The sequence below is a fragment of the Streptomyces sp. NPDC005576 genome, assembly GCF_042871745.1.
Classification (GTDB): Bacteria; Actinomycetota; Actinomycetes; order Streptomycetales; family Streptomycetaceae; genus Streptomyces.
Genome location: NZ_JBIAJC010000007.1, coordinates 256,052 through 312,841 on the forward strand (window position 1 = coordinate 256,052; position 56,790 = coordinate 312,841).

Sequence of the window (56,790 nt, forward strand, 5' to 3'; positions counted from 1 at the left end):
GGGGGGTGGGTGTGGGGGTGTGGGCTTGTCGGGGGTATTTCAACGGGTTGTGGCGGGGGGGGGGCCCCCCCCCCCGCCCGGGGCCCCCCGCCGGGGGGGGGGGGGGGGGCCCGGCCGCGCCCCCCCCCGACGGGGCGGGTCGTCGTCGGAGCCGTCCTGGGCGGTACGGCCGCCGCCGTGGTCCTCGCGGGACTCCGCTGACCCGGACTCCAACTGAACCGGACTCCCCCTCGGCCGGGGTAGCCGGACTCCGCGGGTGCCCGACCGGCATCGGCGGTGTTCCCGTCACGCCAGCCGGAGGTGGTGCAGCATCAGCAGTCCGGCCGCCATGTTGGCCGCCGGCACCTCGCCCCGCGCGATGAGGTCGGGTACGGACTTCAGGGGCACCCACTCACGGCGCGAGGATTCGAATCCGTCGGTGGGCGGTCCGGTCCAGTGGCCTTCCTCGGCCCAGTAGAGGTGGTGGCGGGCGTCGGTGAGGCCGTTGGAGGACTCCACCGTCATCAGCGGGCGCAGCGCGCCGGGGCGCCAGCCGGTCTCCTCCTCCATCTCGCGGGCTGCGGCCGCGGCGATGTCCTCGCCGTCCTCCACGACTCCGGCGGCAAGTTCCCAGCCCCAGCTGTCGGTGATGAAGCGGTGCCGCCAGAGCAGCAGGACCTCGTCGGCGTCGTTGACGACAGTGGCGGCGGCGACGGGGCGCAGCCGGATGACGTAGTGGTCGAGGTGCCTGCCGTCGGGGAGCCGGACGTCTGCGAGGTTCACCCGGAACCATCGGTTCTCGTAGACGGATTGTTCGCTCAAGTTCGCCCACTGCACAGTTCTGCCACCTTTCGATCGATCGGTGGCAACATCGCAGCAGGGAGAGCGGAGTGAGGGAACGTACGCCTCCCCGTGCGCCGGGGCTCACAGGGGCACGCGCAGCGCTCCCCCGATCACCTCGGCCGCCCGTGCGGCTTCGGAGCTCCCGCTGGCCACGAGGTCGTCACGGACCGCGCCCATCCGTTCGCGCAGTCGGCGCGACTCGACGCCGCGCGCCCGTTCCGCCATCTCCGTGGCCGTACGCGCCGCCCGGTCGGCCTCCCCCAGGCGCAGCTCCACCTGGGTCAGCATCGCCAGCCGGTGCACCCGCCCCCGGTCGTGCGCCGGGGCGCACACGGCCCGTGCCGCGTGCTCCCTCGCGGCCCCGAGGTCACCCAGGCCGAGCAGGGCCTCGGCGACCTGTACGTCCACCAGGCCCGGCTGGACGTACGCCGTCTCCTCGGGCTCCGCCCCGGGCAGGATGCGGGCCGCCAGGGCTTCGGCGCGGCCGATGCGCTCCCGGGCGTTCGCTCCGTCCCCGAGCCGTGCGTACGCCTTGGCCTGCATGGCGTGGAGATCGGCGGCGAGGGCGGGGCTGACGCGGTGTCCGGCGGCCCGTATCGCCGCCTCGGCGAAGGCGACCGCGCGGCGGAACTCCCCCAGGTGCAGCGACTGGTTGACCAGCAGCGCGATCACGTAACCGCCGAGCGCCCGGTCGCCGCTGGCCTTGGCGAGGCGCAGCGCCTGGTGGAAGTAGCGCTGGGCCAGTCCGTGGGCGTCGGAGTCGTAGGCGCAGATGCCCGCGAGCGAGACGAGTCCGGCCGTCGCGCGGTGCAGCCGGCGGCCCGTCGCGTCGTCGTGGCCGGCGTGCAGCAGTGGGGCGACGCCCGCATTGAGGAAGCTCACCACCCGGCCCCTCGTCGCGATGCCGCCGGCCTTCCGGTAGAGGTGCTCGTAGTGGCCGCGGGCGGCGCACAGGATCTCCAGGTCGGCGGGGCCGATGCGGGACGGGCCGGGGCGGGAGACGTCGAGGTCCTCGGGCGGGTTCTCCCACTCCCATACGGGCATCACGGCGGCCGTCCCGGTGACGGCGAGTACACCGGCGAGCCGCGGGCTGTGCTGCCCGTCCGCGCGCCACAGCGCGGTGGCCCGCTCGACGAACCCCGCGAGCGGGGTGCCGGGGGACGGCGCGGCGGGTGCGCCCGGCGCGCCCATGCCGATGTCGTCGAGGGTGACGGGCCGCCCCAGGCGCCGGCCGAGGACCTCGCAGATCAGGTCCGGTACCTCGCCGCGCGGGCGCTGGCCCTTCAACCAGCGGGAGACGGCCGTGTGTTCGTACCGCAGCCGCAGCCCTCGGGCCTGGCCGGCCCGGTTCACATGTCCGGCGAGCCCCGCCCGCGAGACCCCCGCCTCTTCCACGAGGGACTCCAGCAGGATGTTGGGTTCCACGCCCCTCCCCCTTCCGCGCCGGGCCTTCCGCGCCGGACTTTCCGCGCCGGACCTTCCGCGGCCGCACCTGAACGGGTGGGCCGAACAGGTGGGCCGGCCCCGTGCCGGACGCGTGCGCCGCAAGGTTCCAGCCAAGCACCGATTCACACGGGGTGTGAACGGAATGCCCGAACCGTCCCCCTGTGCGCCCTCCCGCGCCGGGGCAGGGGTGGGTTGACTGGGCGTCTCGCCGGAAAGCGGCCGGGTCGTCGCGGCTCCCCCTCGTACAGCTCCGACGGCCCTCGTCCGCACCGCCCGCCCTGCCGGCCTGCCCGACACACCACGGCAGGGCGGGCGGTGCCGGACCGCACGGTCCCACTGCCCGAACGAACAGGAGGGTGGCCACGGGACGGAGGCCGGGGCCGAAACGCTTCCGGTCCCGACTCCGGGCCCGAGTGCGGTCCCCCGCGGACGGCGAGACGGCGGAGGGGCGTGCCCGGTCACCGGAGACGCCCCTCCTCACCGTGCTACAGGACCTCGGCGGTCCAGCCGCACGGGACCTGACGGGTCATCACGCCCCGCGCAGCACCGCGCCGTTGCGCTCGGCCGCGAGCGCCACGGCGGCGTCGCGGGCGGCCGACGCCTCGTCGACCGTCAGCGTGCGGTCCGGCGCGCGGAAGCGCAGCGCGTACGCGAGCGACTTGCGGCCCTCACCGATCTGGTCGCCGGTGAACACGTCGAAGAGCCGGAGCGATTCGAGGAGTTCACCCGCACCCTCGCGGAGTGTCGCCTCGACCTCGGCGGCGGGGACCTCGGCGGGGACGATCAGCGCGATGTCCTGGGTCGCCACCGGGAAGGTGGAGATCCGGGGGGCGCGGAGCGCGCCGTCGGCGGCCCGCTCCAGCACGTCGATCTCGATCTCCATGGCGCTGGTGCGCTCGGGGAGGTGCATCTCCTTGACGACGCGCGGGTGGAGTTCGCCCGCGTGTCCGAGGAGGGTCTCCTCGCCGTCCACCGTGACGTAGAGCGCGGCGCAGCGGCCGGGGTGCCACGGGGCGTGCCGGTCGGCGCGGACGGTCACCTCGACGCCCGCCTCGCGGGCGAGAGTACGAGCCGCCTCGACGGAGTCCGCCCAGGTGGCCGGACGGCCCTTGCCCCACCAGCCGGCCTGCTCGCGGGCGCCCGCGAGGACGACTGCCGCGTGGCGCGGCTGACGCGGCAGGGAGGTGTTGAGCGCGGCGATCTCCTCTTCCGAGGGACGCCGGTCCACCGGCAGCCGGACCGCCTGCTTCTCGTGACCGGTCGGCCGGAAGACCAGCCCGGTCTCGAAGAGCGCGAGGTCGTGCGAACCCCGGCCGTCGTTGCGCCGCAGCGCGCCGAGAAGGCCCGGCAGCAGCGTGGTGCGCAGTGCCGGCTCCTCGTCGGAGAGGGGGTTGGCGAGGAGGACCGTGCGGCGCCGGGCGTCGTCGGTGTCCAGGCCGAGCCGGTCCAGGACGCCACTCCCGATGAACGGGTAGTTGAGTGCCTCGACGTAACCGGCGCCCGCCAGGGCCCGGCCGAGGCGGCGGCCCAGCCGCTGGCTTTCGGTGAGACCGCGGCCCGACGGCGGGGTCGGCAGGGTGGACGGGAGGTTCTCGTAACCCTCCAGCCGGATGACCTCTTCCGCGAGGTCGTTCGGCTCGCTCAGGTCGGGGCGCCAGGAGGGCGCCGTGACCAGGAGATCGTCCTGCCCGTAGACGTCGCAGCCGACCTCCTGGAGGCGGCGGACGACGATCTCACGGCCGTACTCCACACCGGCCACCCGGCTGGGGTGGTCGGCGGGCATCGCGATGGTGCGGGGTGCGGAGGGGGCGCTGATCTCGGTGACGCCCGCCTCGGCGGTGCCGCCGGCGAGCAGCACCAGCAGGTCGACCGTGCGCTGCGCGGCAGCGGCCCCGGCCTGCGGGTCCACGCCGCGCTCGAAGCGCTTGGACGCCTCGGAGGAGAGCTTGTGCCGGCGCGACGTGCGGGCGATCGAGAGCGCGTCGAAGTACGCGGCCTCGATGACGACCTCGGTGGTGGCGGCCTCGGTACCCGTGTCGGCGATCTCCGTGTGGGCGCCGCCCATGACGCCGGCCAGGCCGATGGGCCCCCGGTCGTCGGTGATGACGAGGTCCTCGGCGTCCAGGACGCGTACGACACCGTCGAGGGTGGTGAGCTTCTCGCCCTGCTGGGCGCGGCGGACGCCGATGGTGCCTTCGACGCGGGTGCGGTCGTAGGCGTGCAGCGGCTGACCGAGCTCCAGCATCACGTAGTTGGTGATGTCGACGGCGAGCGAGACCGGACGCATGCCGGCCTTCTGCAGCCGGCGCGTCATCCAGATCGGTGAGCGGGCCTCGGGGTCGAGACCGGTGACGGTGCGCGCGGTGAACCGCGGGCAGCCGAAGGGGTCGCTGATCCGGACCGGGTAGCCGTACGCGTTCGGCGCGGGTACGTCGATCAGCGCCGGGTCGCGCAGCGGCAGGCCGTACGCGGTGGCGGTCTCGCGGGCGATGCCGCGCATCGACAGCGCGTAGCCCCGGTCCGGCGTGACGGCGATGTCGAGGACCTCGTCGACGAGCTGGAGCAGCTCGATCGCGTCGGTGCCCACCTCGGTCTCCGGCGACAGCACGATGATGCCGTGGGTGCCGTCGTCGCCCATGCCGAGCTCGTCGGTGGAGCAGATCATGCCGTGCGAGGTCTTGCCGTAGGTCTTGCGGGCGGCGATCGCGAAGTCGCCGGGCAGGACGGCGCCGGGGAGGACCACGACGACCTTGTCTCCGACGGCGAAGTTGCGGGCGCCGCAGACGATCTCCTGCGGTGCGCCGGTGCCGTTGGCGGCGCCGACGTCGACGGTGCAGAAGCGGATGGGCTTCTTGAAGCCCTCCAGTTCCTCGATGGTCAGCACCTGTCCGACGACGAGCGGGCCGGTGAGGCCGGCGCCGGTCTTCTCGACCGCCTCGACCTCCAGACCAGCGGCGACGAGCTTGGCCTGTACGTCCCGGCCGGTCTCGGAAGCCGGCAGGTCGACGTATTCCCGCAGCCAGGAAAGCGGGACGCGCATCAGATCTCCATCCCGAACGGTCGGGTGAACCGGATGTCACCCTCGACCAGGTCTCGCATGTCTTCGACGTTGTGGCGGAACATCAGCATCCGTTCGATGCCGAACCCGAAGGCGAATCCGCTGTACTTCTCGGGGTCGACGCCGCAGGCGACGAGCACCTTCGGGTTGACCATGCCGCAGCCGCCCAGCTCGATCCAGCCCTCGCTGCCACAGGTGCGGCAGGGGCGGTCGGGGTTGCCGACGGACTCGCCGCGGCAGACGAAGCAGACCATGTCCATCTCGGCGGACGGCTCGGTGAACGGGAAGTAGTTCGGCCGCAGCCGGGTCTTCATGTCCGCGCCGAAGAGCGCCTGCACCATGTGGTCCAGGGTGCCCTTGAGGTCGGCCATGGTCAGGCCCTCGTCGATCGCGAGCAGCTCGATCTGGTGGAAGACCGGGGTGTGCGTCGCGTCGAGCTCGTCGGTGCGGTAGACCCGGCCAGGGCAGACCACGTAGACGGGGGGCTTGCGGCTGAGCAGCGATCGCGCCTGGACGGGCGAGGTGTGCGTGCGCAGCACCACGCCGGACTCGTCACCCTCGGTGGGACGGCCGTCGGCCGTCGTGCCGAGGACGAAGAAGGTGTCCTGCATCTGGCGGGCCGGGTGGTCGGGCACGAAGTTGAGGGCGTCGAAGTTGAACCACTCCGCCTCGACCTCGGGGCCCTCCGCGATCTCGTAACCCATGGCCACGAAGACGTCCGCGACACGCTCCATGAGGGTCGTCAGCGGGTGACGGGCGCCGGCCGGGACGCGGTCGTGGGGCAGCGTGACGTCCACGGCCTCCTCGACGAGCACCCGGGCGTCGCGCTCGGCCTCCAGCTCGGCCTGGCGCGCGGCCAGGGCCTTCGAGACGGCGCCGCGGGCCTGGCCCACGCGCTTGCCCGCCTCGGCCTTGGCCTGTGGAGGCAGGGCTCCGATCTCGCGGTTGGCGAGCGACAGCGGCGAGGTACCCCCGGTGTGCGCGGTCTTCGCCTGGGCGAGCGCGTCGAGGTCGCCCGCGGCGGCGAAGGCGGCGAACGCCTCGTCCCGCATGCGCTCGATCTCTTCCGGTTTCAGTGCCTCGACCTCGACTGGGTCGTACGACTTGTTCGGTGCCGACATCTCTTCCCGTGCTTCCGATTGGCTGATACTGCCCGTATCGGGGGACACCCCGAGACCCCCGTGGCCCTGCTCGACGGCAGGAGGACGCAAAGGTGCCAAAGGTCGAGTCTAAAGGCCGTGGGGGCGGTACGAAGCCCGTGGGCTGTCCGGAGGCCCTCCACCACGCGGTGCGAAGGCGCCCGGCCCCTGCGCGCGAGCCTGGGTCAGCGCAGGTACGCGGGGGTGCTCACGGGCAGGATAAATCGAAACTCCGCGCCCCCGCCGGGGGCCCGGTCGACCGTGATGGTGCCGCCGTGGGCGGCGACGATGCCCTTGACGATGTAGAGGCCCAGGCCGGTGCCGCCGCGCTTGCTGCCGCGCCAGAAGCGGGTGAAGACGCGGGCCATCGACTCCTCGGGGATGCCGGGCCCTTCGTCGCTCACGGTGACCGCCGTTCCTGTCTCGTCGTTGTCCGCCGGGGCGGGTGCGATGTCGATCGTGACAGTTCCCTCGCCGTGGCGCACCGCGTTTTCCAGCAGGTTGCCGAGTACCTGGTCGACCTTGTCCGGGTCGGCCCAGCAGTCGGGCAGCGGGTGGCCGGTCCGGACGAGGAAGCGGTCGGGCGACTGGCCGCTGGCGACGAGGGCCTGTACGTGGCGGGCGACGGCGGCGGAGATGTCGACGGGCTGACGGCGCAGCTCCAGCCGGCCGGAGTCGATCCGGGAGATGTCGAGCAGTTCGGCGATGAGCCGGGTGATGCGGCCGGCGTCGGCGTCGACCGTCTCCAGCATGAGCCGCTTCTGGTCGTCGGAGAAACGTTCCCACTTGGCGAGCAGCGTGGCGGTGAACCCCTTCACGGAGGTGAGCGGCGAGCGCAGCTCGTGGGCGACGGTGGCGATGAGGTCGGAGTGGCTGCGCTCGGTACGGCGACGGGCCTCGGTCGAGCGCAGCGAGACGACGACGCGGCGGACGGGCCCGGTGGGGTACTCGCGGACGTACCGCGCGGAGACGAGGACCTCGCGCCCCCCGGGGAGCAGCAGGTTCCGCTCGGGCTGGCCGACGCGGGTGGAGAGGCCGCCGTACGGGTCGGTCAGGGTCCACCAGCGGCGGCCCTTGAGGTCTTCGAGCGGCAGCGCCTGCTCCAGACGGCTGCCGAGGGCGGCTTCCTTCGTCACGGCGGTGATCCGGACGGCGGCGGCGTTGAAGCAGACGATGCGCCCGGTGCGGTCGGCGACGACCAGCCCGTCCGGCAGTTCGTCCGGCTCGACGCCGAGGAGGACGTCCGAGGGGGCGGAACCGCCTCCTCCGTGCTCGTCCGCCCCGGGGCGGACGACGGTGGTGCTCGTCCGACGCGGACTGCTCATGCCGACTGCCATTTTCCCGTACCCCACCTCTCGAACCGGTGCAGTGGGCCCCGAGTCCGTCACCCTACTAGGCCGTGTCCGCAATTCGCGTCGGATCAGCGGGGGGTGTCCGGGCGCGGTGCGTCGAAAGGCGGAGGATTGCCCGTGTACTGGATGTACCCGGGCCATCCGACAACGCCGCGAGCCAACCCCGCACAGGTCCTGGGCCTGTGCGGGGTTGTCGCGCGGACGAAGGAGCGGGGCCGGGTCCGTGCGAGCGCAAGGCGCCGGAACGCCCTCGTAGCGGAGCTACCAAGGCGTTTTGCCGGGCCGCGCGGGCCGGCCCACGCTGCGCACGCGCGTCCCTGAGCCCGGGAGGTCCGGGTCAGGAGGCCGTACGGGGGCGCTGCGCGCGCGCGGAGGCGTAGAGGCAGACCGCGGCGGCCGTGGCGAGGTTGAGGCTCTCGGCCTTGCCGTGGATGGGTACCCGGACCACCGCGTCGGCGAGCGCGCGGGTCTCCTCGGGGAGGCCCCATGCCTCGTTGCCGAAGACCCAGGCGGTGGGGCCGCCCATGGTGCCGGCGTCGAGTTCGTCGTCGAGGTCGGCGGTGCCGGCGCCGTCCGCGGCCAGCACCCGCGCACCGGCGTCCCGCAGTCCCTGCACCGCCAGCTCCACCGGCACGCCGATCGCGACCGGCAGGTGGAAGTGCGAGCCGACCGAGGCGCGCACCGACTTGGGGTTGTACAGGTCGACGGAGGCGTCGGTGAGGACCACGGCGTCCGCACCCGCCGCATCGGCGCAGCGCAGCACCGTACCGGCGTTGCCGGGGTCGCGTACGTTCGCCAGCACGGCCACCAGGCGGGGCTTCGCGGCGAGGATCTCCTCGAACGGCGAGTCCAGGAAGCGGCAGACGCCGATGAGCCCCTGGGGGGTGACGGTCTGGGAGACGTCGGCGAGGACGTCCGCGTCGGCGAGGTGCACCCGGGCCCCGGCCGCGTGGGCCGCGGCGATGATCTCCGTGTACCGCTCCGCGGCTTCCACCGTGGCGAACAGCTCGATCAGGGTGGGTTCACCGTCGGCGCCCCGGTGTCCGGCGGCCTCGCGTACGGCCTGCGGCCCCTCGGCGATGAACCGGCGCTCCTTGACGCGGAAGTTCCGCTTGGCCAGCCGCCGGGCGGCGGCGACGCGGGGCGAACGCGGGGAGATCAGTTCGGGGATGCCCATGGTCGGCGGCGGGCCTCTCTGCGTGCGGCGGGACTCGGGGGTGTCCGGCGGATCAGGGATCACGCGCCGCGGGAGGGCGTGTGACGCACCGGACCCGCAGACGGCATGCGCCTGCGGGTCCGGTCAAGCACCTTCAAGTACGCCTGGGTCAGGCAGCCTTGGGGGCGTTCACGTCGGCCGGGAGGGCCTTCTTCGCGACCTCGATGAGGGCGGCGAACGCGTTGGCGTCGTTGACCGCGAGCTCGGCCAGGATCTTGCGGTCCACCTCGATGTTGGCGGCCTTCAGACCCTGGATGAGGCGGTTGTACGTCATGCCGTTCTGGCGGGCAGCGGCGTTGATGCGCTGGATCCAGAGCTGGCGGAAGTCGCCCTTGCGCTTCTTGCGGTCGTTGAAGTTGTAGACCAGGGAGTGGGTGACCTGCTCCTTGGCCTTGCGGTACAGGCGCGAACGCTGACCGCGGTAACCGCTGGCGGCCTCGAGGATCGCCCGGCGCTTCTTGTGGGCGTTTACTGCCCGCTTGACGCGTGCCACTTTTAACTCCTTGCAGCGGGGCTGGTGTTCACGATTTCGACGCGCCCAGCCCGGAAACGAATTGGTCCCGGTTCGATCGAGGACGGCCTCCCGGGCTCACCGGGGGCCTGACCTCACTTGCCGAGAAGCTTCTTGACCCTCTTGGCGTCGGCCGGAGCCACGACGACCGTGCCGGTCAGCGAGCGGGTCTTCTTGGACGACTTGTGCTCGAGGAGGTGGCGCTTGCCCGCCTTCTCACGGAGCACCTTGCCGGAGCCGGTGATCTTGAAGCGCTTGCTGGTACCGCTGTGCGTCTTGTTCTTCGGCATGGCGCCGTTATCTCCTCGTCAGTGGCGCCCCTCACGGTGCGGGCACCGGGCGATCAGGGGCGTCAGATCTCTGTGGATTCCGGGAGGACCGGGGGCCGCCTGGATGGCGGCCCCGAGGTCACGCCTCGGGGGGTGTCTCGGTCGAAGCCTCGGCAGGAGCCTCGGCGGGTGCTTCGGCCTGCGCCTCGGACTCACCCGTGAACTCGTCGTCGACGTCCTGGGCGGTTCCCTGACGCTCGGCCTTGCGGGCGGCCTGCGCCTCGCGGGCCTCCGCCATGGCTTCGGTCTTCTTCTTGTGCGGGCCCAGAACCATGATCATGTTCCGGCCGTCCTGCTTGGGGCTGGACTCGATGAAGCCGAGTTCCTCGACGTCCGAAGCGAGGCGCTGGAGCAGGCGGAAGCCGAGCTCCGGGCGGGACTGCTCACGACCACGGAACATGATCGTGATCTTGACCTTGTCGCCCTGCTTCAGGAACCGGACGACGTGACCCTTCTTGGTGTCATAGTCGTGCGGGTCGATCTTCGGCCGGAGCTTCATCTCCTTGATGACCGTGTGCGCCTGGTTCTTGCGCGCCTCACGGGCCTTCATGGCCGACTCGTACTTGAACTTCCCGTAGTCCATGAGCTTGCACACGGGCGGGCGGGCAGTCGCCGCCACCTCGACCAGGTCGAGGTCATACTCCTGTGCGAGCTCCAGGGCCTTGGCAAGCGGAACAATCCCGACCTGCTCGCCGCTGGGTCCGACAAGTCGCACCTCGGGAACGCGAATCCTGTCGTTGATGCGGGGCTCGGCGCTGATGGATCCTCCTAGGTAGCACCACGCGACTGCCTGGCAGACAGCCACGTAACGTCTGTTTCGACAGACCAACCGTGCCGGGACATGAAAAATGCCCCGGACGGAACACAGGCGGGGCTCCTGGAAATACCGGAACACCGCCGCGTGAAACCGCGGGGCGCATCGGACGACTCCATCGTCCGTACGGAACGATGGTGGCCGCCTGACCGGTGACCCGCCGCCCTGAGGGCGACTGGGTGGGAGATCGGAGCCTCCACTTGTGGGCCGAGCACATAGGTGTCCGGCCGGTCGTTACACAAGGTTAGCAGCCGCCGGATGAAAACGTAAACCGGATGCCACACCGTTCCCCCGCCTCCCGCGCGCGGGGACGCCCGGGACCCGCCGTATCGTGTGGGACATGAGTGACGCCCCCAGCACCGAGAACCCCGGCTTCGACGAAATGGCCCGTGACATCGCGGAGGTCCCCGCCGTCGAGGTGATCGTGACCGTCGCGGTCAACCTGATGAGCGCCGCCGCCGTGAAGCTCGGCCTGACCGAGGAGGGCGAGGAGCACAAGGACCTCGACGAGGCCCGCAAGCTCGTGCACGCCCTCGCCGGCCTGCTGGACGCCAGCACGACCGAGATCAGCACCTTCCACGCCTCGCCGCTGCGCGACGGGCTGAAGTCGCTCCAGCTCGCCTTCCGCGAGGCCTCCCTCGTACCGGACGAGCCGGGCACCGGGCCGGGCGAGAAGTACACCGGTCCCGTCTACGGCTAGGACCTGCACGGAGAGCGCCGGACAGCACCGAGCCCGCCACCCTTCCCGGGAGGCGGGCTCCGTGCTGTCCGGGTGGCGGACGCACCCGTCGAGCCGTCCAGTGGCGGAGGTGGCCGGCGGGGCCGGCCATGTCCCGGCGGAGGGGCGGTCAGCGGGTGAAGAGCGCCTCGCCGGGGGCGGGCGCGCCGCCCGGCAGCAGGGCGAGGTCGAGACCGCGTACGAGCCGGGCGCGCAGCACCTCGCTGGCGGACAGGGCCGAGGCCACGCGCCGTGCCGTCTCGTCGGGGACGGCGTCCCGGGCGAGGACGAGCGCGAGGGTGCCGTCGGCGCTCCCCGGGCCCAGGTGGGCGCGGAGCACGGCGGGCTCGGCCGCGACGACGTCCCGTACGGCCGTGACGACGGCGGGGTCGTCCAGCGGGTCGGCGCTGGCCCTTCCCTCGGCGAGGGCGCGCAGCGCCGAGCCGGACAGTTCGAAGGCGACGGGACCGGCGAGGTCCAGGACGACCGTGTCCGCCTTCTCGTGGACGGCTGCCTGCAACGCCTGGTGCAGGGGTACGGCGACGGGGCGGGCCTGCGGGTCCCAGAGCGCCAGGGAGGCGGTGGAGGTGAAGGCGGGCAGTGCGCGCCGGTTCCCCGCCGTGAGGGTGGGGACGGCCATGTCGCTGGTCTTCTCGCGGCGCAGCCCGTTCTCGTCCTCCTCGACCTCACCGAGGACGGCGACGACGGGCACCAGGAGCCGGGCGTCGCGGAGGGCGGCGAGCACCGGTCCGACGGCCGATCTGTCCTCGGACCAGGCGGCGAGCGCCGCCGTCAGTTCGGGGGCGGCGGTGCCGTCGTCGTCGGAGAAACCGGGGTCCGGGATGTTCTTGAGCTCCACGGGACGAGCGTAGTGGGTCCGTTTTCTCACCGGGACGACAGGTTCGCCACAGGCTCTCCTCAGACGCGCTTCCTAGCGTGCGGCCATGCCCCGTCCGAGAACGCCCAGGAGAATACGCAGGTCAGTGATGTCCGCCTCGGTGACCGCCCTCGTCGCGCTCGCCGGTACGGCGGCGGGCGGCGCGTATCTGACGAGCCACTCGGCGGACGGCGCGGCCACCCCCGTGGCCTCGGTAGCCTCGGCCTCGTCGCGGGCTCCGTCCGCCGGGGGCGGTACACCCTCCGCGACGGCGAGCGAGGAGCCCCGAGTGGAGTACGACGCGCTGGTGGCGGCGGCCGTCCGGCGGGTGGCCGGGGACGCCCGGCTCTCCGTCGCGGTGTTCGACGCGGAGAGCGGGGCGGGCGGCGCGTACGAGAGCGCCCCCGGGCAGACCTTCGACACCGCCAGCATCGTGAAGGTGGACATCCTGGCCGCCCTGCTGCTGACCGCGCAGGACGAGGGCCGGGATCCGACCGCGAGCGAGCGGGCCTCGGCGGCGGCCATGATCGAGAACAGTGACAACGCCTCGGCGACGCGGCTGCTCCAGGTGGTCGGCGGCGAGAGCGCGCTCGACGCGGCGAACGGACGACTGGGACTGATCGGTACCACCGCTTCCCACGCCTGGGGGCTGACGCAGACCACGGCCGCCGATCAGGTGCGGTTGCTCGCGGCGGTCTTCGCGGAGGGCGAGGACGCGGACACGCCGTTGTCGGAGGACTCGCGCGATTACGTCCAGGAACTGATGGGTCAGGTGGAGGCCGACCAGCGGTGGGGTGTGTCCGCCGCGGGGAGCGGCTCGCTCCTGAAGAACGGCTGGATGCCCCGGACGACCACCGGGCTCTGGGACATCAACAGTGTGGGGCGGGTCGAGTCGGGCGGCAGGTCGTATCTGGTGGCGGTGCTCAGCGACGGGCACGCCACCCAGCAGGCGGGCGTCACCCTGGTCGAGGCGGCGGCGAAGGCAGCGGTGGAGGCCGTCGCGGCGGCGGGCTGACCGGAGGAGCCACTCCGTGCGGGGCGCGGCGTGCAGTGCGGCGGCGTGGCCATATGGCGGCGGGGGCCGGGGCGGGGCCGGCGCGGTCAGCCGAATCTGGACGCCGGGCGGTTCCTGCCGCGCCACAGCACGACGGCGCCGACCAGGAACAGGGCGCCCGCCACACCGGCGGCCGGGGCGGTCCAGGCGGCCGGGGCGCCGTCGCCGGTCGCGGGGTCGGGTCCTGTGCCGAAGTACTTCTTGCCGTATCCGGCGGCGGCCTTGCTGTCCGCGAGGGCCGCGCCGTCGCCCGCCGCGATCGCCGCCGCCGGATCGACGATGCCGTAGCCGTGGGTGTCGTCCCGGCCGCCGGTCGGCGCGTCGCCGGCCGTCTTCGCGAGGAGCGTCTTGATCTGCGCCGGGGCGAGGTCGGGGTGGGCGGCCCGGACCAGGGCGACGGCTCCGGACACGAACGCCGCGGCGGCCGAGGTGCCCCACTCGATGTAGTAGTGCCGGTCCGGGTTGGCGACGACGATGTCGACGCCGGGCGCGCTCACGGTGGCGTACCAGTGCCGGGTGGAGAAGGAGGCGTGGGTGCCGTACCTGTCGACGGCTGCGACGGCGATGACACCGGGGTACGCCGCCGGGTAGGAGGTGCTGTCCCCCTTCTCCCCGCTGTTGCCCGCCGAGGCGACGACGGAGACGCCCTTGGCGAGGGCGTACTGGATGGCGTTGTCCTCGGAGGCGTCCGCGTGGGCGGATTTGCTGTCGTCTCCCAGCGAGAGGTTGATGACGTCGGCGCCGTGATCGGCGGCCCAGCGGATGCCGTCGGCGAGGGCGGTGCCCCTTGACGTGCGCGCCTTCGCGCGGGAGGTGTCGGCGGATTCGAGGATCACCCGGACCGGCAGGATCTTCGCCCCAGGGGCGACGCCGAGGACGCCGTCGCTCTGGCCGGGGCCGTTGCCGTGCCCGGCGATGATGCCGGCCATGGCGGTGCCGTGCAGGGCCCACGCCTTGTCGCCGGGGGCCGCCCCGAACCCGATGAGGTCCTTGCCGGGGAGTACACCCCCGGCCAGGTCGGGGTGGGTGGAGTCGACGCCGGTGTCGAGCACCGCGACGGTGATGCCCTCGCCCTTGGTGGTTCGCCATGCCTGGTCGGTGTGGAGGGCGGCGAGGGCCCACTGCTGGTCGCGGATGGCGTCGGCCCGTGCGGGGGTGGCGGGCAGCAGCGCGAGCAGACCGGCGGCGCAGGCGGCGGCGAAGGTTCGCCCTGCGTGGACGGTACGGAGCCGGCCGGGGGACGGACGGCCGGCGCGGTCGGACCCGGACCGGGCTTCCGGGGCACGGACCTCGGGGGTACGGACCTCAGGGGTACGGGCGTCGGGGCTGCCTGCTCCCAGGGTGCCGCCACCGGGGAGGCCGGCGGCGGGCAGGCGGGCGGCGGGGAGACGGGCGGCGGGGAGACGGGCGGCGGGGAGACGGGTACTCATCGCGGCTTCTCCTCCGTCAGGTCGGCGAGTGTCACGCGCAGGGCGCGTTCCACACCGTCGGCCACGCCCTCGGCGTCGTTGCCCAGGCCGGCCTCGGCGGCGGCCGTGGTGGCGCCCCGGGCCATGGCCCGGGCGGCGGGCTGCGGGTCGTGGACGGGCCGCCCGTCCGCGAAGCCGGAGACCGCGTACACGAGTACGGGCACCTCGGTGAGTACGTGCGTCGTCCAGCTGGCACGCTGTGCGGACCCGAACCCTTCGGCGACGGTGCCCGGCACGGGGTACGTACGGGGCATCAGGTCCTTGCGGTCGCCGAGCTTCTGGTCGGTGAACCGGGTACCGAGCGCCCCCATCGCGGTGGCGTCCCCCTCGGTGAAGACCATGCCGACGGTGGTGACGCCCGATCGCGTCGCGTCGGTGTAGGTGGCGCGGACCACGCGTACGCAGCCGACCGGGCCGAGCGCGCGAACCAGCAGCGGGTCGAGCGCCTCGGCGCAGTCGCCGTCGGCGGCCACCCCGAGCCGGGTCCAGACCCGGTCGGCGCCGCCCGGTCCGGTCCCCTTTCCCTGGAGGGTGCGGGGGAAGAGCGTGTCGACGGGGATGCTGTGCCAGGCGCTGCGGGCGGTGGACCAGGAGGTGTCCCCGCCGGACGAGGCGGAGGCGTCGCCGGTGAGCCACGCCCCGGCCGCCGCGCCGCCGATCAGGCCCAGCCCGAGCACGACGCAGGCGGCCGCGGCGACGGTCCTGGCCCGCTGCCGGGGCTCCGGCCTGATCGGCCGCAGCCGGGTCGTCGTCTCCATCGGCGTCTCGGGGAAGCCGTAGCGCGGCGGTACGGGGTACGCGCCGGGGTGCCGTACCCCGTACGGAGCCGGCGGCCGGCCCGGCGGGGCTGCCGGCGGCGGCGTGAGGTCCACCGCCCCGACGGGCCTGCGCCGGGCGGCGGGCGGCGGACTGGCAGGCGGCGGAGCGGCGGGCGGGGAGGCCGGCGGCCGGGCGGCGGAAGGCGGGAACGCGGAAGGCCGTGCGGGAGCGGCAGGGGGCGCCGGGGCGTGCGGGGCGGCACGCGGCGGACCGGCGGGGACCGGCCGCAGCCGGGCGGTGGTCTCGACCGGGGCCGGCGCGGGTGCGGGCGGCGGCACGGCGGGCGGCACGGGAGGGCCCGGCGGGCGCAGGCGCCTGGTGGTCTCGGACGGGATCTGCCCGGTGGGGGCGACGGGCCCGGGGCCCTGCGCGGGTACCGAGGGGGCGGGTGCGGCCTGCGCGGCAGGGGCGGCGGGAGGCACAGCGGGGGGCGCGGGTGGGACAACCGGTGCGGGCGGTACGGCGGGTACGGCCGACTCGGGAGCGGTGGGGGTCCCAGGAGCCGCGGGTGTGCCGGGCGGGGCGGAGGCGCCGGGCGGGGCCGGCGGGCGGGGCGGCACGGGAGCGTGCTGCGCCTCGGTACTCATCGGTCCCCCTGGTTCACCTCGCGTACCGCTCGCGGAAAACGCACCCGGGCAAGCCCGTCGGTCGCCGCGTGCCGGTCACTCTACGGGCTGCGGACGGGCCGCGGGGATCGGGTCGGCCCGGGCGTCGTGTCCGCACCGCCCCGTTCCCGGGGCGGTTCCCGGGGCGGGACCGGGGCGGGGCCCTGGGCGGCTCCCGGAAGGCGACCCGCGCGACGGGTCCGGGGAGGACAGCGAGCCGGAACAGGGATTCTCCCGCAGGCCCTTACCCATGGGTACGCCTCTCTGGCAAGCTGCCGACATGACTGCTCGCGCCACTGACCGGGCCCGTTACGACCGGGCCACCGCCCATCTCGACGCACCGCTCGCGGTGGTCGACCTGGAGGCATTCGACGCCAACGCGGACGACCTCGTCGCCCGGGCCGCCGGGAAGCCGGTCCGGGTGGCGAGCAAGTCCGTCCGCTGCCGGGCGCTGCTGGAACGGGTGCTCGCCCGGCCGGGGTTCGCCGGGATCATGTCCTTCACGCTGGCCGAGTCGCTCTGGCTGGCCCGGGCGGGCTTCGACGACGTGCTGCTCGCCTACCCGTCCGCCGACCGTTCTGCCTTCGCCGAACTGGCCGCGGACCCGAAGCTCGCCGCCTCGGTGACGGTGATGGTGGACGACCCGGCGCAGCTGGAGCTGATCGACGCCTCCCGCGCGGGTGGCACCGAGGAGATCCGGGTCGCCCTGGAGCTGGACACCTCGCTGCGCCTGCTGGGCGGCCGGGTCAGGGTCGGCGCGCTCCGCTCGCCACTGCGCTCACCGGCCCAACTCGCCGATCTCGCACGGTCGGTGGCGCGGCGTCCGGGCTTCCGGCTGGTGGGTCTGATGGCGTACGAGGGGCACATCGCGGGGGTCGGGGACGCGGTCTCGGGGCGTCCGCTGCGGTCCAGGGCCGTCCGGCTGATGCAGGCGACGGCCCGCAGGGAACTGGTGGTGCGCCGCGCCGAAGTGGTCCGCGCGGTGCGTGCGGTGGTGGGGGACCTGGAGTTCGTGAACGGCGGTGGCACCGGCAGTGTGCAGCACACCGCCGCCGAGTCCGCGGTGACGGAGATCGCGGCCGGATCGGGGCTGTACGTCCCCCGGCTCTTCGACAACTACACGTCGTTCACCGGCCGTCCGGCGGCGCTCTTCGCGCAGCCGGTCGTCCGCAGGCCCGGGGTGGGCGTGGTGACGGTGCTCGGCGGCGGCTATCCGGCGTCGGGCGCGGCGGGCCCGGACCGGCTCCCCGTGCCGTACCTGCCGCACGGGCTGCGTTACGACCCTCAGGAGGGGCCGGGCGAGGTCCAGACGCCGCTGCTGGGGTCGGCCGCCGACGATCTGCTGATCGGTGACAAGGTGTGGTTCCGGCATGCGAAGGCGGGCGAACTGTGCGAGCGGTTCGACGCGTTGCAGCTGATCGAGGGTGACCGGATCACCGCCACGGTGCCGACCTACCGGGGTGAGGGCCAGACCTTCCTCTGAGCGGCGCCGACCGGCCTTCACCCGGCTGTGGCAGGCTCGGGATCTCGTCCTCGGCGGTGAAGGAGCGCGGTCATGCCCCAGTACACGGCCTCCGTAGGGGTGGCAGGCTTCCGGTTCGACGGGTTGCGGGAGTTGCTCGGCCGGGCGGGGCCGGCGCGGTCCGGGGACGAGCTGGCGGGGGTGGCCGCGCGGAGCGACGCCGAGCGCGTGGCGGCCCGGATCGCCCTGGCCGACGTACCGTTGCGCGCCTTCCTGGAAGAGCCGGTGGTGCCGTACGAGGACGACGAGGTGACCCGCCTGATCGTCGACACGCACGACGCCGGGGCGTTCGCCCCGGTCTCGTCGATGACGGTCGGCGGGTTCCGCGACTGGCTGCTCTCCTACCGGGCCACCCCCGGGGCGCTCGCCGCGCTGGCGCCGGGCCTCACGCCGGAGATGGCGGCAGCGGTGAGCAAGCTGATGCGCAACCAGGACCTGGTGCAGGTCGCCCGCGCGTGCACGGTCGTCACCCGGTTCCGGAACACGATCGGGCTGCCGGGGCGGCTCTCGGTGCGCCTCCAGCCCAACCACCCGACGGACGACCCCCGGGGCGTCGCCGCCTCGGTGCTCGACGGGCTGCTCTACGGCTGCGGGGACGCGGTCATCGGTATCAACCCGGCCTCCGACTCACTGGCCTCCGTGACGGATCTGCTGCGGCTGACGGACGAGATCCGGCAGCGGTACGCCATCCCGACGCAGACCTGCGTGCTCACCCACGTCACCCGGACGCTCCGGGCGATCGAGCGGGGCGCGCCGGTCGATCTGGTCTTCCAGTCCGTCGCCGGGACCGAGGCCGCCAACCGGGCCTTCGGCATCGACCTGGCCCTGCTCGCGGAGGCGCACGACGCGGGGCTCTCGCTGGGACGGGGCGAACTCGGCGACAACGTCATGTACTTCGAGACCGGTCAGGGCAGCGCGCTCTCCGCCGACGCGCACCACGGCGTCGACCAGCAGACGGTGGAGGCCCGTGCCTACGGTGTGGCGCGCCGGTTCCGGCCGCTGCTCGTCAACACGGTGGTCGGCTTCATCGGTCCGGAGTACCTCTACGACGGTAAGCAGATCGTCCGGGCGGGCCTGGAGGACCACTTCTGCGGCAAACTGCTCGGCCTGCCGATGGGCGTCGACGTCTGTTACACCAACCACGCCGAGGCCGACCAGGACGACATGGACACCCTGCTGACGCTGCTCGGCGTGGCGGGGTGCACCTTCGTGATGGGTGTCCCCGGTTCGGACGACGTGATGCTCAACTACCAGTCGACCTCGTTCCACGACGCGTTGTACGTACGGTCCGTGCTGGGGCTGCGTCCCGCGCCGGAGTTCGAGGCGTGGATGGAACGGATGGGGATGTACGACTCCGAGGGCCGGGCGGTGCCGCCGGTTGCGCACAGCCCGCTGCTCGGGGGACTCGCCGCGATGACCGGGGAGGTGTGACGTGACGGACGCGGAGGAGAGTCCGGACCTGTGGGAGCCGCTGCGGCGGCACACTCCGGCCCGGGTGGGGCTCGGCCGGGTGGGCCACGGGCTGCCGCTGCGGCATCTGCTGGAATTCCAGGCGGCGCACGCCCAGGCGCGGGACGCGGTGCACCGGGCGGTGGACTTCGGTGCCGTGCGGGCCGGGCTGACGGGCCATCCGGTCGCCGAGGTGCGCAGTGCCGCCCCGGACCGTGCGGCCTATCTGCGCCGTCCGGACCTGGGCCGGACGCTGCACCCGGACGACGGTCCCCGACTGGACGGGCTGCCGGGCGGGGACCCGCTGGTGGTGGTCGCGGACGGGCTCTCCGCCACGGCGGTCCAGCTCCACGCGCTGCCGCTGCTGAACGCCCTGGTGCCGCTGCTCGGCGAGGACGGGGGCGGGGGGCCAGGCCGGGAGGCCGTCCCGGTCGTCCTCGCCTCCCAGGCGCGGGTGGCGCTCGGAGACGAGATCGGGGAGCGGGTGGGCGCGCGGCTGGTGCTCGTCCTGATCGGCGAACGCCCCGGGCTCAGCGCGGCCGACAGCCTCGGCGCCTACCTGACGTACGCGCCCCGGGTCGGGCGGCGGGACGCCGAGCGCAACTGCGTCTCCAACATCCATCCCCCGGCCGGACTCGGCTACGCGACGGCCGCGCGCACGATCGCCTCGCTCGTCGAGGGGGCGCTGCGGCTCGGGCTCTCGGGGGTGGAGCTGAGCGGCGAGGAGCCCGGCGGCCCGTCCGAGCTGCCTCCCCCATACAGGCCCTAGACCGCTCGCGCCGTCAGCGCGAGCAGGTCGCGGGCGGGGCCGGCCGGGCGGTGGCCGGTGGGCCAGACCGCCCGCAGCTGCCGCCGGAGCCGTACGCCGGCGAGCGGGACGGGGACCAGGCGGCGGGCGGAGAGCTCCTCGCCCAGGGCGAGTTCGCTCAGGACGCACGGTCCGGCGCCGCTCTCGGCCGCGCTCTTCACCGCGGTGGTGGAGGAGAGTTCCAGCAGCGGCTGGGCCAGTCCCCCGTGGCCGGCGAGGGCGGCGTCCAGGACCTGGCGGGTGCCGGAGCCCCGCTCCCGGAGGATCAGCGGGGTCGCGGCGAGTTCCCGCGGGGTCAGCAGGGTGCGGCGGCGCGCCCAGGGGTGGACGGGGGCGACGACGACCACCAGGCGGTCGTGGGCGACGACCGTGCCGTCGAGCCCTTCCGGAGTCGTGAGGCCCTCCACGAACCCGAGGTCGGCCTCGCCGAGGAGGAGCCTGCGGGCCACTTGTCCGGAGTTCCCGGCGAGCAGGGAGACGGCGGTGTCCGGGCGTTCGGCGCGCAGTGCGATCAGCCAGCCCGGCAGGAGGTACTCGGCGATCGTCATGCTGGCCGCGACCCGCAGCCGGGAGTCCCGCCGGTCCCGCAGCGCCTGCGCCCCCGCGTCGAAGGCCTCGGCCGCCTCGACGATCCGGCGGGCCCAGTCGGTGACGAGGGCGCCCGCGTCGGTCAGGGTGGAGCCGCGCGGCGAGCGGTCCAGCAGGGCGACACCGAGCTGCCGTTCCATCGTGCGGACCCGGCTGGAAGCGGCGGGCTGGGTGATGCCGAGCTCCTTGGCGGCGCGGCCGAGACTGCCGAGCCGGGCGACGGAGAGCAGCAGTTCCAGCGCCCCGAGGTCGGGGACGCGGTGGGACAGCGGCACACGGGCGGAGTCGTCGGCGGCATGGGGCATAACGTCAGCTTATGACCCCATAGACCTGTAGTGCCTGGTGGGGGCGGTGTACCCGGCAGAGAATCATGTAATGGCCATCCATGAGCGGACCGCGATCCGGCCGCCGATCACCCTCCCCGACGCCCCGCGCCTGCCGTCGCTGCGCCATTTCGGACCCAACTGGTACGCGACGGTGATGGGCACCGCGATCGTCGCGAGCGCCGGTACGGCGCTGCCGGTGGACGTCCCCGGGCTGAGGGGCGCGTGCACCGTCGTCTGGGCGCTCTCCGCCGTGCTGCTCGTGGCCGTACTCACCGCCCGGGCCGGGCACTGGCGCCACCACCGGGACCAGGCCCGGGCCCATCTGCTGGACCCCGCGGTCGCCCCGTTCCTCGGCTGTCTGCCGATGGCGCTGCTCGCGGTCGGCGGGGCCACGATGGTGGCCGGGACGCCGGTGCTGGGCGAGCGGGCCGCACTGCTGGTGGACGTGGTGCTGTACTCGGCGGGCTCGGTGCTGGGGCTGGGCGTCGCGGTGGCCGTGCCGTACCTCATGGTGGTGCGCCACCGCATCGATGTCGGCAGCGCCGCCCCCGCGTGGCTGCTGCCGCTGGTCCCGCCCCTGGTCTCCGCCGCGCTCGGGCCGCTCCTGATCCGGGAACTCCCGGCGGGCCAGGGACGGGAGGCGCTACTCCTCGGCTGCTACGCGATGGCCGGGCTGACGGTGCTGGCCACGCTCGCCGTCCTTCCCCTCGTCCTCGCGCGGCTGCTGCACCACGGGCCGCTGCCCCTCGCGCTGACGCCGACGCTCTTCCTGGTGCTGGGGCCGCTCGGTCAGTCCGTCACCGCCGTGAACCAGCTCGCCGATGTGGCGCCGGGCACGGTGGGTGCCCCGTACGCGAACGGGCTCGGGGCGCTGGCGGTGCTCTACGGAGTGCCGGTCATGGGCTTCGCCCTGCTCTGGCTGGCCCTCTCCACCGCCCTGACCGTGCGCGCCGTGCGCGCCGGGATGGGCTTCGCGATGACGTGGTGGGGCTTCACCTTCCCGCTGGGCACCTGTGTCACCGGGGCGGCCGGTCTGGCCCGCCACACCGGTCTGCACGCCTTCGGCTGGCTGGCCGAGGCGCTCTTCGTCTGCCTGGCCGCCGCGTGGGTGGTGGCCGGGACGCGTACCGTACGGGGGCTGGTCGGCGGCACGCTGCTCGCGGCGCCCCCAGGCCGGAACGGCCCGAGGCCCGCCGCCGTGCGTACGGCCTGACCGCCGGCCGTCCGTACGGACCGAAAGCGGCCCCGGTCGCCGAGCCGGTCAGCGGCGGGAGTCGTAGGTGGCGTCGATGTGTTCGGCCACCGCGACGACCAGCAGCCGGGTGCCGGGGAGGGTGGCGCGCCAGCGGTGGCGTACACCGCCGGAGAGGAAGAGCGTGTCGCCGCGTTCCAGGCGGTAGGCCTGTCCCTCCGCCTCGACCTCGACGGCACCCTCGACGACGTACATGAGTTCGTCGTTGCGGTGCTGGAACTCGCGGCCGAGGTCCTGCTCGCCGATGAACTCCAGGGCGCTGAGCTGGTGGCGTCCGCGCACCACCCGGCGGGCGCCGTCCTCGTCGCCGCCGCGCACCACGTCCACGGCGCGCGCCGAGTCGGCGGCCTCGCGCAGCTTGGCGGTAGTGGTCTCCAGCGCCAGGGCGACCCGGGTGAGCGACTGCGCGCTGGGCCGGGCCCGCTCGTTCTCGATCTGACTGAGGAAGGGCACCGAGAGGCCGCTCCGCGCGGCCACGGCGGCCAGCGTGAGCCCCAGGGTTCTTCGGCGCCGGCGTACGGCGGCGCCCACCCGCAGTGCTTCCTTCTCGTCCTTCTCGCCCATGTCCACTCCCTCCCGCCCGGCCATCCTCCCGGCTGCCAGCACCTTACGCACGTGGTTGCGCGATTCCCCCACCGAGGAGAACGTGCGGCAACGCGCGGGGGGTGGCCCCCGCCTCTCGGCATGGACCACCCCTGACCTGCGTCGACGCGGAGTGCGCGGCTACTGCGGCGCCATCGTGTCCACGATGGACGGGTGGGCGTCCATCCAGGATTTCACGGCTTCCTCCTCGTGACCGGTACCGGCCTTGGCGATGCCGTTCTCCAGTCCCGCGAGCTGGTCCTCGCTCAGCTCGAAGTCCTTGAACCACTTCGTGAGCTGCGGGTAGTTCTTCGGAAACTCCTTGCTCGCGACCGTGTGCAGCCGGTCACCGGTGCCGAAACCCTTCTTCGGGTCCGCCAGCTTGGTGAGGTCGTACTGGTCGTACGCCCAGTGCGGGGTCCAGAGCACGACGGCGATCGGCTCCTTCTTCGCGTACGCCCGCTTCAGCTCGGCGAGCATGCCGGGGGTGGAGGAGTCGACGACCTTGTACTCCTTGTCCAACCCGTAGGCCGGCAGCACGTTGTTCTTCAGGTTCTCCATGGTGGCGGTGCCGGGCTCGATGCCGACGATGCGTCCCTTGAACCGGGAGGACTTGCCCTTGAGGTCGGCGAGCGTACGGACGTCCTTGACGTAGGAGGGCACCGCGACCTCGATGGAGGTGGGGCCGTACCAGGAGCCGACGTCGGTCAGGTCGTCCTGGTACTTCTTCCAGTAGTTCGCCTGCGTGTACGGTAGCCAGCCGTCGAACTGGACGTCGATCTGGCCGCGCGACATCGCCGCGTACATCGGGCCGACCTCGAACTGCTTGAGGTTGACGGTGTAGCCGCGCTGCTCCAGGACCGCCTTCCACAGGTAGGTGGCGGCGATGTCCTCCTCCCAGGGGAACCAGGCGACGTCGAGGGCGCGGTCGCGCTCGTCCTTGCCGTCGGTGGCCGCGGACTGCTTCGCAGCGGGGGTCCACTTCGCGGCGGCGTCGGGGTTGGCCTTCAGCCAGGTGCGGACGGCGTCCTGCTCCTTGCCCGCGCCGGCTTTCTGGATCCCGGCTTCCAGGCTGGTGAGCTGCTTCTCGCTCATCGTGAAGTTCTTCAGCCAGGAGGCGGCCTCGGGATTGTCGGCGGCGAAGCCCTTGCGGGAGAGGGTGTGGATGCCGTCGCCCTTGCCCCAGAGGTTCTTGGTGTCCTTCAGCTTCGTCAGGTCGTAGTTGTCGTAGGCCCAGTGCGGCGACCAGAGCGGAACCACGATCGGTTCCTTCTTGGCGTACGCGCGCTTCAGCTCGGCCAGCATCGAGGGCGTGGAACCGTCGACGACCTTGTACTCGCCGTCCAGGCCGTAGCCCGGAAGGATCTTCTCCTTCAGCAGGGCCGACTCGCCGGCGCTCGGCTCGATGCCGACGATCCGGTTCTTGAACGAGGAGCCCTTGCCCTTGAGGTCGTCGAGGGTACGGACGTCCTTCACGTAACCGGGGACGGCCAGCTCCAGCGAGGTGGGGCCGTACCAGGAGCCCAGGTCGTCCAGGCGGTCCTGGTACTTCTTCCAGTAGCTGGCATGGGTGACGGGGAGCCAGGAGTCGGTCTCGAAGTCGATCTGGCCGTTCGCCATGCCGGTGTAGAGCGCGCCGGCCTCGTACTGCTTGACGTCGACCTCGTACCCCTGCCGCTCCAGCAGTTCCTTCCACAGGTAGGTGGAGGCGATGCCCTCGTCCCAGGGGATGTACCCCATGCTGATCTTCTTGCCCGCACCGACGGACGAGGAGCCCGTGGCGGTGGCGGAGGACGTGCCGCCGCCGAAGACGCCCATGCCCCCGGCGACGAGCGCGAGGATCACCACGCCGGTGAGCGCGACGGCACCCTGCGGGCGGTAGTTCCAGAACTTCGGACCGCCGGCCAGAGCCTGGGCCTTGGCGAGCGCCCGGCGGCCCAGCGGGGAGACCTCGCGCCCCAGCGCGCCCGTCATCCGGTCCAGGTACATGGCGAGGATGACGATGGAGATGCCCGCCTCGAAGCCGAGGCCGACGTCGACGTTGCCGATGGCACGGTAGACGGAGCCGCCGAGGCCGCCGCCGCCGACCATGCCGGCGATGACCACCATGGACAGGCCCAGCATGATGACCTGGTTGATACCCGCCATGATCGTGGGCAGCGCCAGCGGGAGCTGCACGCGCAGCAGGGTGTTGCGGGAGGTGGTGCCGAACGCCTCGGCGGCTTCGACGAGTTCGCCGTCGACCTGGCGGATGCCGAGTTCGGTCATCCGGACGCCCGGGGGCAGCGCGAAGATGATGGTGGCGATGATGCCGGGGACGACACCGACGCCGAAGAAGATCACACCGGGGATCAGATAGACCATGGCGGGCATGGTCTGCATGAAGTCCAGCACCGGCCGGGTCACCGCGCTGACGGTCTTGGACCGGGAGGCCCAGATGCCGAGCGGGACTGCCAGGACCAGCGTGACGATGGTGGCGACGAGCACCAGGGTGAGGGTGTCCATCGCCTCGTCCCACAGCTCGACGGAGTCGATGAGGGCGAATCCCACGAACGCGAGAAGACCCGCGGGCAGTCCGCGCAGCCACCAGGCGATGACGGCGACGATGCCCGCGAAGAGCAGGGGGGCGGGGGCGGAGAGGACGGCCGCGATGCCGTCGAACATGCCGCTGACGAGTGAACTGATGGCGTCGAAGAGCCAGGCGAGATGGACCTGCAGCCAGTCGACCGCGGAGTTGACCCATTCGCCGAGAGGGAGCCTAAACACCGGCCACCTTCTTCGCGGTGAGGTCCTCGGGGACGGTCGTCGCGGCGGGCGCGGCGTCCTCGGCGGGGGGCATCGGCGCGGCGGGCTTCATCGGTTCGCCCAGCACGGCGAGGAGCCGCTCGCGCGGGACCACCCCGACGAGTCTGCCCCGTTCGTCGGTCACGGCGACCGGGGTGGCGCTCGACGCGCACGGGGTGAAGAGTTCGATGATCGGCGTGGACTCGGCGACGGTGGCGGGAGCCGCGAACAGTACGTCCCGCGGGGTGCGCAGTTCGGTGCCGTCCTCGGTCGTGGAGCCCATGACGGTGTGCGGTTCGGCCATGATGGCGCCGGCGGTCAGCACCCGGGCGCGGTCGACGTCCTGGGTGAAGGAGGCGACGTAGTCGTTGGCCGGGGTGACGAGGATGTCCTCGGCGGAGCCCAGTTGCACGATCTCGCCGTTGCGCATCACCGCGATGCTGTCGCCGAGGCGCATGGCCTCGTTGAGGTCGTGGGTGATGAAGACGATGGTCTTCTTCAGGCGCTTCTGGAGTTCCAGCAGCTGGTCCTGCATGTCGCGGCGGATCAGCGGGTCCAGTGCGCTGAAGGACTCGTCCATCAGCAGCAGGTCGGCGTCGGTGGCCAGCGCGCGGGCCAGCCCGACGCGCTGCTGCATGCCGCCCGACAGCTCGTCGGGCCAGGACTTCTCCCAGCCGCCGAGCCCGGTCAGCTCCAGCGCCTCGGCGGCGCGCTTCTCACGCTCGGCCCTGGGCACTCCCTGCACCTCCAGGCCGTACGCGGCGTTCTCCAGCACACTGCGGTGCGGGAAGAGCGCGAAGTGCTGGAAGACCATGCTGATTTTGGACGAGCGGACGTGGCGCAGTTCGCGCGGGCTCAGGGAGGTCAGGTCCTGGCCGTCGAAGAGCACGCTTCCGGCTGTGGGTTCCAGCAGTCCGTTGAGCATCCGCAGAAGCGTGGACTTGCCTGAGCCCGAGAGACCCATCACGACGAAGATCTGCCCCGGTTCCACGGTGAACGACGCGTCGATCACCGCAGCGGTCGTTCCGTCGGCACGCAGCTCGTCACGGCTCGCGCCGGCTTCGAGTTTCTCCACGGCCTGATCGGGTCGTCTGCCGAACACCTTGTACAGGTGTTCGGCCTGGAGCCTTGACACATACACCTCGCGGGTTGAACCGGAACGGTTCGCCACCCCCGTCGACGAACCGTGGAGCGGCACGGAATCGGTCCGCATGGCACGTACACAAGTTGAAATTTGGACGTGATCCGCTCCGGTGCCGCGTCTGCCCGGCCTTATCCGGAGCAAACACGAATGTGTTCCGGGTCACTCCTGAGGGGCGGCCTCCCGCAGACGCGGTCGGGCCCCCGTCGGTGGCGTGGGGCATGACCGGACCTCTGTCGGTGCCGTGGGGCACGACCGGGCCACTGTCGGTGCCGTGGGGCATGATCGGGGGGTGACGCGACGCCTGATGCTCCTCGACACCGCTTCCCTGTACTACCGCGCCTACTTCGGCGTGCCGGACTCGGTGCGCGCACCCGACGGCACCCCGGTCAACGCCGTGCGCGGGCTGCTGGACTTCATCGGGCGGCTGGTCCAGGACCACCACCCCGACGATCTGGTGGCCTGCATGGACGCGGACTGGCGGCCGGCCTGGCGGGTCGACCTGATCCCGACGTACAAGGCGCACCGGGTGGCCGTGGAGACCCCGGCGGGCCAGGCCGACGTGGAGGAGACCCCGGACACGCTCTCCCCGCAGGTCCCGGTGATCGAAGCGGTGCTGGACGCGGTGGGCATCGCCCGCGTGGGCGTCGCGCCGTACGAGGCGGACGACGTCATCGGGACCCTCACCGGCCTGGCGACCGGGCCGGTGGACATCGTCACCGGCGACCGGGACCTCTACCAGCTGGTGGACGACGCGCGCGGGGTGCGGGTGCTGTACCCGCTCAAGGGCGTCGGCACGCTCCAGGTGACCGACGAGGCGGTGCTGCGCGAGAAGTACGGCGTCGACGGCCGGGGTTACGTCGATCTGGCCCTGTTGCGCGGTGACCCCAGCGACGGCCTCCCGGGCGTCCCGGGCATCGGCGAGAAGACGGCCGCGAAGCTGCTGGACGCCTACGGCGACCTCGCAGGCATCATGGCCGCGGTGGACGACCCGGCGGCGAAGCTGACCCCCTCGCAGCGCAGGCGGCTGGACGAGGCCCGGGAGTACGTCGCGGTCGCACCGAAGGTCGTGCGGGTCGCCGGGGACGTACCGCTGCCCGCATTCGACCCGGTGCTGCCCCGCGAGGCGCGCGACGCGGTGGCCCTCTCGGAGCTGGCCGAGCGGTGGGGGCTGCGCGGAGCGCTGCAACGACTCCTCTCGGCGCTGCACTCCTGAGGGCCCCCCGGTCCCGCCGGATCCGTCCGCCCGGGCGGACACCCACAGGAAACCGTGGTTCCCTGGCCCGGGGTGCGCGTCCGCCCCGGCTACGGCGCGCGCACGCATTGCTTACGGGACCGCCTCTGCCCCTGCCGTCCGGCCGGTGCTAGCTTAGGTTGACCTAAGTTATTCGGTCCCCAGGGGGGCGAGTCCCCGTTTCCCGGGCCCCGAACCGTCCAGCACAGGGAGATCCACGTGGCACGTCCGACGCGGCAACCGCCCAAGGGCAAGGGTGCGCAGGTCGTGCGCACCGAGCAGATCACTCCCCACATGGTGCGGGTGGTCCTGGGCGGCGAGGGCCTCGCCGCCTTCGAGACCGAGGGCTGGGCCGACCATTACGTGAAGCTCTGCTTCGCACCCGAGGGCGCCGACTACACGCACCCCTTCGACATGGCGGCGATCCGCGAGTCTTACCCGCGCGAGCTGTGGCCGACCACGCGTACGTACACCGTGCGCTCCTGGGACCCGTCCACCCGCGAGCTCGCGATCGACTTCGTCGTGCACGGCGACGAGGGCCTGGCCGGTCCGTGGGCCGCGAAGGCCGCTCCCGGCGACCTGATGACGCTCCTCGGCCCGGGCGGCGGCTACGCCCCGCAGGAGTCGGCCGACTGGCACCTGCTGGTGGGCGACGAGAGCGCGATTCCGGCCATTGCGGTGGCACTGGAGCAGATGCCCGCGAACGCCCGGGGCCATGTGTTCATCGAGGTGTCCGACGCCTCCGAGGAACAAAAGGTGACCGCCCCCGCCGGGGTGTCGGTGACGTGGCTGCACCGGGGCGAGCGCCCGTTCGGCGAACGGGTCACCGCCGCGGTGCTCGGGCTGGACTTCCCCGAGGGCGAGGTCCAGGCGTTCGTCCACGGCGAGGCGGGCTTCGTCAAGGAGATCCGCCGGTATCTGCGGGTGGAGCGCCGGATCCCGCTGGACCGGCTCTCGATCTCGGGTTACTGGCGTCTCGGCCAGAACGACGACGCCTGGCGCGCCGTCAAGCGCGAGTGGAACGAGCAGGTCGAGCGCGAGCAGGAGAGCGGCTCCGCCACCGCCTGACGTCGGCCGCCCCCGCCGGACAGCCCTCAGGAGCCCCGGTCACCGTCCCCCCGGACGGGCGGCCGGGGTTCTTCCGTGCCGGCCTCCGCGCCGCGCGGGCCGGACCGTGGAAGGATTCCCCGCGCCGGCTCCACCCGCCGAGCCACCGCACCCGGCTCCGGCGTGACGGAGGATTCGTACCCGTCCGCACCCATCCGTACGGCCGACGGCTCCGAATCAGGTGGTACTCCATGAGCCACCCGGGAGGAAGCCGCCTTGAAAGAAGCCGTGTACATCGGCCCCGTGCCGTCGACCGGACCTGACCTCCAGGACCTGCTGGTCCAGGTCGCCCGGGGTGATCAGCGCGCCTTCGCCCAGGTCCACGACGCGATCTGCGGGCCGGTGCTCGGACTGGTCCGGACCGTGCTGCGGGATCCGGCCCAGTCCGAGGAGGTCACGCAGGAGGTACTGGTCGAGGTGTGGCGGACCGCGCCGCGCTACCAGCCGTCGCGGGGCAGCGCCATGAACTGGGTGCTGACGCTCGCCCACCACCGGGCGGTCGACCGGGTCAGGTCGGCGGAGGCGTCCGCGGCGCGGGAGCACCGGGCCGCCCTGCTGGAGCGCACCCCCGCCTACGACGAGGTCACCGAGCAGGTCGAGATCCGCCTGGAGCGCGAGCAGGTGCGCCGCTGTCTGCGGACCCTCTCCGAGCTCCAGCGCGAGTCGGTGACCCTGGCCTACTACCGGGGTCTGACCTACCGTGAGGTCGCCGAACTCCTCTCCGTACCGCTGGGAACGGTGAAGACCCGACTGCGCGACGGGCTGATCCGGATGCGCGACTGCCTGGGGGTGAGCGCGTGAGCACGGCCGAACTGCACACGTTGACCGGGGCGTACGCGCTGCACGCACTCCCCGAGGACGAACGCCGGGCCTTCGAGCGCCACCTGGCCGAGTGCGCGGCGTGCGGGCAGGAGGTGGCGGAGCTCTCCGCCACCGCGTCCAGGCTCGCCCTCGCGGTCTCCGCGGCTCCCCCGCGCGGCATGCGCGACGAGGTGTTGCGCAGGATCGCGACGGTCCGCCAGGAGGCGCCGGGACAGAGGAGTTCCGGCCTCGTGAGAACGACGCCCGGCCGCGCCGGACGGTGGTCGCGCTACGCCTTGGCCGCCTGCCTCGCCGCGGCCGCGACCCTCGGCGGGGTCGCCCTGTGGCAGAGTCAGGTCGCGCGGGGCGCCCAGCAGGAGGCGCACCGCGCCCAGCGGCAGAACGAGTGGGTGGCACGGGTCCTGTCGGCTCCGGACGCGAGGACCGCTTCGGGGCGGCCTGCGGCCGGGGCACGCGGCACGGTCGTGGTCTCGGCGAGCGCGAACCGGGCGGTGTTCCTCGCCTCCGGCATGGCACGCCCGCCCCGCGGCAAGGTCTACCAACTCTGGTTCGCCGACGGCGGGACGATGCGTCCGGCCGGGCTGATGGACCCGGACGCGGCGGACGGGGCCGTACTCCTGGACGGGCCGGTGGACCGCGCGACGGGCATGGGCATCACGGTCGAGCCGGCGGGCGGATCGGCCCGGCCCACGTCTCCACCGCTGGCGCTGATGGAGTTCCCGGCGGCCTGATCAGGGTCGGGGGGCCCGGGACGGGTCGGGGACAAGGCGGGAACGGGCCGGACCCCACGTCAATCCCTGCCCAGGCGTTGCACGTTCGGGTGAACGACCAATCCGTCGGGCGTTCCGCACCGAATCCCTCATGTGACAGCAGACCGGAACGACACGCGACCGCAGGGGGACCCGGGGGCCCGACGGTCCCGCTGGGTGCGCGCCGCACTGGCCGCTCTCAGCGGGCTGATCGCCGCGTTCTGCGCCCTGTGCGTCGCGGAGTTGGTCGCCGCCCTCGTACGCCCCGAGGCGGGGCCGGTCACGGCGGTGGGAGGGGTGGTCGTCGACCGCACTCCCCCGGCCGTGAAGGACTTCGCCGTACGGCACTTCGGCACGGACGACAAGCTGGTCCTGCGACTCGGCATCCTCGCCCTGCTGGCGCTCTTCGCGATGGCGGTGGGGGTCCTGGCATCGCGGCACCGGCGGGCCGGCGCCGCGGCGGTACTGGTCTTCGGCCTGGTCGGAGCGGTGGCGGCGGTGGGACGGCCCGAGGGCAGCCCTTCCGACGCCCTGCCCTCGGTGGTCGGTGCGGTTCTCGCGGCGGGAGTTCTGTACCTCCTGGCCGGACGGCTGGCACCGGTCCCGGTCCGGCCCCCGACTCCCGTGTCTCCGTCTGCCGTGTCTCCGTCTCCCGCGGCTGGAGAGACGGAGACCGGACCGGGGCGCACCCCGGAGCCGGAGGCCGGGCCGGCTCCCGTCCCGGAGGCGGAGGCAGCTCCGGCGTCCGCCTTCGACCGGCGCGGTTTCGTGGTCGCCGCCACGGCGGCTGCGGTGGCCTCGGCGGGGGCGGGGTACGTGGGGCGCCGCCTCACCGCCTCCGTCCAGGCCGGAGCCTCCGCCTCACGCGCGGACATCGCCTTGCCGGTGCCCGACTCGGCCGCACCCGCCGTACCCCGGGGCGCGGATCTGGGGGTCCGTGGCATCAGCTCGTTCGTCACCCCGAACAAGAGCTTCTACCGGGTGGACACCGCGTTGGTGGTGCCCCGCGTGGACGCCGGCCGCTGGCGGCTGCGCATCCACGGCAAGGGCGTCGCACACCCGCTGACCCTCGGCTACCAGGACCTGCTGCGGCGGCCGGTCGTCGAGCGGGACATCACCCTGGCCTGTGTGTCCAACGAAGTCGGCGGTCCGTACGTCGGCAACGCCCGGTGGATCGGGGTGCGCCTGGCGGACCTGCTGCGGGAGGCCGGGGTCGAGGCCCCGTCGAGGGGGGGTCCCGCCGACCAGCTCGTCTCGCGTTCGGTCGACGGAATGACCCTCGGCACGCCCGTGGAGACCGTCCTGGACGGCCGCGACGCGATGCTCGCCCTCGGCATGAACGGCGAACCACTGCCGTTCGAGCACGGCTTCCCGGTGCGGATGCTCGTGCCCGGTCTGTACGGATACGTCTCGGCCTGCAAGTGGATCGAAGACATCGAACTGACCACCTTCGACGCGTACGACGCCTACTGGGTCAAGCGGGACTGGGCCCCGCAGGCGACCGTCAAGACGGAGTCGCGGATCGACACCCCGCGCCCCTTCGCCTCGCCGAAGGCCGGCACCGTGCCGGTCGGCGGGGTCGCCTGGGCCCAGCACCGGGGCATCTCCCGGGTCGAGGTACGGGTGGACGGCGGCGACTGGCACGCCGCGCGACTGGGCGCGGAGGACGGCCGGGACACCTGGCGCCAGTGGGTGTGGGAGTGGCCCGCCACTTCCGGCCACCACACCCTCGAAGTCCGTGCGACCGACGGTACCGGCGCCACCCAGACCGACCACCGTGTCGGAACCGTCCCCGACGGCGCGACCGGCTGGCACTCGGTGGTGGTCGACGTGGACTGAGCCCCGCCACCGCCACTCCACCGCGGCCGCCCCACCTTCCCGTTCCGCAACCGAACCGCCCGGGCCGTCCGATCGCCCGGACAACACCATCCCCAACAGGAGAACACCATGAACGCCCTGCACCTCCGTCGCCTCGCCGTCGCCGTCTCGGCCGCCGCCGTGCTGCCGCTGGCTCTGTCGTCCTGCTCCTCCTCGGACTCCAAGGACTCGGCAGCCGGCTCCGCCCCCGACAAGGCGGGTTCGGCCAGCTCGCCGGCGACCGGCGCGTCGGCGGACGGCTCGATGGCCCCGGACGCGCCCTTCGGCCCGGCCTGTTCGTCCGTACCCGAGAACGGCGCGGGTTCCTTCGACGGCATGGCGCAGGACCCCGTCGCCACCGCCGCCTCGAACAACCCGGACCTCGCCACCCTGGTCACCGCCGTCAAGGCGGCGGGGCTGGTGGACACCCTGAACAGCGCCGAGAACATCACCGTCTTCGCACCGACCAACGAGGCGTTCGCCAAGGTCCCGAAGGCCGACCTGGAGAAGCTGCTCGCCAACAAGGAGGAGCTGACCAAGGTCCTCACCTACCACGTGGTCGGCCAGAAGATCGCCCCGAAGCAGCTGTCGAACGGCTCCTTCACCACGCTGGAGAAGGGCAAGCTGACGACGTCCGGCTCGGACATGACCTACACCGTCAACGACAGCGCGAAGATCGTCTGCGGCAACGTCCGGACGGCCAACGCCACGGTCTACATCGTCGACTCGGTCCTGATGCCGCCCCAGTAGGCGGCGACCGGCCCGGCGGGGCCGGAGCACCGCGAGGGGTTTGCCGGTCGGTACCCACGACCGGCAAACCCCCCTCCCACGCGGTCCGTTGGAGAGCGCTGAGTACGCACCGCGATTTGCGCAGTCGTCCGCCCCGGGCCCCGGCGCGTAAATGGGAGTTAAGCGCACCATGGGGAAGGAGGTACCGCTCGCCCCGGGCGTCCCGTCCGGGTCAGGTCAGTGGCGGGCGGGCCCACGGGACCGCAAAGGAGACGACTCATGTCCGACCTCTCACACACCCGTGCCGACACCCGTGCGGACGCGCACGCCGACATGGCGGACCATCCCGACCTCCCCGAGATGCGCGAGCGCTACAACCGCACGCTCGGGGGCCGCGACGTGGCTCTCGTGGACGCGCCGGTGTTCCTCCTCGGCCTGTACTGCGCGGTGTCGCCCTGGGTGCTCCACTTCACGTCGAGCCAGCCGTCGCTGGTGCAGCACAACCTGATCATCGGCATCGCCCTCGCCGTTCTCGGCCTCGGCATCACCGCGTCCCCGTCCAGGATGTACGGCCTGAGCTGGGCGATCTGCGCGATGGGTGCCTGGATGATCGTCGCACCGTGGATCGTGGGCAGTGGTCCCGACTTCGGGGTGATCCTGAACAACGTCATCATCGGCGGACTCGCCGTGGTCCTCGGGCTGATCTGCGCGGCCGCCTCGATGAAGCGCGGCGGCTCGGCAGGAGGCAGAGCCGGGACGAAGGGTGCCGGGGCACGACGAGCCTCCGGTTCCCGGGACTGACGCCGACCGGCGTCGGCACCTGTCCGCCCGAACCCCGTAGGGTGCGCCCATGGGGCGGGGAGAGCGGCAGGACCGGGTCGTGGGCGCCGTCGTCGGCTCGGCGGTCGGGGACGCGCTGGGCGCACCCTTCGAGTTCGGGCCGGCCGGAGTCTGGTTGGCCCGCTTCCCCGACGGCACCGGCACGATGTGCGGGGGTGGCGGCTGGGACCCGGGCGAGGCGACTGACGACACACAGATGGCCGTGCTCGTCGCCGAGTCGTTGCTGGAACGGGACGGGCTCGACCTCGCCGACATCTTCGGCCGGTTCCGCCGGTGGGCGGCCGCCGGCCCCAAGGACATCGGCATCCAGACCGAGATCGTGTTGCTCGGCGGCGACCCGTGGGACCTGGCCGCCGCACTTCACTTCCAGGTGGAGGGCCGCGCGGCGGGCAACGGCTCACTGATGCGGGCGGCCGGATCGGCCGTCCGTTTCGCCCGTACGGCAGGACCGCGCCCCTGCGACGAGGCCGGGGCCCGCACCGCCACGATGGACGCCGCCCGGCGGATCGCGGCCCTGACACACGGGGACCCGGCCGCCTGGGAGGGCACAGCCGTCCTCCACGAGCTGATCCGGGTCGCGCTGGACGGCGGCGACCCGGCCGCCGCGCTGCCGGCTGCCCTCGCCGAGGTGCGCGAGGACCAGCGCGCCCGCTGGGCGGTGGTGCTCGCCCCCGACTGGCACCCGAATCTGGCGACCGAGTTCAACGGCGCGGTCTGGCCCTGCCTGGGCACCGCCGTCTGGGCCCTGCGGACGACGTCGTCCTTCGAGACCGCACTCGCGGCGGCGATCGACGTAGGTGGCGACACCGACACGGTGGCCGCCGTGACCGGGGCGCTCGCCGGGGCCGTCCACGGCATGAGCGCGATCCCCGCCCGCTGGACGGAGCCGCTCCACGTACCGCTGCCCGGGTACGGGGGCCGCGTGCTGCGCACCGCCGAACTGAGGACCCTCGCCCTCCGCCTGGACGAACAGAGCGGTGCTCCCCGCGTCCGAACGCCGCTGGGGTCGCTTTCGTCGGGGTCGGGCCGGGGCACGCCAGCCCAGCACGATCCGGACGAGAGGCACCGGCCCTCGTCCGCCCACCGCTCGGACACCCGTTGACGCCGTACCGTTCCGGCTGGTCCACTGAGCGGATGCGCCCTCGACTGCTGCTGGTCACCCGCGACCACATCGACTTCGGTCGTGTGTGGTCGGCCTCCTGTCGTCCCTGACTGCTCCTTCCGTCAGCACGACAGCACCGCGCCGCCCGGCCGGTCTGCGCCACCGCAGCAGAAGATGAGGCATCGCCATGCCCGTAGAGTTCCTCGGCATCGCCGCGACCAACGAAGGTTCCGAAGTGACGCCCCGCTCGGGAGCGTCCTTCGACCGGGAGTACACGCTCAAGCTGGCCCGCGCCCACGAGGACCACGGCTGGGACCGGGTGCTCTTCGCCTACGGCTCCGGCTCCCCCGACCCGTCCCCGGCCGCGGCGTTCATCGCCGCCCGTACGGACCGGCTCCAGATCCTCGTGGCACACCGGCCCAACGTCTCGTACCCGACGTTCGCCGCGAAGACCTTCGCCACGCTCGACCGGATCAGCGACGGCCGCCTCGCCGTCCACTTCATCACCGGCGGCAACGACCACGAGCAGCAGCGCGAGGGCGACTTCCTCACCAAGGACGAGCGGTACGCCCGCACCCGGGAAGCCATCCAGATCATCAAGAAGGCGTGGACCTCCCACGAGCCCTTCGACCACGAGGGCACGCACTACCGCTTCAACGACTTCGTGAGCGACACCTTCCCCGTCCAGCAGCCGCACCCGCAGGTCTCGTTCGGCGGTTCCTCCCCGGCGGCGTACGCGGCGGGGGGCGCCGAGGCCGACATCTTCTGCCTGTGGGGGGAGCCCCTCGCGGAGACCGCCGAGCAGATCGCCTCGGTCAAGGCGGCGGCCGAGGCGGCGGGGCGCACGGACGTACCGAAGATCCAGGTGGCGTTCCGCCCGATCATCGCCCCCACGGAGGAGCTCGCGTGGGAGAAGGCGCACCGGACGCTCGACCGCATCAAGGCGCGCAAGGCGGGTGTTCCGACGAGCCGCCGCCACTCCCTGGCCAACCCGCAGAACGCCGGTTCGCAGCGGCTCCTCGCCGTCGCGGACCGGGGTGAGCGCCATGACCGCGCGCTGTGGACGCCGACCTCGGCGGAGACCGGCGGCGCAGGTAACTCCACGGCCCTGGTGGGCACTCCGGAGACGGTCGCGCAGGCCCTCCTCGACTACTACGACCTGGGGGTCGAGATTTTGTCCGCCCGGGGGTACGACCTGCTCGACGACGCGATCGACTTCGGCCGTCATGTCATCCCGATCGTGCGGGAGGAAGTCGCCAAGCGGGACGCGGCGCGCACCTCGGCCGTCTGACGGGGAGCGTCCGGGCCTGCCCGCCCGACAGGACACCTGCACGCCCGGACGCGCCCGCCCCGCCCCGGGGGCCGGCCCCCTCCTCGGGACCGTCCGGAGCCTTCCGGCCGGGCCGGTCGAGTCTCCCGACAACTCCTTGTGCCTCCGGTGCAACCATCCGTGCCGTTCGGCGGTCACATCAGGTGGGAGCAAAACGCTCTTGGAGTCACAAGGGGGAAATTATGGGATTCACGCGTAATGTCGCGGCCACCGGAGCGTTGACCGCGCTCGTGGTGGGCACCGCAGCGGCGTTCGGCGCCACCGCCCAGGCAGCGCCGAACGTCACACCGCAGGGGGTCTGCGGCAGCGCCTACAAGACAGTGAACTCGGCGCCCGTCGGTTCGCTGGGCACCGTCTACCTGACGTACAACGCGGCGAACGGCAAGAACTGCGTCGCGACCATCCGCAGCAGCCCGGGCACCGCCACGAACGTGTCCGCGTACGTCTACGTGGCCGACACCGACGAGTGGGCCGACGACTACGGGAACTACACGTCGTACGCGGGTCCGGTCCGTGTCTACGGCAAGGGCCACTGCGTGAGCTGGGGTGGCGGCATCGCCAACGTGTCCGTGTCGGTGGAGAACTCCAACTGCGCGGCCCTGAAGGAGCAGCGGACGACCACCGTCCGCTGACCCCGCGCCGCCTTTCGGCGGTGGGTTCCCGTACCCCTCCGCGCGTCGCGCCCCGATGGCGTGGACGGCCGGGGGTACGGGAACCCGAGGCGCCCCGTCCGTACCCGCACCGATCACCGGCCGCCTTCCACCGCCCACCGCCCACGATCGGGTACTTCGCGACTTCACCGCCTCACCGGCCTCACCGGCCTCACCGACTTCATCGCGGCGAACAGGCGTGCGATGATCATCCGGCGTGGCGGCCGGCGTGATCACCATCGAGGTGCACCGCCCGTCCCCACCGAGGCGGGGGGCGTTCCGTCCCTCGTCGGCACCGACGAGTCATGGAGTCATACGCGGTGGCGTTCCTGGTGGTGATGGCGGTCGTCTGCCTGCTGTGGTTCTTCCTTCTTCCTCTCCGGTGGCAAACCCGCCAACTCGCCGGCCCGGATCGGGCGTTGCGAAAGGCCGCTGCCGCCGCCCGGCGCAAGCAGTGGGAGCCGGCCGCCCGACTGATGGGCGGGACGGGTGAGGACTGGGAACGGCGTGCCCTGTACAGCGACGTACTCGGCCGGGTGGCGGCGTACGCGGGAGACGAGTGGTTGCGCGCCTGGGAGGCTGCTCGCCCCGGCGACCCGGACGCGGCTGTGGTCCGCGTGCGCGCCCGGATCTCCTACGCCTGGAAGCTCAGGGGCGCTATGCGGGCGAACGTGACGTCCCGCGCGAAGTTCGCCCGCTTCCACCAGGCCCTGTGGGACTCACGCGAGGACGTCGTGCGGGCGGCCCGGCTCAACCCGGCGGATCCGACGCCCTTCGTCGCCGAGATATGGATGGCGATGGGGCTCAACTACCCGAACCGTGACATGCACCTGCTGTGGCAGGAAATCACCGAGCGCGCCCCCCATCACTTCGGCGCCCACGCCAGTGCCTTGCAGTACTGGTGCGCGAAGTGGCACGGATCCAAGCGAGTGGTACGGAACTTCGCCGAGAAGGCCGCGGAGAACGCCCCCGCCGGGAGCCTGATGGCGGCTCTCCCGCTGATCGCCTGGTTCGAGAACAACGACGAGGACTTGCCCGCCTCGGCCTACCGGGCGTCGTCGGTGCGCGTCATGGTCGACGCCGCGCTGGCGGACGTGGCCGCCGCTCCGCAGGACCACCCGCAACTGCCGTACGTCCGGCACATCCTCGGTTACTTCCTCTTCCGGCAGGGGCGTTACCGCGAGGCCCGCGCGCAGTGGCGCCATGTCGACGGCTTCTTGAACGGTCTCCCTTGGCGCTACGCGCCCAGCCCGTACGACGTACTCCGGTACCGGGCCCTGCGCACGAAGGCGGCTCGGCGAGCCCTGCTGGAGAAGCGGCGCCCGTGAGATCCCGGCCTCGGGGAACATAGGTACAGCCGTTGGCGCTGAGAACGATCATGACTCCGTCGGCGTGAGGATGCTGACGCGGTTCTCGTACTCGCGGCGGGCCTTGCGCTGGGCCGGGACTGCGTACGAGGCGGAACATCTCGGAGATGGGCACGGTGTCGCCCGGGCGCGCGTACGCCAGCAGCTCGCCGAACTTCGGCCGCTGGAGGAGGTGGAGGCGGCTGGAGGTGCCCGGGTCCTCCTCGAAGACGACCGGGTCCTCGATTCCGGCCTCGTACCAGGACGAGGTTCTGCCGGGCCGTCGGCCGCCGGTCGGTCGAGACCCGCTTGTGGACCAGGTTCGCCACCGAGGGGCCCCTTCCGTAGGGAGGATCGGACCCTGTCTGTCGTCAAACCCTGTCAGCAATCACCATCGGATCTGATGGGATTCGCGCCGCTTCGAACCCCCGGACTGCACGGGTTCATTGGACGGCTGGAGCCTCTGTCGGCAAACGATCGTGTGAACACAGGCACCTACGGTGAGCGATGGCAGGCTCAGGCTGCGCGGAGGCAGAAAGGGTGTCCGGCGGGGCTGGCGTACACGCGGCTGCCGGTGCTGATGTCGGAGCTGGGCTCCTCCGTGGGGCGCAGGCGGGTGGCACCGGCGTCGGTGGCGGCGCGGTCGGCGGTCGCGAGGTCTTCGACAGCGAAGTCGAGGTGCATCTGCTGGGGAGCGCCGTCCGGCCAGTCCGGGGCGGTGTGGCCGGGGGCGGACTGGATGACGATCACGGGCAGGCCGGGTGCCTGGATGAAGCGGTGGGTGGGGGTGGTGGTGGTCGAACCGCCGAGCAGGCGGTGCCAGAAGGTGCCTTCCGTCTCGATGTCGGCGGCGTCGATGATCACGGAGGTCAGGGTGAGGGGCATGGCGGTGTTCCTGTTCGTCGTGGGGGTTGGTGTTCAGACGGTGGGCAGGATGCCGCCGTCGACGCGGAACTGTGCGCCGGTGAGCCACTTCGCGCGACTGGAGGCGAGAAAGGCGATCATCTCGGCGACGTCCTCGGGGTCTCCGGGGCGGTCCATGGGGATTTTCAGGTGGTCCACGATCTGGCGGGTGATCTCGTCCGTGGTCACGCCCTGCTGCTCGGCCATGTGGCGCAGGTGGGCGGTGGAGCCGTCGGTGACGACGAAGCCGGGAAGAACGCAGACCACGCGTACTCCGTGTTCGCCGACCTCGGTGGCCAGTTCGCGGCTGTAGGTGTTCAGCGCGGCCTTGGCTGCGGCGTAGGAGGCTTCCGTGCGCTGGGGCAGCTGGCTGGCGATCGAGGAGACGTGCACGACGACACCGGCACGCCGCTCGACCATGCCCGGCACCAGGGCCCGGTCCAGGCGCACGGCGCTCAGGAGGTTCATACCCAGGTCCGCGTGCCAGGACTCGTCCGACCGACTCAGGGTCGGTGCTGGAGGGCTCGCCGCTCCGGCGTTGTTCACGAGTACGTCGACACCCCCCGCATGGTCGATGACGCGACGGCCGAGGTCGGCCACTCCCTCCGGGGTTGAGAGGTCCGCCGGTATGAAGGTGGCGCCGCTGTCCTCGGCGGGCCGGCTGCGTGAAGCCGTGAGCACGGTCGCGCCCGCGGCGACGAACCGGCGCACGGTCGCCGCCCCTATGCCCCGGCTGCCGCCGGTGACCAGGACCCGCAGGTCCTCCAGCTCCTCACTGATGGTGGGCATCGGATAGTCCTTCCGTAAGATGAACCTGACTCCGGAAACGATACACATAAGCGGAACCGGACTCACCTTATGGAGGTATCTTGTCGTCACCACGCCCGCTACGCGCCGACGCGCGCCGCAACCGCGAAGCCCTGCTCTCCGCAGCCCGTGAAGCATTCCTCGCAGGTGACACCGACGCACATGTGGAAGAGATCGCCCGCAGCGCCGGAGTCGCCGTCGGAACGCTCTACCGGCACTTCGAGACTCGCGAAGCACTGATCGAGGAGGTCTACCGTAAGGAGGTCGACGACCTGTGCGCAGCCCCCGAGCAGCTGCTGGACCAGCACGCCCCAGAGGAGGCCCTGCGCCGCTTCCTGCTCCTGCTGGTCGACCATGCGGCCGTGGGCAAGGGGATGTCCATCGCGCTGGAAAGCATCATGGCGACCGACTCACCGGTCTTCGAAGACGCCCGCACCCGCATGGGCGACGCCCTCACCCGCCTCCTCGACGCCGGATCCGCGGCCGGCACCGTCCGCGGCGACGTCACCGGCCCCACCCTGCTGCGGGCCCTGGGCGGCGTCTGTGCCATGCGTGTGAGAGATGGATGGCTCGACGAAGCCCGCCAGATCACCCACCTCCTTCTCGACGGCCTGCGCCACGGCCTCCCGCGCACGGCCTGAGCCGAAGAGCACGGCCTTGGCTACTCCTGTCGGTGAAGCTGTAGCGGCCGAGCAGGTTCAGGTTCCCGTGCTGGAGCGGCGACAGGCGAGCCCCCTTCGGGGCCTGAAGGAGGGTCCAGGAGCCGCCTCGCTCAGCTGGGCAGCAGCTCGGCGGGCCCCTCCAGCGCAGGCCCGCAGCCGTCCGGCAGCCCCGCCACAACGAACTCGACAGCCTCCGCCGGGGTGGAGGTGTCCCGAGGCGGGACGCCTCCTTGACCCCACAGGCAGATCACCCGCCATCCACCTCCGCCCAGAGGGAAGACGCGGGGGACGTCGTTCGAGAACGGGAAATGGGTGCACCGGCTGAACTGCAGGCTGCCAGGACTGATGATCGGATAGAGCTCGCGGAGGGCCGGGGCCGGATCCGGTGCGGCGGAGAGAAAGCGGGCCCGGGGGAAGGGTTCCCCCGGGCCCGCACCAGTCGTGCGGCCTCAGCCCACCGAGCTGTACGCCACCACTCCGCGCAGCACCTCGTCGACGGCCTTACGGGCGTTCTTCGCCACCGTGCTGCCCTCGCGCGGGGCGGCGGCGGCGACCTGGCCGAGGACGTCGATGACCTGCTTGCACCAGCGGACGAAGTCGCCGGCCGGCATCTCCGCCTCGCGCAGCACCTCGTCGAGGGTGCGGCCGGAGGCCCACATGTAGACCGCCCAGGCGAAGCCGAGGTCCGGCTCGCGCTGGCCGACCCCCTCGGTCTGGTTGATCTTGAAGTCCTCCTCCAGGGCGTCGAGCCGTCCCCAGATGCGGACCATCTCGGCCATGGCGGTCTTCGCGGGACCGGACGGCAGCTTGGGGGCCACCGCGTCGTCCGCCTGCCGCGCCTCGTACACCAGCGCCGAGACGCAGGCGGCGAGTTCGGCCGGGTTGAGGCCTTCCCAGACGCCGTCCCGCAGGCACTCGGCGGCCAGCAGGTCGAGTTCGCCGTAGAGCCGGGCCAGCCGGCGGCCGTGCTCGGTGACCTCGTTGGAGCGGAGGTAGTCCATCTCGGTCAGCAGGGCGACGATCCGGTCGAAGGTCCGGGCGATGGTGTTCGTCCGTCCCTCGATGCGGTTCTCCAGCTGCCGGGTGTCGCGCTTGAGGCGGTGGTACCGCTCCGCCCAGCGCGCGTGGTCCTCGCGCTCGTCGCAGCCGTGGCACGGGTGGGCCCGCAGCTCGGTGCGCAGGCGTGCGATCTCCCGGTCGTCGGCCGCCGCCGCGCGTCCCTTGCGGTGGCGGTCCGGCTCGATGTGCCCGGCCTTGGTCCGCAGGGCGGAGGCGAGGTCACGGCGGGACTGGGGCGAGCGCGGGTTGAACGTCTTGGGTACCCGCATCCGCTCCACGGCCTCCACCGGGACCGGGAAGTCCATCGACGCGAGCCGCTTCACCTGGCGCTCGGCGGTGAGCACCAGCGGGCGCGGACCGTCGTGCTGGTCGAAGCCGCGGTGGCCGTTGGCCCGGCCGGCGGGCAGTCCGGGGTCCAGCACCAGCGCGAGGCCGGCGAACTTGCCGGTCGGCACGTGGATGATGTCGCCCGGCTTGAGCTTCTCCAGGGAGGCGGCCGCGGCGGCACGGCGCTGCGAAGCACCCTGCTTGGCCAGGTCGGTCTCGCGGTCCTTGAGGTCCCGCCGCAGGCGGGCGTACTCCTCGAAGTCACCGAGGTGGCAGGTCATGCCCTCGCGGTAGCCCTCCAGGCCCTCTTCGTTCTTCTGCACCTGGCGGGAGATGCCGACGACCGAGCGGTCCGCCTGGAACTGCGCGAAGGAGGTCTCCAGCAGCTCGCGCGAGCGGTGCCGCCCGAACTGCTGGACCAGGTTGACCGCCATGTTGTACGAAGGACGGAAGCTGGAGCGGAGCGGGTACGTACGCGTGCCCGCGAGCCCGGCCAGCGCGCCCGGGTCGAGGCCGCGCTGCCACAGCACCACGGCGTGGCCCTCCACGTCGATGCCGCGGCGCCCCGCGCGACCGGTGAGCTGGGTGTACTCGCCGGGCGTGATGTCCGCGTGCTGCTCGCCGTTCCACTTGACGAGCTTCTCCAGCACCACCGAGCGCGCCGGCATGTTGATGCCGAGCGCGAGGGTCTCGGTGGCGAAGACGGCCCTGACGAGGCCGCGGACGAAGAGCTCCTCCACGACCTCCTTGAAGGTCGGCAACATGCCGGCGTGGTGCGCGGCGATGCCCCGCTCCAGCCCTTCGAGCCATTCGTAGTACCCGAGGACGTGCAGGTCCTCGGCGGGGATGGAGGCGGTCCGCTCCTCCACGATCTCCCGCACGAGGCTCCGCTTGTCCTCGTCGTTGAGGCGCAGCCCGGCGGCGAGGCACTGCTGCACGGCCGCCTCGCAGCCGGCCCGGCTGAAGATGAAGGTGATGGCGGGCAGCAGTCCCTCGTGGTCGAGGCGGTCGATGACCTCGGGACGGGACGGCGTCCAGATGCGGCTGCGCTGACGGCGCTCGCGCTCGCGGTCCGCCTCGCGCACCATCTTCCCGCGTCGGCGGTCGCGGGGGTTGTACCCGGCCTGGCTCTCCATGCGGGCGAGCCGGATCAGGTCGGGATTGGTCTCGCGGCGGGCGGAGCCCCGGCCGCCGTGGTCGGTCTCCTCCTCGAAGAGGTCGTACATCCGGCGTCCGGCCAGCACGTGCTGCCAGAGCGGAACAGGTCGTTCCTCGGAGACGATGACCTCGGTGTCCCCGCGCACGGTGTCCAGCCAGTCGCCGAACTCCTCCGCGTTGGAGACGGTCGCCGAGAGGGAGACCAGGGTCACGGAGTCGGGCAGGTGGATGATCACTTCCTCCCAGACGGCTCCGCGGAAGCGATCGGAGAGGTAGTGCACCTCGTCCATCACGACGTATCCGAGGCCGTCCAGGGCCTGGGAGCCGGCGTACAGCATGTTCCGCAGCACCTCGGTGGTCATCACGACCACCGGCGCCTCGGAGTTGACGCTGTTGTCACCGGTCAGCAGGCCGACCTTGTCGGCGCCGTAGCGCTTGACCAGGTCGGCGAACTTCTGGTTGGAGAGCGCCTTGATCGGCGTGGTGTAGAAGCACTTGCGCCCCTGCTCCAGGGCGAGGTGCACCGCGAATTCGCCGACGATCGTCTTGCCCGAACCGGTCGGGGCGGCGACCAGCACGCCCTTGCCCGCTTCCAGTGCCTTGCAGGCGTCGATCTGGAAGGGGTCGAGTTCGAACTCGTACATCTCGCGGAAGGGCCACAGCGCCGTGGCCATCTCGGCCTGGCGGAGGCGGGAGGCGTGGTAGCGCTCGGCTGGTGAGAGGTCCTCTGTCATCTTGCTGTCGAGCCTACCCGCCACCTCCGACACTCCATGCGCCCTTTTTCCGCCCGCGCCCCCGGGGCCCGGCCCCGGGGGTGCGGGCGCTCAGCCGGTGAGTACCCGGACTGCCCCCGGTACGCACACGGCCGTCACCGGGAGCGCTCCCACGGGCTCGCCGTCGGCGTAGGCGGTGGTGGAGGCCGCGGCCAGTTCGACGGACGCGGCGCGGTGGACGGTGACCACGGGGTGGCCGAGGTGGGTGCCCCGGTAGACCTGCGGGAAGACCTTCAGCAGGGTGGCCCGGGTGCAGTCGCCGACGACGGTCACGTCGAGGAGGCCGTCGTCCATGGCGGCGTCCGCGCAGATCCGCATGCCACCCCCGTAGGAGGTCCCGTTGCCGACCGCGACCAGGGTCGCCTCGACCTCCATGACGGCCCCGCCGTCCAGCCGTATCCGGTACGGGACCGGCCGGAAGGAGGCCAGCTCGGCGAGGATCGCCAGGTCGTACTTGAAGCGGCCGGGGATCAGCCGCATCCGGTTGCCCCGGTCGGTGACCCGGGAGTCGAAGCCGGAGGCCAGCACCGTGCCGAACCACCGGTCCCCGGCCCGTCCGAGGTCAAGGGTGCGTACGCCGCCCCGCTTCAAGGCGTCGGCGGCCAGCCGGCCGGCCGCTGCCGGGTCGCGCACCGGCAGCCCGAGGGTCCGGGCGAAGTCGTTGCCGGTGCCCACGGCGACCACCCCCAGCGGGGTCGTGGACCCGGCCACCGCCTGGAGCGCAAGGGAGACCATGCCGTCACCGCCCACCGCGATCAGCGCGTCCGTACCGCCGGCCACGGCTTCCCGCGCCCGGCGCAGGCCGTCGTCCGCGTCCGCGCCGAGCACGGTCCGTACGGAGAATCCGGCCGCCCGCAACGCGGAAGCGGCCGGCTGCGCGGCGTGCGCGCCCCGGCCGCTTCCCGCGGTGGGATTGACGAAGAGGGTGATCTCGCTGGTCACCCTCCCGGACCCTACAAGGTCAGGTGATGTCGTCGTAACCGTTGAGAGATTGCGATCCGGCACCGTCCTGCTCGCCCGAGGCCTGACCCGGGAGGGTGGCCCGGCTCGCGGACACGCTCTCCACCTCGTCGATGCGCTCGGGAGTGAGGTCGAGGTCCGAGGCCTCGTCGTCGTCGAGGTCGGCATCGGGATTGCCGCGGTTGCGGCGCTTGTCGTTCAGGATCGAGAAGCCGGCCGCGATGAAGTACAGGACGGCCAGCGGACCGGCCAGCAGCAGCATCGAGACCGGCTCGCCGCCGGGGGTGGCGATGGCGGCGAAGGCGGTGAGGCCGACGATCATCCCGCGCCACCAGCCGAGCATCCGCTTCCCGGAGACGACCCCGGTCAGGTTCAGCGCGACGAGCAGCAGAGGGAGCTCGAAGGCCAGGCCGAAGACCACGATCATGCGGGTCAGCAGGTCGAGGTAGCTGTCGAGGCCGATCTGGTTCTGCACGCTGTCCGGACTGAAACCGAGCATGATCTGCGCGGTCTGCGGCAGGATCAGGTAGGCGAGGTAACCGCCGGCCAGGAAGAGCGGGGCGCCGAGGACGGCGAAGCCGTAGGCGTACCGCTTCTCCCCCTTGTGCAGGCCAGGGGCCACGAAGGCCCACAGCTGGTAGAGCCAGACCGGCGTGGCCAGGAGCACACCGGACATGAGGGCGACCTTGAGGGCGTTGGTGAACGGCGCCATCAGGGTGTCGGTCTTCAGCAGCGCACAGGGTTTGCCGTTGACCGCGGTGACCACACCGTCCTTGCAGCCGACCGACGAGAGGATCGGTCGCAGGAGGAAGTCGTAGATGTCCTTCTGGAAGAAGGCGGCGACGATCGTCACCACGACAATGGCCAGGACGGCCTTCAGCAGCCGGTTACGCAACTCACGCAGGTGATCGAGGAGGGGCATCCGCCCCTCGTCGTTCTTCTCCTGCTTGCGGGCAGACTTGAGCAACCCACTTCCCTCGTCTCGTGCGGCAGCCGGCGGTGGAACGGATCAGCTGTCAGTTCTGGGTGGTGGGGTTCGGCTCGGTGACGGGGCGCGCGCTGGTGACGTCACCCGGGGCGGCCTGGATGGTACGGGCGGCGGCGGGCTGCGGGGCGGGGTCGGCCACCGTCTGGGCAGCCGGGGTGGCGGGCTCGGCGTCGTCGCGCTTCATCGCCTTCGCCTCGCTCTTGAGGATGCGGGCGGACTTTCCGATCGAACGGGCCATGTCCGGGAGCTTCTTGGCACCGAAGAGCAGCAGGATGACAGCGATGATCAGAACCAACTCAAGGGGCTTCAGATTGCCGATCATGTGTGCGACTTCCTTCTCACTGGGGTGACTGGAGGAACGGGCTCACTACCCGATCAGTCGGACACGCGTCCGAACCGTCAGCTGGCAGCGATCGTAACCCGCGGTGGTAAACGCGAGGCAATGCCTGCGTATACACGCGGTTCCGGACCACGCCTCCTGCCTGGGCCGACCTGAGCAGCGTACCGCGCGGTCCGGGAAATCCGGAGGGCGCGGCTCCCACTACCGGAGGACGTCCGCCGTGGAGGCGAGGCGCGTCGCGGCCCGTTCCAGGTCCTGGGCGGCCCGGTTGATCCGCTCCGAGGTGGCCGTCACCTGGCGGCCCAGCCTCCGGACTTCGAGGAAGACCCGGACGGCGAGAACGCCGAGCACGGCGATCCCCAGAAAACCCAGGGCGATGGCGAGCATGGGCCAGAACATGCGGGCGGAGCCTCTTTCTCGGTTACGGGGCGGTGTGCAGGCGCAGGGTGCGTACCCCGCCGCCGGTGAGGAGCTCGACGATGCGCTCCCCGGCGGGCTTGCGCACGGCCGAGCCGCACTCGGGACAGGTGAAGGAGTAGAAGGTGGTGCGGGGGCCCGCCCCGATCGCGAGGCGCAGCGCCTCGGCACCGAGCTCGAAGCGCGTCCGGCAGTCGGGGCAGCCTGCCCGGAACCGTACGGCCTGGGCCGCCGCCGCGAGCCGGGCCGCTTCCGCGACCCCCGTCACGCGGGACCTCCGGGACGTCGTGCCGTCCTGTGTTCCCGTCATCGTCAGACCACGCCGTCGTAGGCGGCGAGTGCTTCGGCGGCGGCCCGGCGGGCGCTCTCGGCCAGCTCGGGGGGCGACACGATGCGGCCCTCGCCGCCCAGGCGGAGGGCCAGCCTCCGCAGCGAGGCCGGGTCCGGGGTGCGCAGGGTGATCACCAGACCGCCGTCGGGGCGCTCCTCGGCACGGTCGTGCGGGTAGTACTCCGCGACCCAGCGGCCGCCGGCGCCGACCTCGATCACCACTTCCGGGTCCTCGGCGGCCGGCTGCACGAGCCCTTCCGAAAGGTCTCGGAGCTCCAGTTCCGGGGGTGCCGCCGGTTCGTCGAGCAGCCGGATCTCCGCGACCCGGTCCAGGCGGAAGGTACGCCGCGCCTCGGAAAGCCGGCACCAGCCCTCCAGGTACGTGTGGCCCACCGCGAAGAGCCGGATCGGGTCCACCTCGCGCTCGGTGAGTTCGTCCCGGGCCGGCGAGTAGTAGCGCAGCCAGAGCCGCCGGCGCTCGGAGATGGCCCGGTCGACCTCGGCGAAGACGCCGCCCTCCGACTCGAAGGTCACCGAGAGCCGGGAGCTGGCCGCACCGGTCTCCCCGGCGGCGGTCTCCAGCTTGGCGGTGGCCCGGACGAGCGCGAGCCGGTCGCTCTCGCGCAGCCCGGGCAGGGTGGCGACGGCCCGCGCGGCGACGAGCAGCGCGGTGGCCTCGTCGGCGGCCAGCCGCAGCGGCTCGGCGACGTCGTCCGGGTTGTGCCACCAGATCCGGTCGCCGTCGGTGTCGATGTCGAGAAGATCGCCGCCGCGGAAGCTGGTTCCGCACATGGGCAGCACGTCCAGGTCGGAGATGAGCTCGTCCTCGGTGATCCCGAAGGCGCGGGCGACGTCCTGCACATGGGCGCCCGGGCGCTCCCGCAGATAGGTCACCAGGGAGAGCATCCGCCGGGTCTGGTCGATCGCGTTCGTGGCCATGGTGTCGTCGCCCTCGGTCCTAGAGTCCTTCAGTCCTTGGCCACGGCGCGCAGCCGGTCGACCACATCGGCCCGCAGACCGGCCGGTTCCAGTACGACGACGTCCGGTCCGAACTCGACGAGCCAGGCGTCCAGCCCGTGTCCGTACGGGATCTCCAACTCGTCCCAGCCGTCGCCGAGGTCCCGTACCGAGACCGCCCGCGAGCGCAGCGGGAAGCCGGCCCCGGCGCGCAGTCTGATCCGGGCGGTACGGGTAGCGGTCTCGCCGGCCCAGCTCTCCACGGTCTCCCGGACGGTGACGACGTCCGGGACGGTGGCGGTGAAGACGCCGGCCCGGGAGCGGACCCTGCCGGTGATGCGCGAGAGGCGGAAGACGCGCTCGGCACCCCGCTCGCGGTCCCAGCCGGCCAGGTACCAGTGGCCGCGCCAGCACTCCAGCCCCCAGGGCTCGACCTGGCGCTGCTCGGCATGAGCGGAATTGCCCTTGCGGTAGTCGAAGGTGACCGGGCGTCGGTCGCGGCAGGCGAGCATCAGCGGCTCAAAGGCGGCCTCGTGCACGGGGATGCGCGGTTCGAGGGCGCTCGGCATCTCGTAGGTGTCCTCGGCCTCGGGCATTCCTGCGGCGCGCAGCTTCTGCAGCGCACCACTGGCCGCTCCGGCGAGGCGGGCCTGCTGCCACACCTTCGCGGCGATCTCCAGGGCCGCCGCCTCCTCCGCGCTGAGGGTGATCGGGGGGAGGCGGTTGCTGTCGCGGCGGGCAAGGTAGCCGATGTCGCCGTCGAGTCCCTCGACGGTCTCGATGACGAGGCCGAGTTCGCGCAGATCGTCCTTGTCGCGCTCGAACATGCGGTTGAAGGACTCGTCGGTACCGGCTTCGAGGTACGCCTCGATGGAGCCGCGCAGCTCGCGCTTGCTGAGCGGACGCCGCGTGCCCAGCAGGCACAGCGCGAGGTTCATCAGCCGCTCGGCCTTGGCAATCGCCATCGACGCCCTTTCTCTCCATGCGCTACGACGCTCGACCGTACCGCCCCCGCGGGTCCCGGCAAAAACACGCGTGCCCCGGCCGGACGCCGAAAGGGTCCGTGCCGTACGGCACGGACCCTTTCGCTCCTCCATCGAGGAGGCATGATCATGACGGCCGGCGACAGGGTCGCGATCCGGCCAACCGACCGGACGCTCAGACGGCGACGAGGTCGCAGACGAAGATCAGCGTCTCACCCGGCGCAATGGCGCTGCCCGCGCCACGGTCGCCGTAGGCGAGGTGCGCCGGGATGATCAGCTGGCGGCGACCGCCGACCTTCATGCCCTTGACGCCCTGGTCCCAGCCCTTGATGACCATGCCGGAGCCGAGCTTGAACTGGAGCGGCGTACCGCGGCTCCACGAGGAGTCGAACTCTTCACCGGTGGAGAAGGCCACGCCCACGTAGTGGACGGAGACGTTGTCGCCGTCCGCGGCAACGGCGCCGTCGCCCTCCCAGATCTCCTTGATCTCCAGCTCGGTCGGCGGCTCGCCACCCGGGAAGTCGACCTCGGGCTTCTCGATGCTCACTGAAACTGCTCCTCAGAAAAGATGAACTGCACAACCGGGACAGTCTTACATCTTCGCCAGCAGGTCCACGGCGAACACCAGGGTCGACTTGGCGGGAATCGACTGCTGCGCGGTGTCACCGAAGCCCTGGTCCGGCGGGATGACCAGCAGGACCCGGCTGCCGACCTTCTTGCCCACCAGCCCGTTCTTCAGGCCCTTGAGGGTCACCTGCTCCAGCGGGAAGGTCTGGGTCTTCCCCTGTTCGTAGGTGCTGTCGAACGTCTTTCCGTCCTTCCACAGCAGGCCCACGTAGTTCACCACGACGCTGTCGGTGTCCTTGACGACCGCGCCGTCGGACTCCAGCACGTAGGTGGAGGAGAGCTTGGTGGGCGGGTCGCTCTTCGGGACCGTGACGCTGGGCGCCTTGCCGTCCGTGTTGGTGCCGACCTTCGGTAGCGCGGCGTCGTTCTGGGCGACCTTGGTGCCCTCGGCGGACGTCGGGATCTGGGAGGCCTTGACGACGTCGATGACGAAGACGAGGGTCGCATTGGGCTTGATGTCGCCCTGACCCTGCTCGCCGTAGGCGAGGTCCGGCGGGATGACCAGCTCGACGCGGCTGCCGACCTTCTGGCCGACGAGGCCCTTGTCCCAGCCCTGGATGACCATGCCGGCGCCCAGGGTCAGATCGAACGGGCTCTTGCGGTCGAAGCTGTTGTCGAAGGGCTTCGTGGAGTCCCATGCCTGGCCGAGGTAGTTGACCTGTACCGCGTCGCCGTTCTTGAGCGCGGCGCCGTCGCCCTTGCTGATGACCGTGGTCTTCAGCTCCTTGGGCGGGTCGCCCACGCCCTTGGCGATAGTGGGTTTCTCACCGAACTTGGCGCCTGCGGTGATCGCGGGCACGCCGGTCTCGGACGAAGCGGAGTCGGAGGCCTTGTCGTCGCTGCCGCAGGCCGCTGCGGAGAGCAGCAGGAGGGGGACGACGAGAAGGCCGGCAAGTCGGCGCACTGGTTCCTCAGATCTCAGACGGCACAGTCATGGGTCCCGGACACCTTACGGCCTTCCCACGGCGCGGAGCCGGTTCCCGGCGCCCGGCGACGCGGGCCGGCCGGTCGTCTCCCCCGTGCGTGCGACCGCCGACCGCTCCGTACGGCGTGGTGTTCGAGTAAGGGCTGTCCGGCAATTCGTGGTGGATCAGTGCGCGGCGTCGGATGCGGTGCATCGCACGGCGGAGGGACGTCCGCATACCGGATGTACGGGGCGTTCCGACAACGCGGCGAGGCGCCGTGGCTGACGTCGCCCACCCGCCAGGAATTGCGGGACAGCCCTTCGGGGGCACCGCCGGACACAGGCACACGGGACAGGCCCCGGAACGGGTGTCCCGGGGCCTGTCCGCCCGCGCCCGGGGACGCGGGAAACGCTCGGCACTCACGCGGCACGCGGACGGCGGGGAACGCCGGCGCGCGGGTTCTCACATGCCCGCGATCAGCTTCTCCACCCGGTCGTCCACCGACCGGAACGGGTCCTTGCACAACACCGTGCGCTGCGCCTGGTCGTTGAGCTTGAGGTGGACCCAGTCGACGGTGAAGTCCCGCCGCTGCTCCTGCGCCCGCTTGATGAAGTCCCCGCGCAGCCGTGCGCGGGTGGTCTGCGGGGGAACGGACTTGCCCTCGAAGATCTTCAGGTCGTTGCAGATGCGGGCGGCCTGGCCCTTGCGCTCCAGGAGGTAGTACAGGCCCCGGCGCCGGTGGATGTCGTGGTAGGCGAGGTCTATCTGGGCGACCCTCGGGTGCGACATCGTCATGTTGTGCTTCGCCCGGTACCGCTCGATGAGCTTGTACTTCATGACCCAGTCGATCTCGGTGTCGATCCTGTCGAGGTCCTCCGCCTCGATCGCGTCCAGGGTGCGGCCCCAGAGTTCGAGGACCCGGTCGACGTTGCCGGTACGGATGCCCCGGCGCTCGACGAAGTCGACGGCCTTGTCGTAGTACTCGCGCTGGATCTCGATGGCCGACGCCTCGCGGCCGCTGGCCAGGCGCACCTTGCGCCGGCCGGTCGTGTCGTGGCTGACCTCGCGGATCGCCCGGATCGGGTTCTCCAGCGTCAGGTCGCGCATCACCGTGCCCGCCTCGATCATGCGGAGCACGAGGTCGGTGGCACCGACCTTGAGCAGCATGGTCGTCTCGGACATGTTCGAGTCACCGACGATGACGTGCAGGCGGCGGTAGCGCTCGGCGTCCGCGTGCGGCTCGTCGCGGGTGTTGATGATGGGCCGGGAGCGGGTGGTGGCGGAGCTGACGCCCTCCCAGATGTGCTCGGCCCGCTGGCTCACGCAGAAGACCGCTCCGCGCGGGGTCTGCAGGACCTTGCCCGCGCCGCAGATCAGCTGCCTGGTGACGAGGAACGGAATGAGGATGTCCGCGAGCCGCGAGAATTCCCCGTGCCGGGCGACGAGGTAGTTCTCGTGGCAGCCGTAGGAGTTGCCCGCTGAGTCGGTGTTGTTCTTGAAGAGATAGACGTCGCCCGCGATTCCTTCCTCGTGCAGGCGGCGTTCGGCGTCGACGAGCAGACCTTCCAGAATGCGTTCGCCTGCCTTGTCGTGGGTGACGAGTTCAGTGAGGTTGTCACATTCGGGAGTTGCGTATTCCGGATGCGAACCCACGTCGAGGTAGAGGCGGGCGCCGTTCCGCAGAAAGACATTGCTGCTGCGGCCCCATGACACGACACGGCGGAAGAGGTAGCGCGCCACTTCGTCAGGTGACAGTCGGCGCTGTCCCCTGAACGTGCACGTGACGCCGTACTCGTTCTCCAGCCCGAAAATGCGGCGGTCCATGACTGAACATTACGCCTTACGGCGTGAGCTGAAACCGGGTTCGACAGCTCCGTTTCGATCATTTTCCGATCCGGCCGCCACGACGCGCTCACGGCCGGGAAGTGCGAGGACCTTTCCGGTGGCCAGCAGAACCACCAGCGCGGCCACTCCGCCGGCTCCGGCGACGGCGAAACTCCACGCCGTCCCGCCCAGCTCGACGGCGGGCCCCGCCACGGCCGTACCGGCCGCCGCGCCCACACCGATGGTGGTCACGAGCCAGGAGAACGCCTCGGTCACGGTGCCCCGGGGCGCGTGCCGGTCGACCACGATGAAGGAGCAGGCGATGGCCGGCGCGAGGAACACCCCGGCGAGGGCGGTGAGCGCCGTCATCGCGACCACGCCGGGCGTCAGCACGAGCGGCAGGTAGCAGAGGGCGAGCAGCGCGACGATGGAGCGGAGCCGCCGCTCCGGCGCACCGGCCCACTGCCGGGCCCCGTACACCGCGCCGCCGAGCAGCGCGCCGAGCCCCAGCGCCGCCATCAGCCAGCCGTACACGGCCTCGCGGCCGTGGTCGTCGGCGTAGGCGACGCCCGCCACGGTGATCGAGCCGAGCGCGACCCCGACGAAGAAGAGCGCGCCGAGGAGGGCGAGGAGGCCGGGCGAGCGCAGCGCGCCGAGCCAGTGGGCCTCGCGGGGTGCGGAGCGCCAGGTACGGGAGGGTTCGGAGAGGATCACCGAGAGCGCTCCGAGGACCCCGGCGGCGTTGACGACCACCAGGGCGACGGCGGGCGACCAGAGGGACACCAGCAGGGTCACCAGCAGCGGTCCGGCGGTGAACATGACCTCCTGGGCGACCGCGTCAAGGGCGTAGGCGCGGTGCACCCGCGCCTCCCTCTGGCCGAGGACGGACGGCCAGAGGGCGCGCAACCCGCCCTCCAGGGGCGGGGTGGCCACCCCGGCGACGATGACCGCAGCGTAGGCGAGTGGCAGCGGGTCCAGCCCCGCGAGGGCCAGCAGCACCATGCCGAGGGCGGACACGACCGCCGCCGGGAGCTGCACGCGCGGCTGGCCGTAGAGGTCCACCGCCCGCCCGAGGAGCGGCTGGCCGACGGCCGTGGCGAGGCCGTATGCGGCGGCGAGGCCGCCGGCCAGTGAGTAGCTGCCGCCCTCGGCACGGATGAAGAGCACGATCGCGATGGGGGCGGTGCCGTTCGGCAGCCGTCCCACCAGGGTGCCGGTGAGCAGCCGGAGGGCGTGCCGCTCCCGGAGGATGTCCAGATATCCCGCGGCCATTCCCGCCCCTCTCCCCCGGTGAGGGCCGGCGCCCATCCGAGGTTTTACGTATAACGTCGAGGTCCATACGTACCATGTGCGCAGTCCGCCGGTCCACCGCACGGCACCGGTCGCCCCAGCGCCCCGCACCACCCGCCCCGCGCGGGCCGGCCCGGATCGCCCAGCACCGCACCACCCGCACGGAGGCCCCAGTGAGCAGCCCGTCCCAGCCGGCCCCGGCCCGTCCCACCAGCCGGGACGTGGCGCGGGTCGCCGGGGTGTCGCAGGCGACGGTCTCCCTGGTGCTGGGCGGCAAGTGGACCGGCCGGGTGTCGGACGCCACCGCCGAGCGGGTCCGGACGAGCGCGCGCGAACTCGGCTACCGGCCCAACCTCGCCGCCCGCAGCCTGCGGCTGGGCCGGACCCGGACCGCGCTGCTGGTGGTGCCCGCCCTCACCCACGAGTTCTTCGCCCGGGTGTACACGGGTGCCGCCTCGGTCGCCGCCGACCACGATTTCGGGGTGGTGCTCTACCCCTCGCCCGACGGCACCGGACCGGCGAAGGACCCCTTCGCCAGCGCCCGGGCGGCGCTCGACGGGGTGATCGCCTCGTCCATGGCGACGGAGGCCCTCGGGGCCCTGGGGGGTACGGAACTGCCGCTGGTGATGCTGGACAGCGACCCGTCGGGGGCGGGCGCCGCGGCCCAGGTGAACCTCGACATCGCGGACGGGATGCGTCAGGTGGCGGCACACCTGCTCGTCCTCGGCCACCGCCGTTTCACTCACGTGGCCGCCGCCGTCGACTCGTGGACCTTCGCGGTGCGCGCCCGCGCCCTGCGCGAGGCCCTCGCGGCGGTGCCCGGCACCTCGCTGCGTACGGTCGCCTCGGCGCTGGAGGTCTCCGGAGGGCTGCGGGCGGCCGAGGCGGCGCTGACCGCGCCGGGGCCCCGGCCGACCGCGCTGGTCTGCGACGGGGACGTCCTGGCTGCGGGCGCCTGCAAGGCGGCGCGGCGGCTGGGCCTGCGGGTACCCGACGATCTGTCCGTGTCGGGCTTCGACGACCTGGCGCTCGCCACCGCGGTGGAGCCCGAACTGACCACGGTGGCGCTCCCCGCCGAGCTGGTCGGCGAGCGGGGCATGTCGGCCCTGATCGCGGTGCTGGAAGACCGCCCCGTCCGAACCGGCAGCCTTCCGGTGGACCTGGTCGTACGCGGCTCCACCGCCCCGCCTCCGTCGGACGGCTGACACGGCCGTGCCCCGGGCCCCCCGTCGGTGGACGGGGGGCCCGGGGCACGGTCCCGGTTCGGTCCCGGTCCCGGTCTCGGCCGGCAGCGGACCGTTGCGGGCTACTCCTCGGCGGACCCGCTCGTCCCCTCGGACTCCTCCGTGTCGGACGGCGCGTCCGTGGGCGTGGTCGCCGCGGCGCCGTCGGCCTCCAGCAGCCGCGCGAGCTGCCGTCCGACGATCCGCCTGAACTTGCGCTGCTGGGGCCGGGTCCTGTCCAGCACCGCGACCTCCAGCCGCTCCGCGGGGATCTCCCGCTCGCTGCCGTTGGGGTCGCGGGAGAGCGCCTGGACGGCGAGCTTGAGCGCCTCGGCGAGCGTCATGCCGTCGCGGTGCCGCTGGTCCAGGAAGGTGCTGATCTGCTCGGCGTTCCCGCCGACCGCGACCGATCCGTGTTCGTCGACGATCGAGCCGTCGTGCGGCAGGCGGTAGATCTGGTCGCCCTCGGGCTCGGCGCCGACCTCCGCGACGACCAGCTCCACCTCGTACGGCTTCTCGGCCGCGCTGGAGAAGATGGTGCCGAGCGTCTGGGCGTAGACGTTGGCCAGTCCACGGGCCGTCACGTCGTCGCGGTCGTAGGTGTATCCGCGCAGATCGGCGTAGCGCACGCCGCCGATGCGGAGGTTCTCGTACTCGTTGTACTTGCCGGCGGCGGCGAAGCCGATCCGGTCGTAGATCTCGCTGAACTTGTGCAGCGCGCGGGACGGGTTCTCACCGACGAACACAATGCCGTCGGCGTACTGCAGCACAACCAGGCTGCGACCGCGGGCGATGCCTTTGCGGGCGTACTCCGCCCGGTCGGCCATGGCCTGCTGGGGTGAGACATAGAACGGCGTCGACACCGGCTATCCGTCCCTTTCTGTCAGTGACGAGTGCATCTCGGAGGCCCCGGAACCCCGGGCCGGATCAGAGCAGAGCCGCGCGCGGGCCGTCGGGCTGTTCGAGACGGCGCTCCAGGATCTCCCGGGCGATCGCGGAGGACTCGTCGTCCGACAGGCGGCGGAAGCCCTCGTCGGTGATGACGGTGACGATCGGGTAGATGCGGCGCGCCACGTCGGGGCCGCCGGTCGCGGAGTCGTCGTCCGCGGCGTCGTACAGGGCCTGTACGACCAGGGTGAGCGCCTGGGGCTCCGTCAGGTCCTCGCGGTAGAGCTTCTTCATGGAGCCGCGCGCGAAGAGTGAACCGGAGCCCGTGGAGGCATATCCGGCGTGCTCCTCGGAGCGGCCTCCGGTGACGTCGTACGAGAAGATCCGGCCCCGGCCCTTGTCGACGTCGTAGCCGGCGAAGAGGGGGACGACCGCGAGTCCTTGCATGGCCATCGCCAGGTTGCCGCGGATCATCGTGGAGAGGCGGTTGGCCTTGCCCTCCAGGGAGAGCTGGGCGCCCTCGACCTTCTCGAAGTGCTCCAGCTCCAGCTGGAAGAGCTTGACCATCTCCACCGCGAGACCCGCGGTGCCCGCGATGCCGACGGCGGAGTACTCGTCGGCCGGGAAGACCTTCTCGATGTCGCGCTGCGCGATCATGTTGCCCATGGTGGCCCGCCGGTCACCGGCGAGCACCACACCACCGGGGAACGAGGCCGCGACGATGGTCGTCCCGTGCGGCGCCTCGACGGCGCCCTTGAGCGGCGGGAGGTTCCGGTTGCCCGGAAGCATCGCGGGTGCGTGGTCGGACAGGAAGTCCATGAACGAGGACGAACCCGGCGTCAGGAACGCAGCTGGTAGACGCCCGGTGTGACGAGTGTTGGCTTCCACGCGTTTCCCTCCAGGTATGCATGCGACGGCCCGC

At 72.2% G+C, this 56,790-nt stretch carries 51 protein-coding genes and 1 pseudogene; 19 read left to right on the forward strand and 33 right to left on the reverse strand.

The annotated features are described in order from the left end of the window. Window positions 1-285: 285 nt before the first annotated feature. From ACFYPN_RS14760 to infC, 9 genes are all read right to left on the reverse strand, one after another. Window positions 286-816 (reverse strand): NUDIX domain-containing protein, encoded by a 531-nt coding sequence (locus ACFYPN_RS14760; protein WP_358759038.1) that lies wholly within the window; start codon window positions 814-816, stop codon window positions 286-288. Window positions 817-903: 87 nt separating this feature from the next. Next, a complete protein-coding gene (locus ACFYPN_RS14765) occupies window positions 904-2,247 on the reverse strand; it encodes a transcriptional regulator (protein ID WP_358759040.1) in 1,344 nt (447 codons plus the stop codon). Window positions 2,248-2,797: 550 nt separating this feature from the next. Further along, window positions 2,798-5,308, reverse strand: a complete 2,511-nt coding sequence (gene pheT / locus ACFYPN_RS14770; RefSeq protein WP_358759042.1) for a phenylalanine--tRNA ligase subunit beta — start codon at window positions 5,306-5,308, stop codon at window positions 2,798-2,800. Next, on the reverse strand, window positions 5,308-6,447 hold the full coding sequence (pheS, locus tag ACFYPN_RS14775; protein ID WP_358759044.1) for a phenylalanine--tRNA ligase subunit alpha: 1,140 nt from the start codon (window positions 6,445-6,447) through the stop codon (window positions 5,308-5,310). Before pheS ends, pheT begins: the two co-directional genes overlap by 1 nt. Window positions 6,448-6,650: 203 nt before the next feature. After that, entirely contained in the window at window positions 6,651-7,802 is a 1,152-nt protein-coding gene (locus tag ACFYPN_RS14780) for a PAS domain-containing sensor histidine kinase (RefSeq protein ID WP_358759045.1), read from the reverse strand. A gap of 352 nt (window positions 7,803-8,154) precedes the next feature. After that, a complete protein-coding gene (locus ACFYPN_RS14785) occupies window positions 8,155-8,994 on the reverse strand; it encodes an RNA methyltransferase (RefSeq protein ID WP_358759047.1) in 840 nt (279 codons plus the stop codon). Window positions 8,995-9,142: 148 nt separating this feature from the next. Then, on the reverse strand, window positions 9,143-9,526 hold the full coding sequence (rplT, locus tag ACFYPN_RS14790; protein ID WP_358759049.1) for a 50S ribosomal protein L20: 384 nt from the start codon (window positions 9,524-9,526) through the stop codon (window positions 9,143-9,145). A 113-nt stretch (window positions 9,527-9,639) separates the two neighbouring features. Beyond that, the gene (rpmI, locus tag ACFYPN_RS14795) at window positions 9,640-9,834 is read right to left on the reverse strand and encodes a 50S ribosomal protein L35 (RefSeq protein WP_358759051.1); all 195 of its coding nucleotides are present in this window, start codon (window positions 9,832-9,834) and stop codon (window positions 9,640-9,642) included. A gap of 118 nt (window positions 9,835-9,952) precedes the next feature. After that, window positions 9,953-10,678, reverse strand: a complete 726-nt coding sequence (gene infC, locus ACFYPN_RS14800; protein ID WP_358759053.1) for a translation initiation factor IF-3 — start codon at window positions 10,676-10,678, stop codon at window positions 9,953-9,955. 349 nt (window positions 10,679-11,027) lie between these two features. Here infC and ACFYPN_RS14805 point away from each other — a divergent pair, with 349 nt between their 5' ends. Then, on the forward strand, window positions 11,028-11,387 hold the full coding sequence (locus tag ACFYPN_RS14805; protein WP_266702546.1) for a DUF1844 domain-containing protein: 360 nt from the start codon (window positions 11,028-11,030) through the stop codon (window positions 11,385-11,387). A gap of 148 nt (window positions 11,388-11,535) precedes the next feature. Here ACFYPN_RS14805 and ACFYPN_RS14810 read toward each other — a convergent pair whose 3' ends face one another. After that, on the reverse strand, window positions 11,536-12,264 hold the full coding sequence (locus ACFYPN_RS14810; RefSeq protein ID WP_389298431.1) for an SseB family protein: 729 nt from the start codon (window positions 12,262-12,264) through the stop codon (window positions 11,536-11,538). Window positions 12,265-12,391: 127 nt separating this feature from the next. Here ACFYPN_RS14810 and ACFYPN_RS14815 point away from each other — a divergent pair, with 127 nt between their 5' ends. Then, window positions 12,392-13,297, forward strand: coding sequence for a serine hydrolase (locus ACFYPN_RS14815; protein ID WP_389298433.1), 906 nt, complete (start codon window positions 12,392-12,394; stop codon window positions 13,295-13,297). 86 nt (window positions 13,298-13,383) lie between these two features. Here the strand turns inward: ACFYPN_RS14815 and mycP are convergent, their stop codons facing one another. Together mycP and ACFYPN_RS14825 are read right to left on the reverse strand one after the other, a co-directional pair. Then, on the reverse strand, window positions 13,384-14,766 hold the full coding sequence (mycP, locus tag ACFYPN_RS14820) for a type VII secretion-associated serine protease mycosin (protein WP_389298435.1): 1,383 nt from the start codon (window positions 14,764-14,766) through the stop codon (window positions 13,384-13,386). Next, window positions 14,763-15,677 carry a hypothetical protein gene (locus ACFYPN_RS14825; RefSeq protein WP_389298436.1) on the reverse strand — a complete coding sequence of 305 codons (915 nt, stop codon included), beginning with the start codon at window positions 15,675-15,677 and terminating at the stop codon, window positions 14,763-14,765. The genes mycP and ACFYPN_RS14825 overlap by 4 nt, the downstream gene beginning before the upstream one ends. A gap of 832 nt (window positions 15,678-16,509) precedes the next feature. Here ACFYPN_RS14825 and ACFYPN_RS14830 point away from each other — a divergent pair. From ACFYPN_RS14830 to eutC, 3 genes are all read left to right on the forward strand, one after another. Next, a complete protein-coding gene (locus ACFYPN_RS14830; RefSeq protein WP_358759061.1) occupies window positions 16,510-17,712 on the forward strand; it encodes an amino acid deaminase/aldolase in 1,203 nt (400 codons plus the stop codon). A gap of 72 nt (window positions 17,713-17,784) precedes the next feature. After that, on the forward strand, window positions 17,785-19,182 hold the full coding sequence (locus ACFYPN_RS14835; RefSeq protein ID WP_389298438.1) for an ethanolamine ammonia-lyase subunit EutB: 1,398 nt from the start codon (window positions 17,785-17,787) through the stop codon (window positions 19,180-19,182). Between the two features lies 1 nt (window position 19,183). Further along, window positions 19,184-19,969 carry an ethanolamine ammonia-lyase subunit EutC gene (gene eutC / locus ACFYPN_RS14840; RefSeq protein WP_389298440.1) on the forward strand — a complete coding sequence of 262 codons (786 nt, stop codon included), beginning with the start codon at window positions 19,184-19,186 and terminating at the stop codon, window positions 19,967-19,969. Here the strand turns inward: eutC and ACFYPN_RS14845 are convergent. Continuing rightward, on the reverse strand, window positions 19,966-20,901 hold the full coding sequence (locus tag ACFYPN_RS14845) for a LysR family transcriptional regulator (RefSeq protein WP_358759067.1): 936 nt from the start codon (window positions 20,899-20,901) through the stop codon (window positions 19,966-19,968). The genes eutC and ACFYPN_RS14845 overlap by 4 nt on opposite strands. A gap of 70 nt (window positions 20,902-20,971) precedes the next feature. On the opposite strand from ACFYPN_RS14845, the gene ACFYPN_RS14850 reads away from it, so the two are divergent. After that, on the forward strand, window positions 20,972-22,135 hold the full coding sequence (locus ACFYPN_RS14850) for a TDT family transporter (protein WP_389298442.1): 1,164 nt from the start codon (window positions 20,972-20,974) through the stop codon (window positions 22,133-22,135). A 48-nt stretch (window positions 22,136-22,183) separates the two neighbouring features. Here the strand turns inward: ACFYPN_RS14850 and ACFYPN_RS14855 are convergent, their stop codons facing one another. The 3 genes from ACFYPN_RS14855 to ACFYPN_RS14865 all read right to left on the reverse strand — a co-directional run bounded on the left by ACFYPN_RS14855 (window position 22,184) and on the right by ACFYPN_RS14865 (window position 26,615). Further along, window positions 22,184-22,738 carry a cupin domain-containing protein gene (locus tag ACFYPN_RS14855; protein ID WP_358759071.1) on the reverse strand — a complete coding sequence of 185 codons (555 nt, stop codon included), beginning with the start codon at window positions 22,736-22,738 and terminating at the stop codon, window positions 22,184-22,186. A 159-nt stretch (window positions 22,739-22,897) separates the two neighbouring features. Further along, window positions 22,898-25,522 (reverse strand): ABC transporter permease/substrate binding protein, encoded by a 2,625-nt coding sequence (locus ACFYPN_RS14860; RefSeq protein WP_389298444.1) that lies wholly within the window; start codon window positions 25,520-25,522, stop codon window positions 22,898-22,900. Then, window positions 25,515-26,615, reverse strand: coding sequence for a glycine betaine/L-proline ABC transporter ATP-binding protein (locus ACFYPN_RS14865; protein ID WP_389298510.1), 1,101 nt, complete (start codon window positions 26,613-26,615; stop codon window positions 25,515-25,517). Before ACFYPN_RS14865 ends, ACFYPN_RS14860 begins: the two co-directional genes overlap by 8 nt. 373 nt (window positions 26,616-26,988) lie before the next feature. Here ACFYPN_RS14865 and ACFYPN_RS14870 point away from each other — a divergent pair, with 373 nt between their 5' ends. The 11 genes from ACFYPN_RS14870 (at window position 26,989) to ACFYPN_RS14920 (ending at window position 38,429) form a co-directional block, all read left to right on the forward strand. Next, window positions 26,989-27,897, forward strand: a complete 909-nt coding sequence (locus tag ACFYPN_RS14870) for a 5'-3' exonuclease H3TH domain-containing protein (RefSeq protein WP_389298512.1) — start codon at window positions 26,989-26,991, stop codon at window positions 27,895-27,897. 237 nt (window positions 27,898-28,134) lie between these two features. Then, window positions 28,135-28,983 carry a siderophore-interacting protein gene (locus ACFYPN_RS14875; RefSeq protein ID WP_389298446.1) on the forward strand — a complete coding sequence of 283 codons (849 nt, stop codon included), beginning with the start codon at window positions 28,135-28,137 and terminating at the stop codon, window positions 28,981-28,983. 255 nt (window positions 28,984-29,238) lie between these two features. Beyond that, window positions 29,239-29,823: a sigma-70 family RNA polymerase sigma factor gene (locus tag ACFYPN_RS14880; RefSeq protein ID WP_358759077.1), complete on the forward strand. Its 585-nt coding sequence runs from the start codon at window positions 29,239-29,241 to the stop codon at window positions 29,821-29,823. Beyond that, window positions 29,820-30,575 carry an anti-sigma factor gene (locus ACFYPN_RS14885; protein ID WP_358759079.1) on the forward strand — a complete coding sequence of 252 codons (756 nt, stop codon included), beginning with the start codon at window positions 29,820-29,822 and terminating at the stop codon, window positions 30,573-30,575. Before ACFYPN_RS14880 ends, ACFYPN_RS14885 begins: the two co-directional genes overlap by 4 nt. Before the next feature lie 195 nt (window positions 30,576-30,770). Continuing rightward, on the forward strand, window positions 30,771-32,432 hold the full coding sequence (locus ACFYPN_RS14890) for a molybdopterin-dependent oxidoreductase (protein WP_389298448.1): 1,662 nt from the start codon (window positions 30,771-30,773) through the stop codon (window positions 32,430-32,432). A gap of 108 nt (window positions 32,433-32,540) precedes the next feature. Continuing rightward, on the forward strand, window positions 32,541-33,200 hold the full coding sequence (locus ACFYPN_RS14895) for a fasciclin domain-containing protein (RefSeq protein ID WP_389298450.1): 660 nt from the start codon (window positions 32,541-32,543) through the stop codon (window positions 33,198-33,200). A 258-nt stretch (window positions 33,201-33,458) separates the two neighbouring features. Continuing rightward, window positions 33,459-33,980, forward strand: coding sequence for an SPW repeat protein (locus tag ACFYPN_RS14900; protein ID WP_389298452.1), 522 nt, complete (start codon window positions 33,459-33,461; stop codon window positions 33,978-33,980). A 49-nt stretch (window positions 33,981-34,029) separates the two neighbouring features. Then, window positions 34,030-35,121 (forward strand): ADP-ribosylglycohydrolase family protein, encoded by a 1,092-nt coding sequence (locus ACFYPN_RS14905; RefSeq protein ID WP_389298453.1) that lies wholly within the window; start codon window positions 34,030-34,032, stop codon window positions 35,119-35,121. Window positions 35,122-35,308: 187 nt separating this feature from the next. Continuing rightward, a complete protein-coding gene (locus ACFYPN_RS14910; protein ID WP_389298455.1) occupies window positions 35,309-36,412 on the forward strand; it encodes an LLM class flavin-dependent oxidoreductase in 1,104 nt (367 codons plus the stop codon). A 221-nt stretch (window positions 36,413-36,633) separates the two neighbouring features. Then, window positions 36,634-37,083: a spore-associated protein gene (locus ACFYPN_RS14915; protein ID WP_358759090.1), complete on the forward strand. Its 450-nt coding sequence runs from the start codon at window positions 36,634-36,636 to the stop codon at window positions 37,081-37,083. Between the two features lie 323 nt (window positions 37,084-37,406). Then, on the forward strand, window positions 37,407-38,429 hold the full coding sequence (locus ACFYPN_RS14920; protein ID WP_389298457.1) for a hypothetical protein: 1,023 nt from the start codon (window positions 37,407-37,409) through the stop codon (window positions 38,427-38,429). Between the two features lie 534 nt (window positions 38,430-38,963). On the opposite strand, the gene ACFYPN_RS14925 is transcribed toward ACFYPN_RS14920, so the two are convergent. Further along, window positions 38,964-39,332: a VOC family protein gene (locus ACFYPN_RS14925; RefSeq protein ID WP_358759094.1), complete on the reverse strand. Its 369-nt coding sequence runs from the start codon at window positions 39,330-39,332 to the stop codon at window positions 38,964-38,966. 33 nt (window positions 39,333-39,365) lie between these two features. Then, window positions 39,366-40,139 carry an oxidoreductase gene (locus ACFYPN_RS14930; RefSeq protein ID WP_358759096.1) on the reverse strand — a complete coding sequence of 258 codons (774 nt, stop codon included), beginning with the start codon at window positions 40,137-40,139 and terminating at the stop codon, window positions 39,366-39,368. A gap of 80 nt (window positions 40,140-40,219) precedes the next feature. Between ACFYPN_RS14930 and ACFYPN_RS14935 the strand changes: the two genes are divergently transcribed. Next, window positions 40,220-40,798 carry a TetR/AcrR family transcriptional regulator gene (locus tag ACFYPN_RS14935; RefSeq protein ID WP_389298460.1) on the forward strand — a complete coding sequence of 193 codons (579 nt, stop codon included), beginning with the start codon at window positions 40,220-40,222 and terminating at the stop codon, window positions 40,796-40,798. A 131-nt stretch (window positions 40,799-40,929) separates the two neighbouring features. Here the strand turns inward: ACFYPN_RS14935 and ACFYPN_RS14940 are convergent. The 13 genes and pseudogenes from ACFYPN_RS14940 to ACFYPN_RS15000 form a co-directional block, all read right to left on the reverse strand. After that, window positions 40,930-41,220: pseudogene (locus ACFYPN_RS14940) on the reverse strand (DUF6193 family natural product biosynthesis protein); the annotation flags it as partial. 48 nt (window positions 41,221-41,268) lie between these two features. After that, the gene (locus tag ACFYPN_RS14945) at window positions 41,269-44,097 is read right to left on the reverse strand and encodes a DEAD/DEAH box helicase (RefSeq protein WP_358759100.1); all 2,829 of its coding nucleotides are present in this window, start codon (window positions 44,095-44,097) and stop codon (window positions 41,269-41,271) included. Window positions 44,098-44,187: 90 nt separating this feature from the next. Beyond that, window positions 44,188-45,078: a diacylglycerol kinase gene (locus tag ACFYPN_RS14950; protein ID WP_389298462.1), complete on the reverse strand. Its 891-nt coding sequence runs from the start codon at window positions 45,076-45,078 to the stop codon at window positions 44,188-44,190. A 19-nt stretch (window positions 45,079-45,097) separates the two neighbouring features. Further along, the gene (gene tatC, locus ACFYPN_RS14955; protein ID WP_358759104.1) at window positions 45,098-46,063 is read right to left on the reverse strand and encodes a twin-arginine translocase subunit TatC; all 966 of its coding nucleotides are present in this window, start codon (window positions 46,061-46,063) and stop codon (window positions 45,098-45,100) included. A 49-nt stretch (window positions 46,064-46,112) separates the two neighbouring features. Then, window positions 46,113-46,406 (reverse strand): Sec-independent protein translocase subunit TatA, encoded by a 294-nt coding sequence (tatA, locus tag ACFYPN_RS14960; protein ID WP_358759106.1) that lies wholly within the window; start codon window positions 46,404-46,406, stop codon window positions 46,113-46,115. A gap of 219 nt (window positions 46,407-46,625) precedes the next feature. Next, complete coding sequence (locus ACFYPN_RS14965) at window positions 46,626-46,823, reverse strand: hypothetical protein (RefSeq protein WP_358759108.1); 198 nt, start codon at window positions 46,821-46,823, stop codon at window positions 46,626-46,628. Window positions 46,824-46,845: 22 nt separating this feature from the next. Then, window positions 46,846-47,151: a hypothetical protein gene (locus ACFYPN_RS14970; RefSeq protein WP_358759110.1), complete on the reverse strand. Its 306-nt coding sequence runs from the start codon at window positions 47,149-47,151 to the stop codon at window positions 46,846-46,848. Between the two features lie 2 nt (window positions 47,152-47,153). Beyond that, entirely contained in the window at window positions 47,154-48,110 is a 957-nt protein-coding gene (locus ACFYPN_RS14975; protein WP_358759111.1) for a WYL domain-containing protein, read from the reverse strand. A 29-nt stretch (window positions 48,111-48,139) separates the two neighbouring features. Beyond that, window positions 48,140-49,093, reverse strand: a complete 954-nt coding sequence (locus tag ACFYPN_RS14980; RefSeq protein ID WP_358759113.1) for a WYL domain-containing protein — start codon at window positions 49,091-49,093, stop codon at window positions 48,140-48,142. 193 nt (window positions 49,094-49,286) lie between these two features. Then, window positions 49,287-49,658, reverse strand: coding sequence for an FKBP-type peptidyl-prolyl cis-trans isomerase (locus tag ACFYPN_RS14985; protein ID WP_358759115.1), 372 nt, complete (start codon window positions 49,656-49,658; stop codon window positions 49,287-49,289). Window positions 49,659-49,703: 45 nt separating this feature from the next. Continuing rightward, window positions 49,704-50,642 carry an FKBP-type peptidyl-prolyl cis-trans isomerase gene (locus tag ACFYPN_RS14990; RefSeq protein WP_358759117.1) on the reverse strand — a complete coding sequence of 313 codons (939 nt, stop codon included), beginning with the start codon at window positions 50,640-50,642 and terminating at the stop codon, window positions 49,704-49,706. A gap of 463 nt (window positions 50,643-51,105) precedes the next feature. After that, window positions 51,106-52,467: a Pup--protein ligase gene (pafA, locus tag ACFYPN_RS14995; protein WP_358759119.1), complete on the reverse strand. Its 1,362-nt coding sequence runs from the start codon at window positions 52,465-52,467 to the stop codon at window positions 51,106-51,108. A 9-nt stretch (window positions 52,468-52,476) separates the two neighbouring features. Then, complete coding sequence (locus tag ACFYPN_RS15000; RefSeq protein ID WP_358759121.1) at window positions 52,477-53,739, reverse strand: MFS transporter; 1,263 nt, start codon at window positions 53,737-53,739, stop codon at window positions 52,477-52,479. Window positions 53,740-53,930: 191 nt separating this feature from the next. Here ACFYPN_RS15000 and ACFYPN_RS15005 point away from each other — a divergent pair, with 191 nt between their 5' ends. After that, entirely contained in the window at window positions 53,931-54,962 is a 1,032-nt protein-coding gene (locus tag ACFYPN_RS15005) for a LacI family DNA-binding transcriptional regulator (protein ID WP_389298467.1), read from the forward strand. A gap of 101 nt (window positions 54,963-55,063) precedes the next feature. Here ACFYPN_RS15005 and prcA read toward each other — a convergent pair whose 3' ends face one another. Together prcA and prcB are read right to left on the reverse strand one after the other, a co-directional pair. Next, complete coding sequence (prcA, locus tag ACFYPN_RS15010) at window positions 55,064-55,843, reverse strand: proteasome subunit alpha (protein ID WP_358759125.1); 780 nt, start codon at window positions 55,841-55,843, stop codon at window positions 55,064-55,066. Window positions 55,844-55,907: 64 nt separating this feature from the next. Beyond that, the gene (prcB, locus tag ACFYPN_RS15015; protein WP_358759127.1) at window positions 55,908-56,756 is read right to left on the reverse strand and encodes a proteasome subunit beta; all 849 of its coding nucleotides are present in this window, start codon (window positions 56,754-56,756) and stop codon (window positions 55,908-55,910) included. Window positions 56,757-56,790 lie beyond the last annotated feature (34 nt).

What these genes read in the sequence shown, in the direction of transcription:
- pheT (WP_358759042.1), bottom strand. Translation starts at nt 5,308, where the DNA reads ATGCGCGTCCCGCTTTCCTGGCTGCGGGAATACGTCGACCTGCCGGCT.
- pheS (WP_358759044.1), bottom strand. Translation starts at nt 6,447, where the DNA reads ATGTCGGCACCGAACAAGTCGTACGACCCAGTCGAGGTCGAGGCACTG.
- ACFYPN_RS14780 (WP_358759045.1), bottom strand. Translation starts at nt 7,802, where the DNA reads ATGGCAGTCGGCATGAGCAGTCCGCGTCGGACGAGCACCACCGTCGTC.
- ACFYPN_RS14785 (WP_358759047.1), bottom strand. Translation starts at nt 8,994, where the DNA reads ATGGGCATCCCCGAACTGATCTCCCCGCGTTCGCCCCGCGTCGCCGCC.
- rpmI (WP_358759051.1), bottom strand. Translation starts at nt 9,834, where the DNA reads ATGCCGAAGAACAAGACGCACAGCGGTACCAGCAAGCGCTTCAAGATC.
- ACFYPN_RS14805 (WP_266702546.1), top strand. Translation starts at nt 11,028, where the DNA reads ATGAGTGACGCCCCCAGCACCGAGAACCCCGGCTTCGACGAAATGGCC.
- ACFYPN_RS14815 (WP_389298433.1), top strand. Translation starts at nt 12,392, where the DNA reads ATGTCCGCCTCGGTGACCGCCCTCGTCGCGCTCGCCGGTACGGCGGCG.
- mycP (WP_389298435.1), bottom strand. Translation starts at nt 14,766, where the DNA reads ATGAGTACCCGTCTCCCCGCCGCCCGTCTCCCCGCCGCCCGTCTCCCC.
- ACFYPN_RS14830 (WP_358759061.1), top strand. Translation starts at nt 16,510, where the DNA reads ATGACTGCTCGCGCCACTGACCGGGCCCGTTACGACCGGGCCACCGCC.
- ACFYPN_RS14835 (WP_389298438.1), top strand. Translation starts at nt 17,785, where the DNA reads ATGCCCCAGTACACGGCCTCCGTAGGGGTGGCAGGCTTCCGGTTCGAC.
- ACFYPN_RS14845 (WP_358759067.1), bottom strand. Translation starts at nt 20,901, where the DNA reads ATGCCCCATGCCGCCGACGACTCCGCCCGTGTGCCGCTGTCCCACCGC.
- ACFYPN_RS14850 (WP_389298442.1), top strand. Translation starts at nt 20,972, where the DNA reads ATGGCCATCCATGAGCGGACCGCGATCCGGCCGCCGATCACCCTCCCC.
- ACFYPN_RS14855 (WP_358759071.1), bottom strand. Translation starts at nt 22,738, where the DNA reads ATGGGCGAGAAGGACGAGAAGGAAGCACTGCGGGTGGGCGCCGCCGTA.
- ACFYPN_RS14870 (WP_389298512.1), top strand. Translation starts at nt 26,989, where the DNA reads ATGCTCCTCGACACCGCTTCCCTGTACTACCGCGCCTACTTCGGCGTG.
- ACFYPN_RS14895 (WP_389298450.1), top strand. Translation starts at nt 32,541, where the DNA reads ATGAACGCCCTGCACCTCCGTCGCCTCGCCGTCGCCGTCTCGGCCGCC.
- ACFYPN_RS14900 (WP_389298452.1), top strand. Translation starts at nt 33,459, where the DNA reads ATGTCCGACCTCTCACACACCCGTGCCGACACCCGTGCGGACGCGCAC.
- ACFYPN_RS14905 (WP_389298453.1), top strand. Translation starts at nt 34,030, where the DNA reads ATGGGGCGGGGAGAGCGGCAGGACCGGGTCGTGGGCGCCGTCGTCGGC.
- ACFYPN_RS14910 (WP_389298455.1), top strand. Translation starts at nt 35,309, where the DNA reads ATGCCCGTAGAGTTCCTCGGCATCGCCGCGACCAACGAAGGTTCCGAA.
- ACFYPN_RS14915 (WP_358759090.1), top strand. Translation starts at nt 36,634, where the DNA reads ATGGGATTCACGCGTAATGTCGCGGCCACCGGAGCGTTGACCGCGCTC.
- ACFYPN_RS14920 (WP_389298457.1), top strand. Translation starts at nt 37,407, where the DNA reads ATGGAGTCATACGCGGTGGCGTTCCTGGTGGTGATGGCGGTCGTCTGC.
- ACFYPN_RS14925 (WP_358759094.1), bottom strand. Translation starts at nt 39,332, where the DNA reads ATGCCCCTCACCCTGACCTCCGTGATCATCGACGCCGCCGACATCGAG.
- ACFYPN_RS14930 (WP_358759096.1), bottom strand. Translation starts at nt 40,139, where the DNA reads ATGCCCACCATCAGTGAGGAGCTGGAGGACCTGCGGGTCCTGGTCACC.
- ACFYPN_RS14945 (WP_358759100.1), bottom strand. Translation starts at nt 44,097, where the DNA reads ATGACAGAGGACCTCTCACCAGCCGAGCGCTACCACGCCTCCCGCCTC.
- tatA (WP_358759106.1), bottom strand. Translation starts at nt 46,406, where the DNA reads ATGATCGGCAATCTGAAGCCCCTTGAGTTGGTTCTGATCATCGCTGTC.
- ACFYPN_RS14965 (WP_358759108.1), bottom strand. Translation starts at nt 46,823, where the DNA reads ATGTTCTGGCCCATGCTCGCCATCGCCCTGGGTTTTCTGGGGATCGCC.
- ACFYPN_RS14970 (WP_358759110.1), bottom strand. Translation starts at nt 47,151, where the DNA reads ATGACGGGAACACAGGACGGCACGACGTCCCGGAGGTCCCGCGTGACG.
- ACFYPN_RS14975 (WP_358759111.1), bottom strand. Translation starts at nt 48,110, where the DNA reads ATGGCCACGAACGCGATCGACCAGACCCGGCGGATGCTCTCCCTGGTG.
- ACFYPN_RS14980 (WP_358759113.1), bottom strand. Translation starts at nt 49,093, where the DNA reads ATGGCGATTGCCAAGGCCGAGCGGCTGATGAACCTCGCGCTGTGCCTG.
- pafA (WP_358759119.1), bottom strand. Translation starts at nt 52,467, where the DNA reads ATGGACCGCCGCATTTTCGGGCTGGAGAACGAGTACGGCGTCACGTGC.
- ACFYPN_RS15000 (WP_358759121.1), bottom strand. Translation starts at nt 53,739, where the DNA reads ATGGCCGCGGGATATCTGGACATCCTCCGGGAGCGGCACGCCCTCCGG.